71 protein-coding genes and 2 tRNA genes (1 of these 73 running past the window's edge) are annotated in these 53,794 nt (G+C 44.9%); 16 read left to right on the top strand and 57 right to left on the bottom strand.

What is annotated here, in order from left to right; translation table 11 throughout:
• Positions 1-133 carry the 3' end of a hypothetical protein gene (locus JFQ59_RS09750; protein WP_202320237.1) on the top strand. 329 nt of this gene lie to the left of the window's left edge, so the window shows 133 of its 462 coding nt (coding positions 330-462); its start codon lies beyond the left edge, outside the window; its stop codon occupies positions 131-133.
• Here the strand turns inward: JFQ59_RS09750 and yciH are convergent.
• Positions 123-428 (bottom strand): stress response translation initiation inhibitor YciH, encoded by a 306-nt coding sequence (gene yciH / locus JFQ59_RS09745; protein WP_202320236.1) that lies wholly within the window; start codon positions 426-428, stop codon positions 123-125. The genes JFQ59_RS09750 and yciH overlap by 11 nt on opposite strands.
• Before the next feature lie 163 nt (positions 429-591).
• On the opposite strand from yciH, the gene pyrB reads away from it, so the two are divergent.
• Together pyrB and pyrI are read left to right on the top strand one after the other, a co-directional pair.
• On the top strand, positions 592-1,488 hold the full coding sequence (pyrB, locus tag JFQ59_RS09740) for an aspartate carbamoyltransferase (RefSeq protein ID WP_202320235.1): 897 nt from the start codon (positions 592-594) through the stop codon (positions 1,486-1,488).
• Positions 1,485-1,946 carry an aspartate carbamoyltransferase regulatory subunit gene (pyrI, locus tag JFQ59_RS09735; RefSeq protein WP_202320234.1) on the top strand — a complete coding sequence of 154 codons (462 nt, stop codon included), beginning with the start codon at positions 1,485-1,487 and terminating at the stop codon, positions 1,944-1,946. The genes pyrB and pyrI overlap by 4 nt, the downstream gene beginning before the upstream one ends.
• On the opposite strand, the gene JFQ59_RS09730 is transcribed toward pyrI, so the two are convergent.
• From JFQ59_RS09730 to JFQ59_RS09710, 5 genes are all read right to left on the bottom strand, one after another.
• The gene (locus JFQ59_RS09730) at positions 1,939-2,736 is read right to left on the bottom strand and encodes a 2-amino-3,7-dideoxy-D-threo-hept-6-ulosonate synthase (protein ID WP_202320233.1); all 798 of its coding nucleotides are present in this window, start codon (positions 2,734-2,736) and stop codon (positions 1,939-1,941) included. The two genes, pyrI and JFQ59_RS09730, sit on opposite strands and share 8 nt — an antisense overlap.
• 64 nt (positions 2,737-2,800) lie before the next feature.
• A complete protein-coding gene (locus JFQ59_RS09725; RefSeq protein WP_202320256.1) occupies positions 2,801-3,772 on the bottom strand; it encodes an ABC transporter ATP-binding protein in 972 nt (323 codons plus the stop codon).
• A complete protein-coding gene (locus JFQ59_RS09720) occupies positions 3,772-4,716 on the bottom strand; it encodes an ABC transporter ATP-binding protein (protein ID WP_202320232.1) in 945 nt (314 codons plus the stop codon). Before JFQ59_RS09720 ends, JFQ59_RS09725 begins: the two co-directional genes overlap by 1 nt.
• Positions 4,716-5,576 (bottom strand): ABC transporter permease, encoded by an 861-nt coding sequence (locus tag JFQ59_RS09715; RefSeq protein ID WP_202320231.1) that lies wholly within the window; start codon positions 5,574-5,576, stop codon positions 4,716-4,718. The genes JFQ59_RS09720 and JFQ59_RS09715 overlap by 1 nt, the downstream gene beginning before the upstream one ends.
• A gap of 9 nt (positions 5,577-5,585) precedes the next feature.
• Positions 5,586-6,596 (bottom strand): ABC transporter permease, encoded by a 1,011-nt coding sequence (locus JFQ59_RS09710; RefSeq protein ID WP_202320230.1) that lies wholly within the window; start codon positions 6,594-6,596, stop codon positions 5,586-5,588.
• Positions 6,597-6,674: 78 nt separating this feature from the next.
• Between JFQ59_RS09710 and JFQ59_RS09705 the strand changes: the two genes are divergently transcribed.
• The 3 genes from JFQ59_RS09705 to JFQ59_RS09695 are packed head-to-tail and all read left to right on the top strand — an operon-like array spanning position 6,675 to position 10,081.
• Positions 6,675-7,445: a nucleotide-binding protein gene (locus JFQ59_RS09705; protein ID WP_202320229.1), complete on the top strand. Its 771-nt coding sequence runs from the start codon at positions 6,675-6,677 to the stop codon at positions 7,443-7,445.
• A 37-nt stretch (positions 7,446-7,482) separates the two neighbouring features.
• Complete coding sequence (locus tag JFQ59_RS09700) at positions 7,483-9,780, top strand: tRNA(Met) cytidine acetyltransferase TmcA (protein ID WP_202320228.1); 2,298 nt, start codon at positions 7,483-7,485, stop codon at positions 9,778-9,780.
• Positions 9,767-10,081: an ASCH domain-containing protein gene (locus JFQ59_RS09695; RefSeq protein ID WP_202320227.1), complete on the top strand. Its 315-nt coding sequence runs from the start codon at positions 9,767-9,769 to the stop codon at positions 10,079-10,081. Before JFQ59_RS09700 ends, JFQ59_RS09695 begins: the two co-directional genes overlap by 14 nt.
• On the opposite strand, the gene JFQ59_RS09690 is transcribed toward JFQ59_RS09695, so the two are convergent.
• From JFQ59_RS09690 to JFQ59_RS09665, 6 genes are read right to left on the bottom strand one after another with little or no spacing between them, the layout of a single operon-like run.
• Positions 10,047-11,207, bottom strand: a complete 1,161-nt coding sequence (locus JFQ59_RS09690) for an MFS transporter (protein ID WP_230972447.1) — start codon at positions 11,205-11,207, stop codon at positions 10,047-10,049. The two genes, JFQ59_RS09695 and JFQ59_RS09690, sit on opposite strands and share 35 nt — an antisense overlap.
• A complete protein-coding gene (locus tag JFQ59_RS09685; protein WP_202320225.1) occupies positions 11,204-12,565 on the bottom strand; it encodes an aminotransferase class V-fold PLP-dependent enzyme in 1,362 nt (453 codons plus the stop codon). The genes JFQ59_RS09690 and JFQ59_RS09685 overlap by 4 nt, the downstream gene beginning before the upstream one ends.
• A gap of 39 nt (positions 12,566-12,604) precedes the next feature.
• Positions 12,605-14,263: an FAD-dependent oxidoreductase gene (locus JFQ59_RS09680; RefSeq protein WP_202320224.1), complete on the bottom strand. Its 1,659-nt coding sequence runs from the start codon at positions 14,261-14,263 to the stop codon at positions 12,605-12,607.
• Between the two features lie 37 nt (positions 14,264-14,300).
• Positions 14,301-14,675: a toprim domain-containing protein gene (locus JFQ59_RS09675; RefSeq protein ID WP_202320223.1), complete on the bottom strand. Its 375-nt coding sequence runs from the start codon at positions 14,673-14,675 to the stop codon at positions 14,301-14,303.
• Entirely contained in the window at positions 14,668-16,146 is a 1,479-nt protein-coding gene (locus JFQ59_RS09670) for a hydantoinase/oxoprolinase family protein (RefSeq protein WP_202320222.1), read from the bottom strand. Before JFQ59_RS09670 ends, JFQ59_RS09675 begins: the two co-directional genes overlap by 8 nt.
• A 33-nt stretch (positions 16,147-16,179) precedes the next feature.
• Positions 16,180-17,403 carry an MFS transporter gene (locus JFQ59_RS09665; protein WP_202320221.1) on the bottom strand — a complete coding sequence of 408 codons (1,224 nt, stop codon included), beginning with the start codon at positions 17,401-17,403 and terminating at the stop codon, positions 16,180-16,182.
• A 98-nt stretch (positions 17,404-17,501) separates the two neighbouring features.
• Between JFQ59_RS09665 and JFQ59_RS09660 the strand changes: the two genes are divergently transcribed.
• Positions 17,502-18,272, top strand: a complete 771-nt coding sequence (locus JFQ59_RS09660) for a DUF169 domain-containing protein (RefSeq protein WP_202320220.1) — start codon at positions 17,502-17,504, stop codon at positions 18,270-18,272.
• On the opposite strand, the gene dapB is transcribed toward JFQ59_RS09660, so the two are convergent.
• Genes dapB through JFQ59_RS09635 form a run of 5 tightly spaced genes read right to left on the bottom strand, consistent with a single transcriptional unit; the run spans position 18,247 to position 22,238 of the window.
• Complete coding sequence (gene dapB, locus JFQ59_RS09655) at positions 18,247-19,026, bottom strand: 4-hydroxy-tetrahydrodipicolinate reductase (protein ID WP_407928338.1); 780 nt, start codon at positions 19,024-19,026, stop codon at positions 18,247-18,249. The genes JFQ59_RS09660 and dapB overlap by 26 nt on opposite strands.
• A gap of 32 nt (positions 19,027-19,058) precedes the next feature.
• Positions 19,059-19,925 (bottom strand): 4-hydroxy-tetrahydrodipicolinate synthase, encoded by an 867-nt coding sequence (dapA, locus tag JFQ59_RS09650; RefSeq protein WP_202320218.1) that lies wholly within the window; start codon positions 19,923-19,925, stop codon positions 19,059-19,061.
• Positions 19,918-20,115 carry a 30S ribosomal protein S17e gene (locus tag JFQ59_RS09645; RefSeq protein ID WP_202320217.1) on the bottom strand — a complete coding sequence of 66 codons (198 nt, stop codon included), beginning with the start codon at positions 20,113-20,115 and terminating at the stop codon, positions 19,918-19,920. The genes dapA and JFQ59_RS09645 overlap by 8 nt, the downstream gene beginning before the upstream one ends.
• A gap of 25 nt (positions 20,116-20,140) precedes the next feature.
• Positions 20,141-21,847 (bottom strand): cohesin domain-containing protein, encoded by a 1,707-nt coding sequence (locus tag JFQ59_RS09640; protein ID WP_202320216.1) that lies wholly within the window; start codon positions 21,845-21,847, stop codon positions 20,141-20,143.
• A 52-nt stretch (positions 21,848-21,899) separates the two neighbouring features.
• Entirely contained in the window at positions 21,900-22,238 is a 339-nt protein-coding gene (locus tag JFQ59_RS09635; RefSeq protein WP_202320215.1) for a DsrE family protein, read from the bottom strand.
• An 83-nt stretch (positions 22,239-22,321) separates the two neighbouring features.
• On the opposite strand from JFQ59_RS09635, the gene manA reads away from it, so the two are divergent.
• Entirely contained in the window at positions 22,322-23,224 is a 903-nt protein-coding gene (gene manA / locus JFQ59_RS09630; protein WP_202320214.1) for a mannose-6-phosphate isomerase, class I, read from the top strand.
• On the opposite strand, the gene JFQ59_RS09625 is transcribed toward manA, so the two are convergent.
• The 3 genes from JFQ59_RS09625 to JFQ59_RS09615 form a co-directional block, all read right to left on the bottom strand.
• Entirely contained in the window at positions 23,213-24,364 is a 1,152-nt protein-coding gene (locus tag JFQ59_RS09625) for an acetyl-CoA acetyltransferase (RefSeq protein WP_202320213.1), read from the bottom strand. The two genes, manA and JFQ59_RS09625, sit on opposite strands and share 12 nt — an antisense overlap.
• A gap of 5 nt (positions 24,365-24,369) precedes the next feature.
• Positions 24,370-25,740, bottom strand: coding sequence for an OB-fold domain-containing protein (locus JFQ59_RS09620; protein WP_202320212.1), 1,371 nt, complete (start codon positions 25,738-25,740; stop codon positions 24,370-24,372).
• A 213-nt stretch (positions 25,741-25,953) separates the two neighbouring features.
• A complete protein-coding gene (locus tag JFQ59_RS09615) occupies positions 25,954-27,852 on the bottom strand; it encodes an oxidoreductase (RefSeq protein ID WP_202320211.1) in 1,899 nt (632 codons plus the stop codon).
• 825 nt (positions 27,853-28,677) lie between these two features.
• On the opposite strand from JFQ59_RS09615, the gene JFQ59_RS09610 reads away from it, so the two are divergent.
• Positions 28,678-28,950, top strand: a complete 273-nt coding sequence (locus JFQ59_RS09610) for a type II toxin-antitoxin system VapC family toxin (protein WP_202320255.1) — start codon at positions 28,678-28,680, stop codon at positions 28,948-28,950.
• 60 nt (positions 28,951-29,010) lie between these two features.
• Here the strand turns inward: JFQ59_RS09610 and JFQ59_RS09605 are convergent, their stop codons facing one another.
• The 9 genes from JFQ59_RS09605 to JFQ59_RS09565 form a co-directional block, all read right to left on the bottom strand.
• Positions 29,011-29,247 (bottom strand): DUF2283 domain-containing protein, encoded by a 237-nt coding sequence (locus JFQ59_RS09605; RefSeq protein ID WP_202320210.1) that lies wholly within the window; start codon positions 29,245-29,247, stop codon positions 29,011-29,013.
• Positions 29,232-29,537, bottom strand: coding sequence for a hypothetical protein (locus JFQ59_RS09600; RefSeq protein WP_202320209.1), 306 nt, complete (start codon positions 29,535-29,537; stop codon positions 29,232-29,234). Before JFQ59_RS09600 ends, JFQ59_RS09605 begins: the two co-directional genes overlap by 16 nt.
• Positions 29,534-29,977 carry an EVE domain-containing protein gene (locus JFQ59_RS09595; RefSeq protein ID WP_202320208.1) on the bottom strand — a complete coding sequence of 148 codons (444 nt, stop codon included), beginning with the start codon at positions 29,975-29,977 and terminating at the stop codon, positions 29,534-29,536. Before JFQ59_RS09595 ends, JFQ59_RS09600 begins: the two co-directional genes overlap by 4 nt.
• A 35-nt stretch (positions 29,978-30,012) precedes the next feature.
• Positions 30,013-30,444 (bottom strand): HEPN domain-containing protein, encoded by a 432-nt coding sequence (locus JFQ59_RS09590; protein ID WP_230972445.1) that lies wholly within the window; start codon positions 30,442-30,444, stop codon positions 30,013-30,015.
• Positions 30,434-30,958, bottom strand: a complete 525-nt coding sequence (locus JFQ59_RS09585; RefSeq protein WP_230972444.1) for a nucleotidyltransferase domain-containing protein — start codon at positions 30,956-30,958, stop codon at positions 30,434-30,436. The genes JFQ59_RS09590 and JFQ59_RS09585 overlap by 11 nt, the downstream gene beginning before the upstream one ends.
• A 208-nt stretch (positions 30,959-31,166) precedes the next feature.
• The gene (locus JFQ59_RS12475) at positions 31,167-31,424 is read right to left on the bottom strand and encodes a DUF365 domain-containing protein (RefSeq protein WP_230972443.1); all 258 of its coding nucleotides are present in this window, start codon (positions 31,422-31,424) and stop codon (positions 31,167-31,169) included.
• Between the two features lie 146 nt (positions 31,425-31,570).
• The gene (locus tag JFQ59_RS09575) at positions 31,571-32,017 is read right to left on the bottom strand and encodes a PIN domain-containing protein (protein WP_202320205.1); all 447 of its coding nucleotides are present in this window, start codon (positions 32,015-32,017) and stop codon (positions 31,571-31,573) included.
• Positions 31,998-32,258 carry an AbrB/MazE/SpoVT family DNA-binding domain-containing protein gene (locus JFQ59_RS09570; RefSeq protein WP_202320204.1) on the bottom strand — a complete coding sequence of 87 codons (261 nt, stop codon included), beginning with the start codon at positions 32,256-32,258 and terminating at the stop codon, positions 31,998-32,000. Before JFQ59_RS09570 ends, JFQ59_RS09575 begins: the two co-directional genes overlap by 20 nt.
• A 74-nt stretch (positions 32,259-32,332) precedes the next feature.
• Complete coding sequence (locus JFQ59_RS09565) at positions 32,333-32,770, bottom strand: M48 metallopeptidase family protein (RefSeq protein ID WP_330999872.1); 438 nt, start codon at positions 32,768-32,770, stop codon at positions 32,333-32,335.
• Positions 32,771-32,945: 175 nt separating this feature from the next.
• On the opposite strand from JFQ59_RS09565, the gene JFQ59_RS09560 reads away from it, so the two are divergent.
• Both JFQ59_RS09560 and JFQ59_RS09555 read left to right on the top strand, forming a co-directional pair.
• Positions 32,946-33,245: a hypothetical protein gene (locus JFQ59_RS09560; protein WP_202320203.1), complete on the top strand. Its 300-nt coding sequence runs from the start codon at positions 32,946-32,948 to the stop codon at positions 33,243-33,245.
• 74 nt (positions 33,246-33,319) lie between these two features.
• A complete protein-coding gene (locus tag JFQ59_RS09555; protein ID WP_230972441.1) occupies positions 33,320-34,288 on the top strand; it encodes a hypothetical protein in 969 nt (322 codons plus the stop codon).
• Positions 34,289-34,312: 24 nt separating this feature from the next.
• On the opposite strand, the gene JFQ59_RS09550 is transcribed toward JFQ59_RS09555, so the two are convergent.
• From JFQ59_RS09550 to JFQ59_RS09450, 22 genes are all read right to left on the bottom strand, one after another.
• Positions 34,313-34,834, bottom strand: a complete 522-nt coding sequence (locus JFQ59_RS09550; RefSeq protein WP_202320202.1) for a hypothetical protein — start codon at positions 34,832-34,834, stop codon at positions 34,313-34,315.
• A gap of 13 nt (positions 34,835-34,847) precedes the next feature.
• Positions 34,848-34,976 carry a hypothetical protein gene (locus tag JFQ59_RS12595; protein ID WP_269140580.1) on the bottom strand — a complete coding sequence of 43 codons (129 nt, stop codon included), beginning with the start codon at positions 34,974-34,976 and terminating at the stop codon, positions 34,848-34,850.
• A gap of 187 nt (positions 34,977-35,163) precedes the next feature.
• Positions 35,164-37,548: a hypothetical protein gene (locus JFQ59_RS09545; RefSeq protein WP_202320201.1), complete on the bottom strand. Its 2,385-nt coding sequence runs from the start codon at positions 37,546-37,548 to the stop codon at positions 35,164-35,166.
• 4 nt (positions 37,549-37,552) lie between these two features.
• The gene (locus JFQ59_RS09540; protein ID WP_202320200.1) at positions 37,553-37,786 is read right to left on the bottom strand and encodes a hypothetical protein; all 234 of its coding nucleotides are present in this window, start codon (positions 37,784-37,786) and stop codon (positions 37,553-37,555) included.
• A gap of 178 nt (positions 37,787-37,964) precedes the next feature.
• A complete protein-coding gene (locus JFQ59_RS09535) occupies positions 37,965-38,204 on the bottom strand; it encodes a hypothetical protein (protein WP_202320199.1) in 240 nt (79 codons plus the stop codon).
• Entirely contained in the window at positions 38,205-38,480 is a 276-nt protein-coding gene (locus tag JFQ59_RS09530; RefSeq protein ID WP_202320198.1) for a BrnT family toxin, read from the bottom strand. It lies immediately after the preceding gene.
• On the bottom strand, positions 38,473-39,153 hold the full coding sequence (locus JFQ59_RS09525; RefSeq protein WP_202320197.1) for a type IV secretory system conjugative DNA transfer family protein: 681 nt from the start codon (positions 39,151-39,153) through the stop codon (positions 38,473-38,475). Before JFQ59_RS09525 ends, JFQ59_RS09530 begins: the two co-directional genes overlap by 8 nt.
• Positions 39,154-39,198: 45 nt before the next feature.
• Entirely contained in the window at positions 39,199-39,801 is a 603-nt protein-coding gene (locus JFQ59_RS09520; protein WP_202320196.1) for a hypothetical protein, read from the bottom strand.
• Positions 39,794-39,961 (bottom strand): hypothetical protein, encoded by a 168-nt coding sequence (locus JFQ59_RS09515; protein WP_202320195.1) that lies wholly within the window; start codon positions 39,959-39,961, stop codon positions 39,794-39,796. Before JFQ59_RS09515 ends, JFQ59_RS09520 begins: the two co-directional genes overlap by 8 nt.
• A 4-nt stretch (positions 39,962-39,965) precedes the next feature.
• The gene (locus JFQ59_RS09510) at positions 39,966-40,463 is read right to left on the bottom strand and encodes a hypothetical protein (RefSeq protein ID WP_202320194.1); all 498 of its coding nucleotides are present in this window, start codon (positions 40,461-40,463) and stop codon (positions 39,966-39,968) included.
• Between the two features lie 147 nt (positions 40,464-40,610).
• Positions 40,611-41,285, bottom strand: a complete 675-nt coding sequence (locus JFQ59_RS09505; protein ID WP_202320193.1) for an AAA family ATPase — start codon at positions 41,283-41,285, stop codon at positions 40,611-40,613.
• Positions 41,282-41,545 (bottom strand): hypothetical protein, encoded by a 264-nt coding sequence (locus tag JFQ59_RS09500; protein ID WP_202320192.1) that lies wholly within the window; start codon positions 41,543-41,545, stop codon positions 41,282-41,284. Before JFQ59_RS09500 ends, JFQ59_RS09505 begins: the two co-directional genes overlap by 4 nt.
• 519 nt (positions 41,546-42,064) lie before the next feature.
• Positions 42,065-42,286, bottom strand: coding sequence for a hypothetical protein (locus JFQ59_RS09495; protein ID WP_202320191.1), 222 nt, complete (start codon positions 42,284-42,286; stop codon positions 42,065-42,067).
• On the bottom strand, positions 42,279-42,959 hold the full coding sequence (locus tag JFQ59_RS09490) for a hypothetical protein (protein WP_202320190.1): 681 nt from the start codon (positions 42,957-42,959) through the stop codon (positions 42,279-42,281). Before JFQ59_RS09490 ends, JFQ59_RS09495 begins: the two co-directional genes overlap by 8 nt.
• Positions 42,960-43,259: 300 nt before the next feature.
• Positions 43,260-43,427: a hypothetical protein gene (locus JFQ59_RS09485; protein WP_202320189.1), complete on the bottom strand. Its 168-nt coding sequence runs from the start codon at positions 43,425-43,427 to the stop codon at positions 43,260-43,262.
• Positions 43,424-43,624: a hypothetical protein gene (locus tag JFQ59_RS09480; protein ID WP_202320188.1), complete on the bottom strand. Its 201-nt coding sequence runs from the start codon at positions 43,622-43,624 to the stop codon at positions 43,424-43,426. Before JFQ59_RS09480 ends, JFQ59_RS09485 begins: the two co-directional genes overlap by 4 nt.
• A gap of 61 nt (positions 43,625-43,685) precedes the next feature.
• The gene (locus JFQ59_RS09475) at positions 43,686-44,261 is read right to left on the bottom strand and encodes a hypothetical protein (RefSeq protein WP_202320187.1); all 576 of its coding nucleotides are present in this window, start codon (positions 44,259-44,261) and stop codon (positions 43,686-43,688) included.
• Positions 44,254-44,562, bottom strand: a complete 309-nt coding sequence (locus JFQ59_RS09470) for a hypothetical protein (protein WP_202320186.1) — start codon at positions 44,560-44,562, stop codon at positions 44,254-44,256. Before JFQ59_RS09470 ends, JFQ59_RS09475 begins: the two co-directional genes overlap by 8 nt.
• A 19-nt stretch (positions 44,563-44,581) precedes the next feature.
• Positions 44,582-44,953 (bottom strand): hypothetical protein, encoded by a 372-nt coding sequence (locus JFQ59_RS09465; protein ID WP_202320185.1) that lies wholly within the window; start codon positions 44,951-44,953, stop codon positions 44,582-44,584.
• Position 44,954: 1 nt separating this feature from the next.
• Complete coding sequence (locus tag JFQ59_RS09460) at positions 44,955-45,206, bottom strand: hypothetical protein (protein ID WP_202320184.1); 252 nt, start codon at positions 45,204-45,206, stop codon at positions 44,955-44,957.
• 105 nt (positions 45,207-45,311) lie between these two features.
• Positions 45,312-45,554 carry a hypothetical protein gene (locus JFQ59_RS09455; RefSeq protein WP_202320183.1) on the bottom strand — a complete coding sequence of 81 codons (243 nt, stop codon included), beginning with the start codon at positions 45,552-45,554 and terminating at the stop codon, positions 45,312-45,314.
• Positions 45,551-45,757, bottom strand: coding sequence for a ribbon-helix-helix domain-containing protein (locus tag JFQ59_RS09450; RefSeq protein WP_202320182.1), 207 nt, complete (start codon positions 45,755-45,757; stop codon positions 45,551-45,553). Before JFQ59_RS09450 ends, JFQ59_RS09455 begins: the two co-directional genes overlap by 4 nt.
• Positions 45,758-45,866: 109 nt before the next feature.
• On the opposite strand from JFQ59_RS09450, the gene JFQ59_RS09445 reads away from it, so the two are divergent.
• From JFQ59_RS09445 to JFQ59_RS09435, 3 genes are read left to right on the top strand one after another with little or no spacing between them, the layout of a single operon-like run.
• Complete coding sequence (locus JFQ59_RS09445; protein WP_202320181.1) at positions 45,867-46,124, top strand: ribbon-helix-helix domain-containing protein; 258 nt, start codon at positions 45,867-45,869, stop codon at positions 46,122-46,124.
• Between the two features lie 11 nt (positions 46,125-46,135).
• Positions 46,136-46,453 carry a hypothetical protein gene (locus JFQ59_RS09440; RefSeq protein ID WP_202320180.1) on the top strand — a complete coding sequence of 106 codons (318 nt, stop codon included), beginning with the start codon at positions 46,136-46,138 and terminating at the stop codon, positions 46,451-46,453.
• Positions 46,454-46,465: 12 nt separating this feature from the next.
• Entirely contained in the window at positions 46,466-47,377 is a 912-nt protein-coding gene (locus JFQ59_RS09435; RefSeq protein WP_202320179.1) for a hypothetical protein, read from the top strand.
• Positions 47,378-47,664: 287 nt separating this feature from the next.
• Here the strand turns inward: JFQ59_RS09435 and JFQ59_RS09430 are convergent.
• A tRNA-Val gene (locus JFQ59_RS09430) sits at positions 47,665-47,737 on the bottom strand.
• A gap of 78 nt (positions 47,738-47,815) precedes the next feature.
• Between JFQ59_RS09430 and JFQ59_RS09425 the strand changes: the two genes are divergently transcribed.
• Together JFQ59_RS09425 and JFQ59_RS09420 are read left to right on the top strand one after the other, a co-directional pair.
• Positions 47,816-47,914 (top strand) — tRNA-Leu (locus JFQ59_RS09425).
• Positions 47,915-48,044: 130 nt separating this feature from the next.
• Positions 48,045-48,866, top strand: a complete 822-nt coding sequence (locus JFQ59_RS09420; protein WP_202320178.1) for a hypothetical protein — start codon at positions 48,045-48,047, stop codon at positions 48,864-48,866.
• Here the strand turns inward: JFQ59_RS09420 and JFQ59_RS09415 are convergent.
• Genes JFQ59_RS09415 through JFQ59_RS09395 form a run of 5 tightly spaced genes read right to left on the bottom strand, consistent with a single transcriptional unit; the run spans position 48,778 to position 53,789 of the window.
• Positions 48,778-49,539, bottom strand: coding sequence for an ABC transporter ATP-binding protein (locus JFQ59_RS09415; protein ID WP_202320177.1), 762 nt, complete (start codon positions 49,537-49,539; stop codon positions 48,778-48,780). The two genes, JFQ59_RS09420 and JFQ59_RS09415, sit on opposite strands and share 89 nt — an antisense overlap.
• The gene (locus JFQ59_RS09410; RefSeq protein ID WP_230972439.1) at positions 49,520-50,458 is read right to left on the bottom strand and encodes an ABC transporter ATP-binding protein; all 939 of its coding nucleotides are present in this window, start codon (positions 50,456-50,458) and stop codon (positions 49,520-49,522) included. Before JFQ59_RS09410 ends, JFQ59_RS09415 begins: the two co-directional genes overlap by 20 nt.
• On the bottom strand, positions 50,424-51,272 hold the full coding sequence (locus tag JFQ59_RS09405; protein WP_202320176.1) for an ABC transporter permease: 849 nt from the start codon (positions 51,270-51,272) through the stop codon (positions 50,424-50,426). The genes JFQ59_RS09410 and JFQ59_RS09405 overlap by 35 nt, the downstream gene beginning before the upstream one ends.
• Positions 51,262-52,194, bottom strand: coding sequence for an ABC transporter permease (locus JFQ59_RS09400; RefSeq protein ID WP_202320175.1), 933 nt, complete (start codon positions 52,192-52,194; stop codon positions 51,262-51,264). Before JFQ59_RS09400 ends, JFQ59_RS09405 begins: the two co-directional genes overlap by 11 nt.
• The gene (locus tag JFQ59_RS09395) at positions 52,194-53,789 is read right to left on the bottom strand and encodes an ABC transporter substrate-binding protein (protein ID WP_202320174.1); all 1,596 of its coding nucleotides are present in this window, start codon (positions 53,787-53,789) and stop codon (positions 52,194-52,196) included. The genes JFQ59_RS09400 and JFQ59_RS09395 overlap by 1 nt, the downstream gene beginning before the upstream one ends.
• Positions 53,790-53,794 lie beyond the last annotated feature (5 nt).

The raw sequence follows: 53,794 nt of genomic DNA, 5'->3' as shown, positions 1-53,794 counted from the left end.
TTTAATTCTCAAAGCGTTTGATGCCTATATGGCATGCAGGGAGAAGATATTTGAACTGAGGTTGAAAGAAAAGGAGAATGATATAGAAATGATGAGAAAAATTATGGAATATGCAGACAGGGCTAGGTCTTAATCCTCTCTGGATTAAATCCTTTCTTTATTAAAAGTTCCTTCACCCTGTTCACATGGTTTCCCTGAAGTTCTATTACACCGTTCTTAACTGTGCCTCCGCATGCAAGCTTCGATTTCAGGTACTTGGCAAGCTCTTCAAGATTGATCTCACCACTGTCAATACCCTCGACGAGAGTTACCTCCTTCCCGTATCGCCTCTTGCCAACCTTGATCATAATAAACTGCTGCTCCTTTGCAACCTCTTCGCAAACACAAAGGTCTTTCGGCAGTCCGCAAACCGGACAGATCTCCGACATCTTCTTGCTATACCTCCTTTTTAAGAAGTGAACCTGAGCTTAATTTTAAATTTTCGGTCACACAATTTTGTGTTTCAGTGGGTGGATTACTGCCCGAGACAGATTTCCTGATTTTTCATCGTTGATTAATAACCTATATATTCTCTCACACCTACTTCATACGATGAGACACCTCATTTCTATTAACGATCTCGACAGGGAGGATATCAGGTATATCTTAAAAAAAGCTGAGGAGTTCGAGGATGTTGCGAGAGGGGAGAAGAGACTGAAAATCCTCGAGGGTAAGATACTGGGAAATCTGTTCTTCGAACCTTCAACAAGAACAAGAATGAGCTTTGAGGTGGCGATGAAAAGGCTGGGTGGTGAGGTCATCAATATGACTGCCCAGGAGGCGAGCAGCGTAGCAAAAGGCGAAACACTGGCAGATACGATAAGAGTCGTTTCTGGATACTGCGATGCAATTGTGATAAGACATCCATTGGAAGGGGCGGCAAGGTTTGCAGCGGAGAACTCCTCGGTGCCCGTGATAAATGCAGGGGATGGAGCAGGACAGCACCCGACCCAGACACTTCTCGATCTTTACACGATCCAGAAGGAATGCGGTAGGCTGGATGGTATATCCATAGCACTCGTTGGAGATTTAAAATATTCGAGGACGATACACTCGTTGATAAAAGCCCTAACCCTTTTCGATACGAAAATTTACTTGGTAAGCCCTGAAGCTCTGGCGCTCCCCGATGAAATGCTTGAGGAGATCGACGGAAATGTACAGAGGGCACAGCTTGACGAAGTAATTGGTAATGTGGATGTTGTCTATGTTACAAGAATACAGAAGGAGAGGTTTCCCGATGAGGAGGAATACAGAAAGGTGGCGGGAAGTTACAGGATAACCCTGAATACAATAAGAAACGCCAGAGAGGAAATGATAATCATGCATCCCCTCCCCAGAGTGGATGAGGTTGACCCCGAGGTCGATTCCACCAGGCATGCGAAATATTTCCAGCAGGCGTTCTATGGGGTACCGGTCAGAATGGCAATTCTCAGCGAGGTGATGCTATGAAAGAGCTGGTTATCAGCAAGATAAAGAATGGGACCGTCATCGATCACATCAACTCTGGAAAAGCGCTGCTCGTACTGAAGATCCTGGGGATAGATATGGAGACTTCTCTTACTGTATCAATGGCGATGAACGTGCCGAGCAGCAAAATGGGGAAGAAGGATATCGTGAAGGTTGAGGGCATGTTCATCAGTGACGACGAGTTGAACAAAATAGCTCTGATCTCTCCGAATGCAACCATCAACCTGATTAAGGACTACGAAATAGAGAGAAAGTTCAAGGTTACTCCTCCTGAAGTTGTCGAGGGTGTTTTGAAGTGTCCAAATCCCATGTGTATATCAAATGCGGAAAGAGAACCAGTAAAATCAATATTTTACATCAGTATGGAGGATAAAGAAGTCACAGCCAGATGTCATTACTGCAGAAGGAAAATAAAGGATCTTGCAAAATACATCAGCTAGTGAGGTATTCGAGAGCCTCCCTTACCTCAGCGTTGTCGTGGACGATCATTGAGATAGCCCGTGTCATCTTTACTGGATCATCTGACTGGAATATGTTTCTTCCTATGGCCACCCCTCTGGCTCCCGCATCCATTGCCTGTCTGACCATTGTCAGTATCTCCTCGTTGCTGCCCATTTTCGGCCCACCGGCAACAACTATTGGGACCGGACAACCGCTGACAACTTTTTTGAAGCTTTTGACGTCTCCTGTAAAGTTCGTTTTTATGATATCTGCTCCAAGCTCAGCCCCGACTCTCGCTGCCAGACTTACGGCCTTTTCATCGAACTGATTTATTCCATCCCCTCTTGGGTACATCATTGCGAGAAGTGGCATTCCCCACTCTCCGGCGATTCTCGAAATCTCTCCCAGTTTGCTGAGCTGGAAAGCTTCCGTTTTGCTACCAACGTTGACATGTACGCTAACAGCATCAGCTCCAAGTTTTATAGCCTCCTCTACAGTACATACCAGTACCTTCTCATTGGGGTCAGGGGAGAGCGAGGTTGAAGCGCTGAGGTGTATGATCAGACCAACATCTTTTCCGTAACCCCTGTGTCCGAAACCAACAACGCCCTTATGTAACACTACTGCATTTGCCCCTCCCTCTGCAACTGCGTTGACAGTTTTTGCAAGATCTCTCAGCCCGTCAATTGGGCCCATGGAAACACCGTGGTCCATGGGGACTATTACGGTGTTCTCGCTATCCCTATTTATTATTCTCTCAATTCTAATTCTCTTGCCTATTTTGTTCATGTCACATAGTACCAAAGTAGCATTTAAATGTTTTTCGGTTTCTGAGTTTTATAAAACACAGAAATCAGATCGTCATATCGAGTGGGTAGTGACATGCAACCATGTGATCGCCACCTTCTAGCTCGGGTTCCTCCTTTTTGCAGAGTTCTCTGGCAAAGGGACATCTCGGATGGTATCTGCATCCGGATGGTATGTCTATCGGGTTAGCAATGTCACCGATAATGTCCACTTTCTTCATTTTTTTAAGAAAGCTCGGAACTGATGAGAGCAATGCTGCGGTGTAGGGGTGCCTGGGGTTGTGGATAACCTTCCTAGTTTCTCCTATTTCGACAATTCTTCCCAGATACATGACTCCGATCCTGTCCCCCACAAGTCTTGCAACGGAGAGGTCGTGAGTAATAAAGAGCATGCTAAGATCGTAGTCCTTTCTGAATGACATCAGAAGTTCAAGAATTGACGCCCTCAGGCTGACGTCTATCATCGAAACAGGCTCATCAGCCACGACAAATTCCGGCTTGAGTATCATGGCCCTTGCAATGGCCACTCTCTGCCTCTGCCCACCGCTTAGCTGGTATGGCATTCTGTGATAGAACTGCTCCCCAGGCAGCCCAACTCTGTCCAGCATGGCCATTGCAATCTCCTCAGCTTCATCTCTTTCTGCAATGTTGTGAACCAGCAGTGAATCAACAAGATGCTCTCCAATCTTCATTCTTGGATTCAGGGAAGCGTATGGATCTTGGAAGACCATCTGGATGTACCTTCTGAGCTTTCTCAGCTCGTCCTTGCTCATACTGGTAATTTCTCTGTCTTTGAAGAATATCCTGCCATCAGTTGGGCTTTCAAGCCCTACAAGTATTCTCCCGGTTGTGGTCTTTCCGCATCCGCTCTCTCCAACTAGAGAAAGCACTTCTCCGCGTCTGATTTCGAAACTGACGCCGTCAATTGCTCTTACGAAATCCCGCCTCTTTGAAAGCAGAACTTCAAGCGAGGATTTCTGGACCGGGTAGTATTTTTTCAGTCTTTCAACTCTGATCATCATTCCACCCCGTATAGCCAGCATTTCACAACCCTGCCGTCAACCTCCGTCGTGGGAGGCTCCCTGATGCACTTTTCCATGGCTGCCGGACATCTCGGCCGGAATCTACAGCCCTCAGGGGGATTAACGAGATCAGGTGGAAATCCGGGGAGCGGCTTGATTTCCTTGTCCACCCACACATCCGGAACGGACTCTATTAGGCCCTTTGTATAGGGGTGAAGTGGATCGCCCCTCAGTTTTTCTGCATTTCCCATTTCGACAAGCCATCCGGCATACATCACGGCTATTTTATCGCTTTTTTCGGCTGCCAGGGCAAAGTCATGTGTAATCAGCATCACCGCCCTGCCCTCTTTTCTCATTTCATTCAGAAGACCCATAATTTTCTCCTGAACGATGACATCAAGGGCTGTTGTTGGCTCATCTGCGATTAGCAGTTTGGGGTTGAGACTTACCGCCATCGCTATAACAACCCTCTGTCTCTGCCCGCCGCTGAGTTGATGGGGGTAGGAATCAACTCTCTCGGGAGGAAGTCCAACCTTCTCTAGTATCTCTCTTGCCATGTCCCATGCTTCCTTCTTTGTGACATCTTCGTGTTCCATTATCGTTTCGGCAATCTGCTTTCCAATCTTTTCAAGGGGATCGAGGCTCGTCATTGGGTCCTGAAAAACCATCCCTATCTCTTTTCCCCTTACCTTTCTCATCTGGTCTTCACTCAGGGCTGTGAGATCTTTTCCGTCGAACAGTATTTTTCCCCCTGCAATCTCCCCCGGAGAGTCGATGAGTCGGATTATTGAATAGGCAAGGGTCGATTTTCCACACCCGCTTTCTCCCACAACTGAAATGAACTCTCCCCTCTCCAGTAACATTGAGACTCTATCAACTGCTTTAACAACTCCCCTCCTTGTTTTGAAGGTTGTGATCAGATCCTTTATTTCCAGCAGCATTATCTTTCCCTCCTGGGTGCGTATACCTCGCTGAGCCCCTCACCAACCATTGCAAATCCAAGCGAGAGAAGCATAACCATCAGTCCCGGGAATGTGATCATCCACCAGTAACCAGCAGGTAGATACGGTCTTCCTGAAGCGAGCTCAAAGCCCCAGTCCGGTGTTGGTGCTGAAACTATGAATCCAAGAAAGCTGAGACCAGCTTCAGTTAGAATTGCATCTGCAACACTCAAGGAGAAAACAACAACCAGTGTGGGTATCAGGTTTGGAAAGATATATTTCCTCATTATTCTGGCGTCTCCCGCTCCTATTGCTTTTGCAGCCTCAACAAAAAGCTGTGATTTAATGCTCATGGTTTGGCCACGTATCATTCTGAAGTATGTGGGGACGTACACTACTGAAATTGCCACCACGGCATTGAAAACGCTCGGACCCAGCACTGCTGCAATTGCAATAGCCAGAATAAGGCCCGGAAATGCATACATACTGTCCATGAGCATTGAAAGAACTCTGTCCAGTTTTCCACCGTAATATCCCGAGGTCAGTCCGAGGGGGACGCCTATGGACATTGATACGAGCGATGCGGAGAAAACAACAGCAAGGACTATTCTTGAGCCGTAGATCATTCTGGAAAACACATCTCTGCCAAGATTATCTGTTCCCATCAGATGTTTGGCACTCGGAGGTTTCAGAACGTCTCCACTGAATTTTATCGGATCATACGGAGCGATTACTGGGGCGAATATGGCCATCAGGGTAACGGTTACAATAATCGCAAGTCCGAATATGACCATGTACCTGCCTTCGGCCTCCGGAAGGAATCCGAATATTGTTGTTGCAAGATTTCTGACCTCTGTCATTGCACCACCTCAGTATCTTATTCTTGGATCAAGTAATGCGTAAATCACGTCTACGATAAGGCTGATCAGGGCGACAAAGACAGCGTAGAAAACAATTGCACCCTGTACGGATGTGTAATCTCTGTATTCTATTCTTTCGATCAGGAAAGTACCCATTCCTGGCCAGGAAAACGTTGACTCGGTCAACACTGCCCCTGCCAGCAGTATTGCAAACTGCAGACCCATTAGGGTAACAATGGGGATAAAGGCATTCTTCATTGCGTGGCGAATCACTTTTCTTTCCTTCACACCTCTCGCCCTGTATGCTCTTATGAAATCCTGACTCAGTATATCGATGAGATTATTTCTTAGAAGTCTCGTGTACGCTCCTGACAGAACTATTCCGAGAGTCAGAGATGGTAGAGCAAGATGGGCAAGGGCGTCGATGAGTGAATTGATGTTCAGGGTAATAATTGAGTCCAGAACATATAACCCTGTAATCGTTGCAGGTGCGTTGCCGGGTGTAATCCTGCCGCCAATTGGCAGGAGCTGCAGGTAAACGCCAAACAACATCTGCAGGAGCATTCCGAACCATGGTATGAATAGTGTGTAAGCGACGATGCTGTAAATTCTCATCCCCGAGTCAACTTTGGTTCCCCTGTTGAAAGCTGCTATTGAACCTGTGAGAATTCCTATGAGAACACTCAAAATAAAGCCGAAAATTGTTAGCTCAAGAGTTGCAGGAAAATGATCCATTATTTCGTCAATCACCGGCCTTTTGCCCCATATCATCGATCTTCCCAGATTTCCGGTAAAAACACCTTTGAGATACTCAATGTACTGGATGTGTTTCGGTTTATCAAGTCCAGCTTCATGTCGCAGCTTTTCCAGCACATCCTCTGGTACTTTTTGCCCCACCATGGCCGTTATCGGGTCTCCGGGTATAATTCGGAGTATCAGGAAAACCAGGGTTAGTAGAATTAGCACTGTGGGGATTACCATTAGAAACCTCGTTATTATATACGCTTTCAGTGACGACATCTGAGGCTCTTCACTCGTTTGATTTAAAAGTTTTCTGACATGGAAAAATTTAAGTTATTTCAAAATTTATTATGTTATATGTTTGAAACAATTGTCACAGCGTCTGGTGGCAGCAAAGATGGCAAGTCAACTGTGGTGATGAATCTTGCTGTTCTGCTTGCGCAGTATTTTAAAATTTCAGTAATTGATTTTGATCCCTCGTTTGTGGTGCTGAACTGTCTCACTCAAATTGAGGATGTGCCCCTTACATTGAAAAATTTTGTAAAAGGGGATGCTGAAATTGAAGATGTAATTTATGGCGGACTTTCGAGGGTTTATGTCGTTCCAGCCGGTATGAATTTGAAGGAATTTAGAAAGGAAGGTAAGTTGAAGGAGTTTTTTGAGAGAATTTCTGAAAGAAGCGACATAATCATGTTCGATATTCCAGATGGGTTTGGAGAGGATGCTGTCATTGCGATTTCTGCCTGCACTTCCAGTATTGTTGTGCTCCGTCCGGAGGTCGGATCCCTTGAAAAATCGCTTTACGTCATGAAAGTGAGTGAAAAGATGAAAAACGATGTTATAGGGGTTGTGGTAAACGGGAAGTCTGAAAATGACGGGGTTGAAATAGAGGATATTGAAAATCTTATCGGAGTGGTGCTTGCAGAAATACCCCATGATTCTGCAGTAAAGCAGGCAGTTTCGGTAAGCAGACCAGTTGTCTTCTCTTCTCCAATGAGTTCTGCATCAATTGCGTTGAAGGGCGCATCGGAGAGAATTGCAGAGTGGTTAAGGAGTTTTGGAAAGAGGGAGCGGGACAAAAGGGATATGGCCGCTAAGAAACGATTGCTTGATATTTTCGTAACCTAGCACAATATTTTAAACCAACACGCACTTTCTTCATATAATGACTGTCCGAAGTCTTCTTGCCGAGGTTTCCAGAGCAGCAGAAATTGCTGCCGAGAACAGACACAGGTTTATGGTGATCCTGTGCTCAAAGGAACTTGATGAAAGAGTGATAAAGCTCGCAAGAAGGATATACAAAAAGCATAGGAAAAGAAGCGGTGAAGACAAACTGCTAGTAGCCGGCAGAAGTTTTTTCCTGGAGCTTGCTAGAAAGTATTTTGAGGGAGAATTCTTGCATTACAGAGACTCTCCCAAGGTTCTCGGTCAGACATATTCTTCACTTTTAATCGACTTTACCGAGGGGTTCCACCCCAATGATCTCGGCATAATTGTTGAGACCATAAAAGAAGGTGGTGTGATAATCGCCTTTTCTCCACCCATAGAATCTTGGAAAAATCTGAAGAGCAGGTGGCATGAAGACCTGATAAGCGAGCCATACACCATTGACGACATCGATGCAAGATTTTTCAATCGATTTATGCGGCGAACACTTCAGGCTGAAGGCATAATAGTCTTTGATGCGGATCGGAGAAAGATATTGAAGCACTTTGAATTTCAGGCCGTGGATGTCCCCAGAGAGGAGATCACAATACCTGATGAAATCGAGATAAAAAGGAAACTTTACAAGTTGTGTGCAACCCAGGATCAGGTCAGGGTTCTTCAGCTTTTTGAGAGGTTCTTTGAGAGAGAAAAGGAGAGAAAGGCTGTCGTGATAACAGCGGACAGAGGTAGGGGTAAAACCGCAATACTTGGTATCGCTACACCGTTCATAATCTCGAGAATGCAGAGATTGCTGAAAAGACCTGTAAGGATAATGGTTGTGGCTCCCACTCCTCAGTCGGTTCAGACGTATTTCAGATTCCTTTTGAAGGCTATGGTGAGGCAGGGAATGACAAAATACTTCGCTAAAGAGAGCAACGGTATGATTACGGTCGTTAACAGCAGGTATGCGAGGGTTGAGTACGTTGTACCAAGACGGGCCATGCTTGAAAAGGATTTTGCTGACGTCGTTATCGTGGATGAAGCTGCCGGCATTGACGTCCCGGTTCTTCTGAAAATTACGGAGGGCGTCAGGTACATGATTTTCTCCACAACCATCCACGGGTATGAGGGGACAGGAAGGGGATTCAGCATCAGATTCCTCAAGAGGCTTGAAAGCGATGAGAGCGTTGAAATAGACAGAATTCACATGGATGAGCCAGTGAGGTATGGCAGAGGAGATCCGATTGAAAAGTGGCTTTATGACGTTCTGCTCCTGGATGCACAGCCAGCGGAACTGGATGAGAATGATCTGGTGGCAATAAAAGAGGGCAAATTGGAGTTCATGGAGCTGAGCAAGGATGAACTAATGGGCAATGAAAAGCTCCTGAGGGAGTTTTTTGGAATATACGTTCTGGCACATTACCGCAACCGACCCTCGGATCTGGCAATTCTTTCAGACATGCCCAATCACATCCCCTTCGTCGTTACAGTTAACGGAAAGCCCGTCTGCTCTCTACATATTGCAGTTGAGGGAAAACTTGACGAGGAAACGATTGAGAAAATAAGGGAGGGGTATAAACCTAAAGGACAGATAATACCCGATCTCATGCTAAAGCATTACTGGTTGCTAAATTTCCCAAAAATGGTGGGGGCCAGAGTCGTGAGAATTGCTACCCATCCGGCAGTGATGGATATGGGTATCGGGAGTTTTGCTCTCACAAAAATAGTTGAATGGGCTTGTAGTAAAGGTATGGAGTGGGTGGGATCCGGATTTGGGGTTTCACATGAGCTGCTGAGATTCTGGACGAAAAATGGCTTTATACCTGTTCATATCACACCTCAGCGAAATGAGGTGAGTGGGGAGCACACAGTCATTGTTCTGAGGGCTTTGAAGTCTGATGTTGGACCCATACTCGAGGATCTCAATGCGGAGTTTACCAGAAGGCTGATAGAGTATCTGGCCGATGAACTTTCAGACCTGGAGATTGAAACGGCCCTGATACTGCTCAAATCGCTCAGGAGGGACGTGAAAATTCCAGTTCCGGAATTCGGTAAGGTGGAGAAGAGGAGGATGAGCAAGTATTTTCAGGGAATGAGTCTTTATGAGTACGTTTCCGATATTGTTAGGCCGCTGGTAAGATATTACTACTCTAGAACCGATAGAGAGGAGCTGGAGGAGGTTGAAGAGCTTGTTCTGATTGGAAAGTGTCTTCAGCTCAAGCACTGGAAGGATCTTCCGGGAGAAGGATTCAGGAAGTACAGGATCATGCTGAATGCTGTAAGGAAGGTCTGGAGATGGTACCATGGAGAGGATTAATTTTGACTCCGAGTATGTTGAGCCGATAATTTCGGGAAGAAAGATTACAACGGTTAGAAGAGGAATAAAGAGCTATCCAGTTGGAAGGATAGTTGAGCTTACTGCAGGCGGAAATACCTTTGCTCTGGCCAGGGTGAACAAGGTGGTTGTTAAGAGAGTGAGAGAGCTCAGTGATGAAGACGCGAAAAGGGATGGGTTTGAGACCAGAGATGAACTGATTTCTGCTTTAAAGCGTATTTATGGAAATATAAAGGGAGAAGAATTTGTTACTGTTGTGCACTTTGAGATTGTGAAATCCTGAGATCGTTGGGGAGTAGAAGGGTGAGTATGAACGCTATTGTGATCGGTACTGTGAGGTATGAGAAGTAGAGTTCTGCGCTGCCGATGAAGTACATGGCCCCCAGAGTCAGGGCAACAGATATGGCTCTGCTAGTAAGCCCCACGAATCCTGTAGCGCTGCCGTGGACTTCACCCTTGCAGAACTTGCCGATCCAGTCCATGATTATTGCATAGGCGGGCAGCATTAGAAATCCGCTGATTCCGAGAAATGCAAACAGCACAATGTCGTTTATGGCAAAGATCAGAATTACGAAGAAGAGGGCTATCAGTGGTGTTATGGCCCTCATGTAAATCGTTCTGAGATTTCTCTTTGCGATTCTCTGAGGTATCATCGCAACTCCGAGAAGGCCCATAACTATGGCGATTGCCACCGCATCTCCGGCAACTCTTTCCAGTCCGACACTTCTCAAAGCCGGCTGTAGCCATGTTGCAAGATTATCAAATGTCGCAACCCCAAATCCCAGGATTGCTCCAAGAATCCACAGGTCTTTTCTTTTCAAAACAGATCCAAATTGCCTGAACTCGAACTCTTCAGCCCTGCGGAATTCGACACCTCTGATCGAAATCAGGACAAGCAAAATTCCGAGAATTGACATGGCTGCAGCAGGAAGTATGAGCATGTCCAGCCCACCAAGAGTGTAGAGCTTGAGCCCGGTGGCCAGTGCAAAGACAGTTCCGAGATACATTGACAGACTCAATGCTGAGATCACTGCAGCCCTTCTTTCGCCGTATAGCTGGGAAGAGTACGGGACAAAGGCGTTCAGGAGAAATGGCTGTCCTAACGCTCCTGAAAGCTGGCATACCAGCAGCCACCAGTAGTTGAAGCTCAGCAGTCTTCCACTCGCTGCGAAGAACGTCATTAGCGATCCGAAAAGGAACCATTTTTTAAAATCCCTGTCAAGTAGCAGGCCGCTGGGTATCGTGAGTATCAGGAAAAAAACCGGGTAGGTTACAGCAAGCAGCCCTAGAAGCTCAACGGAGACATTGAGATCCTGCGACGCCAGAGTCAGTACGGGTGAGAACGTTACCCACACTGCCTGGGAGGCAAATACGATGAATATGAAACCGAGGGTCAGCAAACCCCTCATCTGAACCACTCAATCACGACGTTCTTGATCAGTTCCACTGCCACGTCCTCCGGGACCGCATCGAGCAACATCGGGATTACGCTCGAATCTATTCTGCCGTCCTCGATTCCCCTTATGATCTCACCAAACTCTCCTCTTTCAACCATTTTCTGTATTTGTATGGAGTCAACTTCAGGCTCCATTTCCATCGCTCTCTCCGCATCCATCACGAAATCATCTGCAGCGGATTCATGTACAGGACTGAGCGTTAGGTGGATGTTGTCGGGGATGCTGTATTCTTTAAGTCCCTTCTGGAGGTGAAGGTGCCAGCCAAGTTTTTTCATGTTGTTCACAAAGCCCAGAAGATCTGAATTGCTGTAAAGGGAAAGAATGCTGCTTTCTACGCTGCCAACACTTTTAAATCCGAGTCTTTTCATCCCGCTGTAAATTTTTCCCCTTGCTGAGAGGATTTTTGACGCCAGACTCCTGTAGCCCTCCACACCGAGATAGCTAATTACCGCGAAAGCTGCAGCCAGTGGCCCTTCAGGTCTTGAAGACAGAACAGCCTGATTTACGAAAACATATCCCGGAGAGGATACATCAACATACATCGACTGCTTTTTCAGTTCTGCATCTCTGAATAGCACCACGGATGAACCTTTCGGTGCGTAACCGTATTTGTGCACGTCAAGTGAGATGGATGTCACACCCTCAACTCTGAAGTCGAATTTCGGAATTTTCTCACCCAGCATTTCGAAAAATGGCAGAATGAAACCTCCGAGACAGGCATCAACGTGAAGCAGAACATCCTTATCCAGTGCGATCTCCGAAATCTCCCCAACAGGGTCAACCGTGCCGTAGGGCCAGTTGGGTGCTGAGAGTGCTATCAAAGCCGTTTTATCGGACACCATCTCATTAAACGTGTTGACATCTGCTTTGGTCTCAACAACCGGCAGCTTTACGACTTTAAGGCCGAGATAGTGTGCAGCTTTGCTGAACGCCGGATGGATGGTTACTGGTGCGAGGATTTCAGGCACCGATGCTCTCCCCTCCTTTTTCCTGTAGTGATCCCTTGCAGCCTTGACAGCGAGCATGATGCTCTCAGTCCCGCCGAATGTGAAGCTACCCGTAACCTTATCATCTCCATGCATCAGCTCCCTTGCAAATTTCACAACCTCCCTCTCGAAGAAGATAGCACTTTTGAAAACCGTAAAGTCCAGAAGGTTTTTCTCTCCAAACATCATCAGCGCTTCTCTTGCAACCTTCCGTATATTCTCATCTCCTGTCTCGTAAACGTATGCGAAAAGTCTTCCTGAAGATGGGCTGGGGTCTTCACTCTCTGCCTTTTTAAGAACTGCCAGAACTTCATCAATACTCATTTTTAAAAATGATTTGGACTAAAAAATAAAGTTTTCGATTTAATCAAACCAGAATGCCATCCCGCCCTCCAGGATCATAACATCCTTATATCCCGCACCTTTAAGCGTTCTCAAAGCCTCAAAGCTCCTCAGCCCAATGGCGCATACCACGACAATCTTTTTATCTCTGGGAATCTCGTCCAGTCTTTCCCTCAATTCCAAAATCGGAATATTGATAACCTTTTCAGACTCAATTCTCCTCTCTTTGAACTCGTCCTCACTTCTCACGTCAAGTACGACGATGTCCTCGCTTTCCAGCATCTTTTTCAGTTCGAAGGAGTTTATTCCGTCAAAAAGCCCGTCTCTCTTGTTCATTGCAACATTGGCTGCGGTTATAACCGGGTCAAGAGCCGGGGAGTATGGCGGGGCGTAAGCGAGGTCGAGGTTTGAAAGCTGGTCTATCGTCATTCCGTTCTGTATGGCCGCGGATATAACATCGATTCTCTTGGCAACCTCGCCCGTTCCAACAGCCTGAGCACCAATCACCTTCCAGGTGCCTCTTTCTACAATAAGCTTCAATCTGATGTAGCTTGTCCTGGGGTAGTAGTGTGCCCTGTCCGGGCATGGGACGATAACCGTCATGAAATCAATTCCTGCATCTCTCGCGGAGGTCTCGTTCACCCCTGCTGAGGCCACAGTGTAGTCGAAGATCTTGAATACTGACGTACCAATGACACCGGGAAATTGCACATCTCCTCCCGTGATGTTCTCTCCGATGATCCTGCCATGTTTGTTTGCCACATCGCCGAAGGGCGCCAGAATCTTTTTCCCGGTAACAAGATGTGTTGTTTCAACACAATCACCACCAGCATAAATACACTCATCACTCGTCTGCATGCGGGAATTGACCCATATACCACCGGTTTCACCGATTTTAAGTCCCGAATTAACGGCCAGCTCGGTGTTCGGTTTAACACCGGTGGCAATAACTACAACGTCAGCAGCAAACTCTTTACCGTCTGCAACAACTGCTGAAACTCGGTCATTTTCTGTGATTATCCTCTCAACTCTTGTGGATGTTAGAACTTTCACCTCTTTCTCTCTCAGATGATTTTCAACGAGATTTGCCATCTCTCTGTCAAGCAGGGCAGGTGCAACCCTGTTCATCATCTCAATAACGGTGACATCCATGTCCAGGTTCTTCAGAGCCTCCGCAGATTCAAGACCTATAAGCCCTGCACCGATAATGACGGCTTTTTCCGCTCCCTCCTCCCACAGCTCCACTATTTTTTCGGCATCTTCTGCACTTGTCAGGGTGACAACCCCTTCAGCATCTATGCCCTCTATTGGGGGCTTTGAAGGCACCGATCCGGTTGCTAAAACGAGATAATCGTAGTTCAGTTCATCCTCGCTTTCACCTCTTATAATTTTCACTGCTTTTCTGTTTCTGTCTATTTCTACAGCCCTTGTTTGGGTGAGTACATCGATGTTTTTGAGCCTTCTGAAGTAGTCCTCATCTCTTACCGCCCCATAGGTTGTCTCCCTCAGGTTGTCGATCTCATGAATTATGCCCCCCACATAGTATGGCAGACCACATCTGCCCAGGGACACGTATTTTCCGGCATCCACAACAGTAATGTTAGCCTCAGCGTCCTTTCTTCTTATTCTGGAAGCTGCCTTCAGGCCAGCAGCTCCACCACCAATTATTACAACGTCCATTCTGATCACCGAGTTTCTTTCTTGTTTGCCCAATAAATTACTTACTGTTTGTTATCTTCGAGACAAACGAAAACAGCTCCTCCACCTTCGAAATATCTTTTTTAATACTGCAAAAAATCTTCCTTTTTATCTCTGTGTCCGGAATTACACCGTAACTTTGCAGCGCTCTCACGAGCCCTCTCTCAATGTCCATCCCTTTGCTATCGTAGTCAGTCAGAATAATCGAATTTCTCCTTCCCACTACGTCTGCAGTCGCTGCAAAACCTGAAAATATTATGATATCTCCCTCAACTCCGAGATTTCTCAGCGATTCTACGTCCTTCATTCCCTCTACAATCACAACCCATCCCTTTTTCGCCCTCTCTTTTAGCTCGTCCAGAGCATCAAAAAGCAACTTGTACTCCTCAATCATACCGAATTCCCGGCTCGATTTGCATCACGACGTCGGCTATAATTCCCCTCTTCATACCGCCTCTGACAACGGTGAATGAGTGGAAGTAAACAGGCTTTATGCTGCCCAGTTCCTCGTCTCTAGCTCCAAATTTTCTTGCAATCTCCACAATTTTCTCCTCAACCTTCTCCAGAATCTGTTCATCGTCGGGAAGGCTTGCGGTTCTGAACGGGCAGTCCTCAACGTTGCCGTTGTATGCAGCAAAGCCTTTTTCTGTATCTATACGGGCGTAGAGTGTCAGACTGATCTTTGAAACTGCGACACCAACAGCGTTGGCCGATTCATAGTGTTCGGGGATTATGTATCTTACCCTCGCCCTCTTGGCTATTTCTGGAATAAGGTATGGAGCGAGGTATCCGGTTCCTATAATTGTGTCCCCTCCAATACTCTCAACTGTTGAAGCTGCCAGTGAAACGTACTGGTCAATAACAGACTCCACGTCACATTCAAGCTTTCTTGATGTTCTGTAATTGCCAATTTCGTTTCCAGCGCAGTTCAAAGCGTCGGTTAGGGTAAAGCTCTCCCCACCGAAGGCGAAAGATTTTCCGTGCCTTGGTATGAGCTTTCCATCCTCGACCAGAGAGTCACCGCCGAAGGGGATGCTTATGGAGTCCACACACCTTATGAGTGTTCGCCTACCGGAAATGTCTATCCCTTCAACAATTCTTGGCATCCCGTTTACAAGCTCGACAAAATCTGTTGATGTACCTCCTATATCCACAACAAGAGCGTCCTCCTCTTTGGTAAGATACCTTGCCCCAAGCGCAACTGCTGCTGGTGAGGAGTTGTAGAGTTCGGAAGGGTTCTCGAGAACAATCTGGTAGGGCACAATTCCCCCATCACCCTTGAAGTAGTAGAAATCTCCGGCATAACTTCTTATGAGTTCAGTCAGGTTGTGAACGGTCTCTTTTATTTTTGCGTTCACGACTGTGGTATTGATCCTTGCCGGAAAATTCATTCCACCTGCATAGTGGCTGAGGGCAATCTTTTTAACATCGGCATATTTCCGGGCGATTTCAAGGATTTGATCCTCAATGTGGCCGTTCCTGACCGAGAATTTAGAAGATATGGCTATGTTGTCGAATTTGTTTTCCTGCAAAACTCTCTCGATCTCTTCCCGATCTATATCCTCAACAACATCTCCTCTGTGGTTAACGTAGCCTTTCAGTATGATACCAAAATCGGAGTAATTCAATCCGGGGCCCGGGATAACCAAGCTGAGGGTGTGATATTCACTGAACTTGGATATTATCAGATTTAATGGCCAGGAAGTGCTCACCACAACCTTCTCGTTTTTCAGATCAACCTCTTTGGACACCTCCTTAAGAACTCCCCCTATTCCGACCTCATTGGAAACTTTCAGAGTTCTGATTTCGTCCGAAACGATGGCAGCATCGGTGTTTGTCCCCCCGACATCTATTCCAATAATCATTAACCTTCACAAATTCCTGAGATATAAAAAAGCTTATCGGTTTTCTCTGACAAACAGAACGAGGATGGTCGAAGCTATTGCTGAGAGCAGGCAGAATTTAAAGGCAAGACTGTACGCTTCTGCAGGATACACACCATTTGAGATCCCAACGGCATCCATTAGATAGCCCATTATAATCTGAAAGGCCGCTCCACCGAAAAAAGGAAACGTGTTAACAATGCTTGTTGCCAGACCTGTGACCTCCAGGGAGAAAGCCTCCTTTATTAGGGCGTATGCAACGGGTCCGGAACCACCAAAAAAGCCCATCGCAAAGGAGATTATGTAGAGCTCTGGCAGGCTCAGACCTTTAGTCACGAAAGCCAGCGGAAATAGTGAAAATGCCAGCCCTGCACTGCCAAAAACGAGAAACCACTTCCGTGTCCTGAAAACTCTGTCGGAAAGGTAACCGATAAGGGGGGCACCGGCGATGGTTCCGATTCCGACCATCATGAGCACACTTCCTGCAAAATCTCTCTGAAGGTTGTAAACGTCCATCAGATACGGCCCTCCCCACAACCCCTGATATCCCATGGTGATGCCGTACCTCAGGAAGGCTGAGAAGGCAATCAACCACAGCGTTCTGTTTGTAACAATGGTTCGGATATTTTTTGTGAAGGGAGCACTATTGCTGTCCGAAATTTTTGCTGTTTCAGTGGATTGTGGCGAGTCTCTTACAGTTATCCAGCACAGCAGGGCGAGAAAAAGAGTTATGAATCCGATTATGAGAAAAGCCTCTCTCCATCCGAAGATTATTGCCATTAAAGCGAGGGGATATGCGGAAACCAACGCCCCAAAATTCCCGACTGCAAAAAGAACTCCGGTGAGGGTGGCGAACTCGCGTTCCCTGAACCACTGGGAGAGTATTTTTATCGTGGGGATGTAAACACCAGAAACACCGACACCTATCAAAAATCTTCCGGCAACAGCCATGCCAAAGGAGCTGGAAAGTGCGAATAGAATCGATCCGGCAAATGTTATAAACGTAAAAACTGTTGTGGTGAATCTCGGTCCTTTTGTGTCTGAAAGGTATCCAACGGGTATCTGCAACACTCCATAGGGGTAGAAGTAGGCAGAGGACATCACTCCAACCGCCAGAGCCGAAACCGCAAATTCATTCATGAGTTCGTCAGCAAGCACGGCTGTTGACGTTCTGTGGAAGTACACGAAGAAATATATGGATGACATCACGGCGAATATTACCCATCTGTATCTCTGCACGTTATGTCTCATACTAAAAAATATTTGAAGTTTTTTCATGTTGAAAGAAATCATTCCTCCTAACGTAAGTTTTAAAATATTAAATATTGATGAGAGTTATGAACTGTTCAGAACTTGCTGTCGAAATAGAGAGATACATCCGCCCACAGACGTTTCCTCTTGGATTCAAGCTGGTGAAGAGTGAAGAGGAGATAGGCAGAGCAAGGAGGTTTGATGGACTCACGATATGTCAGATTTACAACATGGCCAGGCGATATCGATGGGTTGTCTACTTCGATCTCAACACAACCTGCCCAGTTGGCATAATTGCCTACGGATTTGCAGATCCAGATGATCTCTATCTCAGCGGACAGCTTGCCTACGATGCCGGCTACGTCGATTCTCCTGAAACGGGTGTTAGGTACGAAGAGGCCCTTCCAAAACTTGAGAGAAATTACATCGGGTGCAGGGTTTCTCCACTGGAGATCTGTGAGGATGAGCCGGATTTCGTAGTTGTTTACGGTATGCCAGCTCAGATTCTGAGGTTCGTTCATGCAACGCTTTATAAAAAAGGTGGAGGCTTTGAAACCATCATCAGGGGAAGAGGGGCATGTGCTGAACTGCTTGATGCCTTTATCTCTGGAGAACCAAGGCTTGTTATACCCTGCTACGGAGACAGGCTTTTTGGACAAACCCAGGACTTCGAAATCGCCTTCTCGTTCCCATTCAAAATGGCTGATGAAATTGTTGAGGGACTCAGAGAGACCCACAGGAGGGGAATAAGATACCCCATACCCTCCACCGGACTCAGGGTGGGTTTACCAGTACCCGGAAGCTACGAGGAATCCGTTAAAAAAATGAAAGCTAAAACCCAAGAACGTCGTTCATAGTATACAGTCCTGGATTGCTGACATTGAAGAGCCACTTTGCAGCCTCCACAGCCCCGGAAGCGAAACACTCTCTGCTCATAGCTCTGTGAGTTATCTCAACCCTTTCACCATTACCGAAGAAGAATACAGTATGCTCTCCGACCACATCCCCGCCTCTCACACCGAATACACCTATCTCTTTTCCTCTGGGAGCTATTCCCTCTCTGCATGTTTTGATATTGACATCTTCTCCTTTCGCCTTTTTCACGACTTTCAGAATCTCAGCGAGCCTCATGGCTGTTCCGGATGGGGCATCTCTTTTATGCCTGTGATGCAGTTCAACGATCTCAGTATCCCACTCAGACAGGAAATTTGCAGCAAACTCAACAATCTTCCAGAACACGTTTACCCCGAGACTGAAATTTGGTGAGACAATCATGGGGATTCTTTCTGACAGCTTTTCCAGTCTCTTCTTCTGTTCGTCCGTGAACCCCGTTGTACCGATAACGATCTTCACACCTTTTTCCGCAGCAACTTCAGCATTCTTTATCGCAGCTTCGGCGATTGTAAAATCGATCAGAACATCGGCATCCAGTCTGGTGATATCATCCTGAATTGAAACACCAATTTTGCCAATTCCGGCCAGCTCTCCAGCATCCTTTCCAACTTCCCTGATGTCAAAAGCCTGAGCAATGTCCAGTCCCTTTTCAAAAGCATTCTTCACAACAAGTCTTCCCATTCTTCCGGCAGCTCCACTAACAGCGACTTTCATCAGTCGGATAAAAATGAATCGGAATTTTAATGTTTTCAGATCAGGTTAAGTTCTCTCAGCACAGCTCTCAGTTTTTCAGTTTTCTCCTCCGGCAGTTCAATCAACGGCAGGCGAGGTTTACCGGCAGCGAGACCCATCAGGTTCATCGCCTTCTTTACCGGAATCGGGTTTGTGTCAATGAAGAGAACTTCAAACAGAGGGCTCAGCCTGTGGTGCAGTTCAGTCGCCCTGCTCAGGTTTCCTTCAGCAAATGCAGTGTACATCTCTTTCATCAGATGCGGCGCAACATTGGCTGCAACGCTGATCACCCCCCTGCCTCCGAGACAGAGGATTGGCAGAGTTAGAAAATCATCGCCTGAAAGCAGAACAAAGTCTTCAGGTACAGTCCGTATGATTTCAGATATCTGTTTCAGATTCCCGCTAGCCTCCTTTATTCCCACAACGTTTTCTATCTCTGCCAGTTTTCTCACCAGCTCAGGTGTTGTGTTAATCCCGGTTCTGCTCGGCACGTTGTAGACGATGATCGGGATGGAGACCTCAGAGGCAACTGTTTTATAGTGTTCGTAAAGACCGTTCTGATTGGGCTTGTTGTAGTAGGGTGTTACGAGCATCGCCGCATCAGCTCCAGCCTTTTCAACCTCCTTTGCAAGCCAGATAGCCTCTCTGGTTGAGTTTGATCCGGCACCGCCGATCACAGGAAGCTTTGACGTTTCCGCAACGTATCTTACAACCTCAATATGCTCCTCATAGCTTAGCGTTGCAGCTTCCCCTGTGGTTCCGGCGGGTACAAGAGCGTTTACGTGCTTTTCCAGATAGTCGAGGTTTCTCGCTATACCCTCGTAGTCAACGCTGAAATCCTCTTTGAAAGGCGTCACCATAGCGGGAATAACGCCTTCAAACATTTACAAACCCTCTGTTAACCTTCCTCGTTATGTACCCGGCAACTCTATTCCTCACGGTTTTGCTCTGAATGTTTGTGAGTTCGGCAACCAGCCTTTTGTTCTCATCGAAGTTCCCGGTAAACACCTCAGGATACTTTTTCAGCAATTCCCTTGCGATAACCTTGATATATGCAGGTTTCACCGTCCCCATGCATTGACTGATTATCCAAGAATATTTAACGTTTGCCTTGGGAGCGTCTGTCAGCAATCCTTTTACTGACGAATTTTCCGGCATAGTATGTAAGCAGAAAGCTCGCCATAAACATAAAAACCTTCCTGAAGTCGATATCCATTACATTTTGCTCGAGAACTTCGGGTGTGGTTGATGCAGTAACATCTGTTGCTGCTGGGGGTGGATTATTTCCCTCTTCTTTAACTGTTTTGTTGTTCGTTTCGTTCAAAATAGACACGTTAACATTTAAACCGCCCGAACTTGGGGCAGGTTTCAGGACAACGATGTCTGCACCCGAAACGTCGGTGTCAAGCAGACTACCGTTTTTTCCGTATAGCTTTACGTTACTCAGCCTCAGTGTTGCCTCACCCGTCTTTGCAGCTTTTACAAGAATTTTTGCAAGAATGCTGGTCTGGTTTTCTCCATAGCTTACAGCGTTGATTTCAGCATAGTCAGGATGTACGGATTTTTCTAGCAGTTTGAATCCATCTGGGGTTGTAATTGACTCTATTTTAACTGCATCGCTGGAACTCAGCAAAACGAACTGGTAAGAGGTCACTTTTATCGCTTCACCCAGTATGACGCTAAGCTCAATATCCTTTCCCCTGAAAACCTCAACTTTGGAGGGGCTGAAAGAAACCTTTGTCGCTCTGGAATTCTCCTCATTCATGAGCCAAATCTGTTTGGAGACAAGTACGTCATCTTCGGCCTGGATGATCTTGGCATAGCCGTTGTTTGGGTCGAGATCATAGTAGTTTTCTGCAAGGTCTCTGTAGGAGATTGTTGAGGTTTCACTGGTATCACGCAGGTAGAGTGTGTACTTTCCGCTGTCAAGTCCGGCAGTTTCAAACTGAAGCCTGGCTTTTCCGTCCTCACCCAGATGCACTTTTTTGTACATCAAAAAGTTGGTACCGGCGAGAACGGCAATTATTCCGTCGTAATTGTAATCGTTGAGCCTGTTGGTTTTTATATCTACAACGATCGGATTGCCTATACTGATCTTATCGGGACAGGAAATTTCAATTTCCGGAGAAACGATAGATACCGGTATCCTTCTGGAATCCCAGACTCTCCCACCATACTCCACTTCCAGATCGAGAATGTAGCTCCCGGGTTTTATGGCGTCAGATATGTCCCTCGTCCTTTCGTAAAACTCTCTCAGATTTAGCACCATGTCTGCCTCGTAGACATTTTTTTCCTTTTCAAAGTCTGGTGTTTTTTCTTCATAAATGTAGTCTGTATTGTCGCCCACCATCCTCATCTTTACCTTCGTACCCTCGCTGTTGGCGGTTTCAACGTAAACCTTCACCCTCGTTTTGCCCTGATATACGAGTTCGGGTATATCAACATCCTTGATTTTCGGTTTGATAACTTCAAATTCCTCGAAATGCTCTTCGGGTTCAACATCATTTACCAGAACCTTTACAAGATACGTTCCCTCCTTCCAGTCTTCGGGTATTCTAAACGTTATGTTTTGCCCGCAAACATCTGAAACGCTCTCGTTCTCGTCCAGATGGCACAGAAGTTTTCCATCTCCAGTGCTGCTCACGATGTAGATATCCATGGTTCTGTTCACCTTCTCAGCACTTACCTGAATTCTTATCTCATCTCCCAGATTGACGCTATTTTTATCGATGAAGATATGCACTTCTAAAGCATGAACAGGAACAAGCAGGATGATCAGGAATATGACAGGTACTATCCACTTCACAAAACGGGTTTTGCTGTCCAAATCTTAAATTTTGCTTTCAAAAAAGCAATTACTAAGGTTTAATGTAGGCAAAACCGTCGTTCTGCAGCTCAACGATCTTTGTAACGCCCGCAGGAACAACTTCGCAAAATTCAAACAGGTTTTCCTTGTCAATTCCGTGGAGATTGAGAGCATTGTTGCAAACGTAAAACCTCACCCCCTTTTCGTTCAATTCCACAAGCTTCTGTGCAAATTTTGGATTGGCTGACCTCACAAAGAGCTTTACTGCATACCCGTTGGCAACAACTGCGACCTCAGCATCACCAACATCTTTGATAAAGTTCTCTATGTTTGCGAGTGCCAGCTCAAATGTGGAAGTACTGTCAAAGTCGACGTGAAAGAGAGCCTTCATGTTGATAAGTTCCGAATGCAAAATTAAAAGGTTTCGATGTTATTATCCCACAAGTTTTATATATTCGCCCGTCAACTGGAATTATGGATCTGCCAAGTTTTATCTTTCAGGCTCAGGAAAATATTGTAGAGAGACCGTGGGGCGGTGAATGGATAGCCATGCTTAAGGGATTCAGAAAAACAGGTATTGGTGAATCATGGGAGTTTTCCGCCCATCCATCCAATCCCTCGCAGGTTCTGGTTGATGGTCAGCAGATGAGTATGCTCGAACTGTTTGCGAGATTCAAGAAAGAGCTATTTGGGGAGTATGCTGACAGATATCCCAGCTTTCCCATTCTTGTTAGGATTATTGAGGCTACAGCGGCAACTCCGGTTCACGTTCATCCCTCGGACAAAGTGGCTGAATCTCTTGGTGAGCCGGAAGGTGGCGTGGAGTCAGTATGGATGGTATTTAACAGGGGAAGTGCTTACGTCGGGTTCAAGGAGGATGTGAAGCTGGAGGAACTTGAGGAGAAGCTGGAAAGTGATGATGAATTTGATTTCAAGCAACTGCTCAATAAATTCGAAACAAACCCATATGACACCTTTGTAATCAGGCCGGGCGTCCCACACGCAGGAGAAGGCATCAGAGTTCTGGAGATATCGTCAAATTCAACCCTTGCGTACTTCTTCAGGAAGGAAGACTTTGAGAAGGTAAAAAAGGCGCTGAAGACGAATAAAACCGAAGAGTTTGAGATAAGAGGGCAGAAAGGAAAGGCAGAGACCGAAAAGTTTGGTGTTGAGGTTATAGAGGTCACAGGCAAGGTAGAAATGAGCACAAATGGTGTGATGAACATTCTCTACGCTGCAGAGGGTTATTTTATGCTGAAGGGGAAGGAAATTGCTGATCTCCATCGAGGATACTCCTGTCTGGTTCCGGCAGTGACGGAGAACTTTACCGTGGAGAGTGAAAGGGGAAAAATGGTAAGGATATACCTAAGGCCTTGAAACTATTGCCACAGTAGCCACCGAGTACGGCCCTCCAAGATTGTGGGCGAATCCTGCCTCAGCATCCTTCACCTGAAGTCCCTCAGCTTTCCCGAGGACCTGTTTTGTAAGCTCTGCCACCATTCTCACTCCTGATGCAGCAATCGGATGACCGAACGACTTCAGTCCGCCGTCGGGATTTATCGGGAAATCTCCGTCAATAGAGGTAACCCCGTCTCTTATCAGCTCAGCACCTTCGCCTGGCTTGCAGAGCTGCATATCCTGGTAATTTATGAGCTCCGTTATTGTGAAGCAGTCATGGACTATACCGAAATCCAGATCTCTTCTTGGATCTTCGATTCCCGCCATCCTGTAAGCCATTTTTGCAGCTTTTACAGTTGCAGGGAAGCTTAAAAAGCTCTCAGATGGACGGTGCCAAGGATGCATGGTCTCAACTGCCATTCCAACTGCTTTTATAACTGCGTAATTGTCTCCAACGATTTCTTTTGCTATTTCTGGTCTCGTCAGCACAACTGCCGCTGCTCCATCGCTCACGGCACTGCAGTCGAAGACTCCAAGAGGGTAGGCTACCATGGGAGCCTTCAAAACCTTCTCCACTGTGATCTCCTTCCTGAAGTGCGCTTTTGGATGCCTTGCCCCGTTGTAGTGGTTTTTAACCGCAACCATTGCCAGATCCTCCCTTGTCCACCCCCACTCTTTAAAGGCTCTGTTGGCAGCCATCGCAAACATTCCCGGAGCACTGACATATGGCATTCCAACGCTGAAAATTCCTTCTATGGGCGGAAGGCCTCTGCTCCCGGCATCCATCAGCTTTTCAACTCCGGCGGCGATTACAAGATCATAGGCTCCACTCGCCACCGCAAAGGCAGCGTTTCTGATGTTGTCCATTCCAGTTGCGCAGTAATTCTCGGCTCTTGTTATTGGCTTGCCAAAGAACTTCAGAGTATCGCTGAATACGTTTCCGCTTATTCCTGTTGAGGGGTAGAAAGTTCCGCACCATACAGCTTCAATATCCTTTAGCTCCACACTGGCGTCGTTAACTGCCTCGTAAACTGCCTCCACAAGTAAGTCCTCCTGATCCTTCTCCCAGTGGTGCCCGAATTTTGTGACACCACAACCAATAACTGCAACCTCCTGCATTTTCATCACCTCGGCAATCGGGCTTTCCAGCCATAGTATCTGAAATTGTTCTTCTCGAAAAGCAGTCTGAACGTTCTCTCGACCTCCACATCACATTCAATTCCGCTGAAGTCCCTGAGAACATCCGTCATTTCAAGCAACACCCTGCCCCCACCATCCATGTCCACAACCACCACGCAGTGTGGATGCACACCGTCACCGGTGTAGTTGCCGGGCATGACGAGGTAATCGATTGTGAAGGTGTATATCCTGCCTCTATCTCCAAGCCTGACCTCTTCGTAATCATCCTTTGTCCCGCACTCAATGCAGCATCTGCTTATCGGGTAGCTGACAGTCCCGCAGTTCCTGCACTTCATCCCGTAGAATCTGATTATTGATTTTTCATCTCTCCATACCTTTGTCAGGGAGGGGCGATCCGGAGCATCTCTGATCCCCACAAATCCTCTGTTGAACATGTAGTCCCCATAGCTTATATCCTTCCTGTTTTCAAGCATTCTTCCTATATTGCTCTCCTGCGTCTCCTCAATTTCTATCGCTATGACGTCTGCTCCCTCACCGTACCCTCCAAGAATAATCCTCCCCGTTTTTTCAAGCTGGGATGCGAGGAGGATCAGCGGATGTGCCGTACCGGCAATACCAATATTGCCAAAGTAGAACTCTTCCGGTCTGGCTCCCACGACTTTAAGTAAACCCTCGTAGCTCTTGGGATCAGGAGCTGATGCGACGATGCGATCAATGTCTGCCGGGCTGAGACCGAGCTTGGCAAAAAGGGGCATTGCAGCCTGTTGAATGCCTGTCGCATACCCGTATCTGGCGTCAACCCTCATGTCATAATCTCTGACAGTATCATCGTTAGCCAGCATCCATGAGCCGGGGAGGGGCATGGTGGATGTACTGTAGCCGAGGATCTTTGCTCCGCCATCTTTCTCAACAACGATCGCTGCGGCAGCGTCACCGTAAAGCTGCTCGTAAAGAGTTCCCGGTTTTGCAGGTATACAATCTGCAGCGACAACCAGAACCCTGCTGAACCGTCCGGAATCAACGAACTCATTTGCAGTGATGAGAGCATCCGTTCCGGCCCTCATGGTGTCGGTAATGTCCATTGTGAAAACACTGCTATCGAGATCGAGAGCTGATGCTACGAAACTGGCACACTGCTTTATCCGGAATGGTGGGGAGGTTGAAGCGAAAATTACGGCGTCAAAATTGCCCTCCAGGCTTCTTGCAGCTTCTACAGCCATCGTTAAACTGTCCTCGTCCCAGTGTGCAACTGCCCGTTCCCCGCCAAGTGAGGGCATCCCTGTCTCTTTTGAAATCTCGTCCCTTTTGAGCTTCCATACCGGCAAATAAACGCTACAGCCACTTATCGAAGCCAAACGATCACCTCCATCAATTCGAATTTCAGCATGATTTTATTTAAGATTTGCCTTTCCATTCCTGTTTTAGCATTTGAATGGAGAAGAAAGTTACTCACGGTTCAAAAAAATTTCAATAGGGTTGTAAGTTATCAATGCCAGACTCATGCTTCGGGTTTATGAGCAGAGTTAAGTGTTACGAAAACAGGCACTCAAACATGTAAAAAATGAAAATTAGATTTTCAATGCCAGATCCGCCGCCTCTCTCGTCGCATCCAGGGCCTTTCTCGGCTTCACGCAGTCACCAATCTTATAAAGCTCTGACACCTTTCCGCTCAACTCCTCATAAAGCCCATTATTCGGCCTGGTCCCGACGGCTATAACTGCGGTATCGCATTTCAGCTCTTCCTTCTTTCCGTCTCTTTCCACCACAACCGAGCCGGGCCTGATCTCAACAGCCTTTGTGTTCGTGAGCATTTTAACACCCTTCTGGTTCAGGTAAAGTAAAACCGTCCACCGGGTGCTTATGCCTATATCCGCTCCTATTTTTGGAAGCATTTCAACTATTGTAACGTTTTTGCCCTCGTCAGCGAGCTTTGCGGCAGTGTCGCAGCCCACTCCACCTCCACCGATTACTATAACATCCTCACCCACCTCTGCACCGCCTGTGAGAACGTCAAAGGCTGTTACGGCATTCTCGATCCCGGGTATCGGCGGAATCAGCGGGGATGCTCCGACCGCAATTATCACAACATCTGGATTCTCCGCAAGAACAATCTCAGCATTAGCTTCTGTGTTGTATCTCACATCCACACCAATCTTCGGCAGAACGTTTGCGAAGTATTTGCCAACTTCCGCAAACTCGTATGCGAGGGGAGAGTTTGCGGCAACGTTCAGCTGACCTCCAAGTCTGTCTGTTTTCTCAAACAGCACAACTTCATGCCCCTTCTTTGCCAGCATCTCGGCTGCCATACAGCCTCCGGGACCACCACCAACAATAACGATTTTCTTGGATTTCTCAGCCCTGAGGTTTGCAAATTCGGCTTCTCTTCCTGCAGTTGGGTTAACGAGGCAGGTAACCGGCTGTGCCTGCATAACCATATCCATGCATCCCTGATTGCAGGCTATGCAATATCTTATTTCATCAAACCTGCCCTCCTTTGCCTTCTTTGGCAACTCAGGGTCTGCAATTAGAGCCCGGAGCATTGCAACCATGTCCGCCTTGCCATCCTGCAGAATTTTCTCCGCAACCTGCGGATCATTTATCCGGTGAGACGCTATAACCGGAACGCTTACAGCCTCCTTTATCTCTGCAGCAAGATAGGCAAAACCTCCTCTTGGAACGAGCATCGTCACCAGCGGTTTTCTCGATTCGTGCCATCCTGCCATGACGTTTATCGCAACAACTCCCGCTTCCTCCAGGATTCTGGCTATCTGTTTCATCTCTCTTACTGTGTTTCCACCCTCGATGAACTCATCTCCGGGGATTCTGATCATTATCGGGTAGTTTTCTCCGCACTTCTCCTTGATCTTTTGGATTATCTCAACAGCGAATCTTGTTCTGTTCTCCAGACTGCCGCCGTACTCGTCCGTCCTCTTGTTTGTGGCCGGACTGAAGAACTGGGAGATGAGATAACCTGCAGAACCTATCAGTTCAACAGCATCGAAACCAGCTTTTTTTGCTCTAACAGCAGCATCAGCGAACTCGTCCTCAATCTGGAGAATTTCTTCTTTTGTTAGCTCCTTTGGGGTGCGTTTGGAGAATATAGGCGGGGGGATGGGGGAGGGGGCCACAGGGGTGCGATCCGGATCAAAAGAAATTTCATATCTGCCCGGGTGCCACAACTGGAGTGCGCACTTAACATCATACTCGTGGAAAACATCAGCTATCCTTTTGAGGTCAGGAATATACCTGTCATCATGAGCTGCCAGACCACCGAAAAAATGCGGCTCAATTTTTGCTATTCCAACTATGGCGAAACCTATACCACCCTTGGCCCTTTCTCTGTAGAAGTCCAGGAGGCGGTCTGTGACACCACCGTCAGGGGTGTGGTAGTTCAGCTCCGCAGCCGGCATTACTATGCGGTTTTTGACCTTCATTCCACCAAATTCGATCGGCTCAAAAAGCTTCATAACTGCTCAGGTGTTGTAGTAAATAATAAATCTTTCGGAACTCTATTGTAAGTCCTGACGAAAATTTTTCCTGTAATTGTAAGTGTAAAGGTAAAGGAAAAATCTTAATAGTTGTCAGACAGAAATGCATTTGGCTCCGCCTCTCACGCCTGGGTGAAAAGCATGATCCCAGGTCGGTTGGCGGAGCTACAAGCTCGAAAATTGAATTTGCATTCCTCCATATCCCTCCAGTAGTAGCCGCTCTGTATACAGTTAGACTCTGGATTGAAAAAGCCGTCGCATGTGGGTCTGGACCCTGGAGATTTTCAAAGCTCCTGTCCCACACATAGGAGCTTTCTGGGGATACAACATGAGCATGAGGTTTTACCCTCACAGCTCAACGTTTAACCACCACTCTCCTCAGCCCGGTTTACCCTGCGACTATTATTGTTGGTGGTAGGGCATATAAAGTTTTTGTTTATTTATTATTTTAAATTATTTCCCACAATTGCCGCGGACACCGGAACACTATCTACGGCAATGCTGTGAAATTCTGCCCCGAAGTTCCCGGACGCATTCAGACCTCCTCTGAAAGGGCCAAAAAGAGCCAGAGAACTCAAAGATTTGCGCATCAGAATTTCAAAGGAGAATTATATATTTCTAAAAGAGAATTTTAGAGGGAGGATCTCAGAGATAATAGACTCTTTTATAAGCTATTTGAGGCACTAATTGAGGGAGTAGATTTCAATGAAATTGAAAGGGAAAGCAGAGAGTTTAGAAAATCCTTTAAACTCAGGAATACTCGTTGATACCTCAATTTTAGTAGAATATTCGAAGTGAAGGCATATCGAAGAACTTGTTGGAAGCAAAATTTCAGTTATAACACTGCTGGAGTTTTTGAGGTATTTTAAAGACGAGAGGAAAAGGAGAGATTTGAAAGATTTGCTTGAAGCCCTTTTTAAGGTCGTGGAAATTGACAATGATGTTCTACTCACCTATTGCGAGCTTTACAGCAAGTTGAAAGAAGGGGGAGAGATGATTGACGATGCAGACCTAATTATTGCTTCATCTGCCATTGCCAAGATGCAACCTTCATGTAACTTCGGGATTAAAATGTAGAAATTTATCATTGAACCAAGCGTTCTTACAAATGAATAAATGTCCCATCTGCAATTTTGATTATGCTTTAACTTTAAATCTGCTCGCATTAAGGATCGTTATTCCAACAAGCTTGTTTTCTCTGTATCTCAACAGAATGCCCTCATCTGTAACTTCTGTTTCGGTAGCCTTCTGAGGTCTCTCAAAACTTATGTAAAGAACGTCAGCTTCCTTATCGTAATCAACGTGAAATTTTCCCGTAGGAAAATCTAAAAGCTTGGGAACTGCATCGACTATCTTTTTTACTTCTTCTGCCATACTACTCCTCTCCTCAAAATTTTATCTACCTTTTTAGTTATGAAGGAGGTGATTATAAACCCATCGTTTTCAATTTCCTTGTAAACCACAACCAAGTACCTTTCATTCAATTTCCTCACCGCAAGGAGTTCATCAGTCCAGCCCTTGGCTATATAATCTGGATCCTCAACTGTAAGCAGTACTTCATCCGATAAACCAGCAAGCTCATCGTGGTTCTCTACAATGTGGTACCATCGCTCTTCTGTTAATCTTACCAAAACCCCATTTTTGGAGATGGTAGTTCCTATCATTTTGCCACGCCCAGAATTAGATTGTAGTCATCTTCTGGGATCTCCCTCATCGCCTTACCCATCAGATGCCCGCTCCACTTCTGCTTGTTCTTGATAAACTTCAGCTTTGGGATGAGTGGTTTGAATTCCACTGGTGTAGGGAAGATTTCAATAGGTTTGAGCTTTATCCGAAGAGGGAAGGTCTCGCTACCCATTCCTCTTGGCGCTTTGAAGATTCTTGAGGAATCCCTAAACACTTCTGATGCTGCTTCGTAAACAGCCACTATCCTTGAGGGTTTAATTTCATCACCTACTTTCTCCTGTTTAATGTAGATCAGAAGCTTATCTCCCGGCTTTACCTTTGCAATTGTGTTCTTGTGTCTCTCTGGAACGCCCCACACGTTTCTCTCTTTGATCACCTTCCAGTTCTCCTCGGTTGTTATGCAGAGCCAGTAAACCATAGTAAAATTCATACAAACCATTATATGTGTTTTTGCTATGTTTCTTCCAGCAATTTCTCCATACGCTCCACAAATTCATGGGCGATATTTATGACGGACTCTGCCTCTTCCTGTGTTGCAAAGTAAGATATATCGTACTGATCGGCATGTCTTGTCTCCCTCAGCCTGTCGAGTAAATCAACCCATTCTCTCTCCAGCTTACCCTGCTTGACGTACTTCTCCTCAAGGTATCTCGCAATGCAGAAATGGCTCTTTTCCCTCCACCCATCTCGGAACAGTATGGCTCTTGCCGAATGAAACATCGCCAAGTACGATGAGATCAAGCAGTTATCGTATAACCCATGTTCCAAGCTTTTCTCAGCATCAAAAAGCCATTTTTCTGCCCTTTTCATACTTTGCTTCGTTTTACCCAAAGAAGGAGTGACTCTCCTCAGTAAACCTCTCCTCACACACTCCTCAAAATTCAAGACCCTCCCCCCAAATAACAAACGAATTTAGGAGTTCACAGTAGAAAACTGGATCCTCCCTTCTCAACCTGTCTATTCTTTCTTTGGTGAGAATAAGCAGATGGGTCTGTTTTCCAGTTTCTTCTGAAATTTTCCTCTCAACCCTTGCAATTTCTCTCTCTTCTGGATATCTGTCAACCACTATCCAGATATCTAAATCGCTACCTTCTGTGTTTTCACCCTTTGCAAAGCTTCCGTAAATTCCCACACTTACCATCCACACCTTTCTGTGCCTTTCAAGAACCTCAGTAATTCTTGCAATGTTCAGCAGTATTTTGATAGCTCTAACATTTGGCGATCTCAAAACCCTGTATCTCCTTCCAATCTTTTTCAGAATGCCCTCCTCTTCCAGCAAACTGAAAAATTGCGACACGAAACCTTTACTTCTTCCGAGTAAGGTGGCTGTTTCCTCAACACCAACAGTTTCCCTTTCAAGTATAAAGGTTAGAGTCTCAACCCTCTCTTTACTCGACATCAATCTCCAGATGTTCATGATATATGAACTATTAGTTCACAATTTATGAACTTTCTGTTCGTGGTTCGTGAACTTGATTTAAATCTCAATAAGTTCTTCAAGCAGTTAGTGACGATTGCAACCATTGGGGGATTAAAATTTCATTTCAATTGAATTATTCTTAGGCAGATGTATCAAAAATCAAAAAATCGGGGTAGAGTTAGGCATATCACTCTCTCAAATACTGCCCTCCAACTGACACAAACCTCTTCGGCTTGATTGGCTTGTCGTGCTTCTTTATACCTTCCAGTTCAATTACCATCCAGAGCCTCTTTTTCTTGCTTTCTCTTCTCCTCCATCTCTCCTGTGATTTAATGTACTCTTTCAGCTCTTCTTTTGTCAGGAAAATTCTGTCTCCGAAAGTTTCAAAGAATTGCATTGGATTCTCGGAAAGGATAACCCTCTTTATCTTTGCCTCCCCCAACAAATCCCGTATCCTCGTGCGACTGATAAAACACAAACTTCATGCCCGACTTTAGCTGCTTCCAAACCGTAGCTGGCCTCACGAACACGTTGAGGAAGCGATCCATGAACCGCTTGGGACTGGAAGATTACACCCACGATTCCAGACATTTAAAACACCTCTACATAATCCTCAAGAAACATAACGTCAAAATCCATCTCAATCTCTTCAGGCATTTCTTTTTCTCTTTTTCTGAATACCGCTTTACACTTCTCAAGTTTTGATAGTGCGAGCACATAACAATCAGCGAGTGCAATACCGTACTGCAGCTTTAATTTCGCCGCCTCTATGTTCAAAGTTAAGCTATCCACAACACTTACCGCCGGATGGCTGTAGAGCCATTCCACGAACTTCACTGATTTTTCGAGGGCATTTTCCACCCCTGCAGCCATGAATATACGTGCGGAAACGTAGCAGATTTCTGTAAGAGTTATTGAGGGGAGAACTATTTCAAGCTGCCCAAGTGAATTAACTATTGCCTTTGCCGCTTCATGGTATGGAGCTTTTCTATCTATATACTCCACGAAAACGCCTGTATCAACCACCGCTTTCGACACCCAGATCCCTCAGCAACCTCTTTATTCTTTCCTCGTCAACTTTCCTTGATTCCCGCAGAATTTTTTCAGATTCTTCGCCAAGTTCTACAAAGACTTCTGGTGGAGAGGGAGCTGGCTCTATTATTATTTTCTTATCCTCCACGCGAATATTCAGGATGCTTCCCGGCTTGATTCCCAGTGCATCCCTTATTTCCTTGGGTATAACGATCTGCCCTTTGACGGATGTTTTCACTTTTGGCATGGGAATAGTAAGAATTGGTTATACTTAAGTTTTACTTATATCAACAGTCCACTAGATTTCAGTTGATCTAAACGCTATCTAACCCACCTCAACCTTTTCCAAACTTCATTCCTCTCAACGAATACCCAGTATTTTTTGAGTTCTTCTTCAGCCTCCTCGTACTCGGGATAGTAGAATCCCACAGTATCCCAGAAGGCTTTTGTGTGCCTCGCCTCCAGCAGATGCGTAAGCTCATGTATCACAATGTACTCCCTCAGTTTTTCCGGCAATGCAAGCGAAGCGAGGTTGAAGCTCAGATTCGCCTTGGATGAGCAGCTCGCCCACTTCGTCTTCTGCATTTTGATGAAAATTCTGCCGTACTTCCCACCGAGAAGTCTTGAGTAGAAGGATACGTTGCTTTTAAGCTCTCGCCTTAGCATCTCCACAAGCTTCCTTTTCAAACTCCTGAGGCTGGGATACTTCATAACTCCTACCTCTTCACCATGTTGATTTTGATTTGTTGATTGCTCAATCTGGTGGATCCAATCAAAACCGTCGGCATGCTGATTTTAGGGTTGAATCAACTTGTTTATGTAACATCTCAGATCAACTAAATCCTGATTGTTTGCATCTGCTGCAGAAAGTAAACCGCCTAAAGACTGCTTTTTCATCACGAAATGCTTAAGACCTTTCGCCGTTATTACGTTCATGCACGAACGTGTACGAACGTATAGTGGATCAACATTTAGAGAGGAGCTATCGCCCAAAAGAGCCAGAGAACTCAAAGATTTGCGCATCAGAATTTCAAAGGAGAATTATATATTTCTAAAAGAGAATTTTAGAGGGAGGATCTCAGAGATAATAGACTCTTTTATAAGCTATTTGAGGACTGGGGAACCAATAGAAATCCAGATTTTAAAAATAAATGGGCTCGGCCGGATTCGAACCGGCGATCTCCGCCTTGTAAGGGCGACGATTGGGAAGGAGAGCAGTCCGTTAAGGATATAACAGGATTACAACAAATATCTAACAAAAGTATAGTAAATGTGCCACAAAAACAGTCTTCGCCTTCAAACAGTCTCATGGATCTTGAACTCGATTACACAAGAAAGGAGCTTGAAAGCTATACTGCTCAGAGATTGAGAGGAGTGGCAAAGAAAACTAAAGATTGGATCAAAAGGGCAAGTAAAGTATTCTGGGAGCAAACTCAGGGAGTTATCAGCTACGAAACAATGAGCAATCTGAGAGAATATACTTTAAACAAGTGGAAATCTGAGGATTCATGGGGAAAAGTTCTGAACTTCGCAAAGAGCTTCCTTCAGCACCTTTCAAAAATTAGGATGGATACCCGATACCTCAACTTCAGCATATTTCTTGAAAAGCCAAAAGCTGTAAAAGAGCAAAAGAGAACAACCGATAGAGTTGTAACAGAAAAAGATGTTCAGAATGTCGTTAAATTCTTCGTTGAGAAATGGAGGAAAGGGGAGCTCAGCAGAGAGAAAGCTCTATCGCATGTTACCCAAACCCTCTTCGGAGCTTATTCAGGGCAAAGACCATACACAATGGCAAGGTTGAAGGTTGATCAGTTTGAGGAAGGGTTAAAGCTGAAAACGATTCTCATTGAAGCCTCTCAAGATAAGATAAGGATGGAGCATTACGTTCCCCTGCATCCTGATCTTATGCCATTCCTCAAAGAACTTATTAAGGTTAGGAAAAAGCAGGGCAAAGAAAAGATGTTTGAATACAACAGTTATGAACAGCAACTCAAGAGAGCAAAGATCAAGCTGGAAAGAGGAGATTTAATCAAAGATCCAAAGAAAAGGCATTTTGTAGTAGGAGATCTCAGGAAGTTTGCAGAGCAGATGGCCGATAAGATCAGGTGGGATATTTCAAACAAGAATTACATATTAACGCATGCAGTATCATCAATAGATTGGAGCAGGTATAAGCACCCTCTCCCTGAGTTTGTTTATCAGATCTACATGGAGAGCTGGAGAGATGTTCATTTGATTCCAAAAGAGGCTTATGAGCTTCTGAAGGCTAAAAACTAAAAAATAAGGTTAAATTCCAATTTTTTAAGCTGATGCAGGATTGAAAACCATTTCATACTGAATTGTAATGCTCCCTCCAGCCTGAACGGTAACAGGAGTAAAGGTATCTCTTGCAATAAGCATGTAATACGTGTTATTCCCTGTATCCTTGAAATCAACCGACAGTTCAAGGCTATCCTTGGTTAGGGCAAGAATATCTCCAGCATCCAGAATGAGCAGGAAATCAAACTCCTTGGTTGCTCCAGCATCGATTGAAACGTCAGCATCAACGTTTACAGCCTTGCCCTGATTATCGTAGTAGTTTATAACGGCAATATCTGAACCGCTCAGGCTGTAATGGATGTTGTTACCATCCGAAACAACTCTTACCTCCTTCAGAGCATCAAGCACATCCCTCATCTTGCCGCTGAATGCGTTAGCTCCGTCGTTCTTCAGGGTTAGCTTGCAGTAAAGCAGAATCGCATCAATAACCGCATCCCTTGGAAGATCGATCTTTCTGTTTGTGAGCGTTATCTTCTGGCTGAGAGTTCTCTTTTTCGAATACATCGCCATCCCTCCTTTACTTCTTAATCAGCCTCATTACTCTGCCAGAAATATCGAAAGCCCCATCTATGAACACTCCAACCGCAACGGGCACAACAACCTGCATTGCCTTCTTTATTCCTCTCTCAACGTTTATCCCAAACATCTACATCCCTCCTTTACTCTTTTTCAGCACTCCACAGGCTGGTTACAGCTCTCAGCCCCGCAAGGCTGGCAGACAGCCAGAACGGGGCACATCCAATCAAGCCAATTACAACCCATTCGCTCATAATCGCTATTCGCAAAGAAACCTCTTTAATAATTCGTGATGAGCTTAAAAAAATGGGGGAAAGTTATTTACTCTTGCTCTTTCTTCTCTTTCTCTTTTTCTGCTTGATATCCTTCAAATAATCCTCAACGGTATAATTTGGATCTGGATAGTCCACCTCGGGGAGATCATAGCGTTCTGGATGCCTGAACCATGCCTCTGGATCTTTTGGTATTTTGGCAACTTTCCTTTCATCCATCTGTTGAGCTCTTTCACTCCTCATTTCATGATACATCTGAACTTGCCTTATTGCATCCTCTATTTCCTGCCTTTCGATCTCAGATGGTTTAACCGTAAAGCCCTCTGAGATTCCCAACTGCTTCATTATGTTCTCTTTGTTCTCTCTGTAAGTTAGAGTCGAATCAACAAGAGCCTCCAGATCAACCAGATCTGGATCTATGCCATGCTTCTTTAAGAATTTCTTCAGGTTGGCAATTTGCAGCCCCTTATTCATTACCCTGCTTGCTTTCTTAACCTTTGTTTTAGCCTTGTTCTTCTTCTTTGCTTTCGTTTTCTTCTCTGCCTTCTCCTCAGCTTTTGGCTTATACTCTTTCAGGAATAGAATCCTGCCCTTAAAGAGCATGTGGGAATCAACCAGCCCCCTTGATGCCATATCCTCCAGCTTGGCAGTAATCACCTTTGGATCATACTTATCTCTCAGCTCGTTCTCAATTAGGCTTATCCTCACCTGCTCCCTCTCTGCAATCTTATCAAGGTTGTAAGCCTTCATTGCTGCCCTGTAAATCTCTTCATCAGAAGGAACGGGGAGGAAGGTATAAGCATCTTCAAAACCTTTAATGTTGCCCATCTCAATCCTGAGAACCTTCAGCTTGTTAAGCCCATTCTCGTGCTCCTTGATAATCTCCCTGATTATCTCCTCCAGCTTTTTCTCATCAGGGAAATAGATCTTGTTTGTTACCCATGACTTCAACCTATCAACAGTTTCAACGCCCTCATTCATGTGCTTCAGAACGATCTCGGTTATCTTCTCCAGCTTTTCCGCTGAAACATCTTCCTCTTTCTCTGCAATTTCAGCAGCCGTTTCTGCTGCCTTATCTTCCAGCTTAAGCTTAACTTCTCTCCTGATCTCTGAGAGATGATCCAGATAGTATATCTTATCGCTCTCCCATTTCTTTTTAACCAGCTTTTCAAGATCTCTGAGATCCTTGTTCAGCTTTCCGATTACCTCTTTTGCCCAATTAAAGTATGTATCTACACGACAAGCAATCCAGTTATCCTTTGATGGTTTCTCATCCTCATCCATCCAGCCCGAAAGCCCTGTAACTTTGTTAAAGTATAACCTTTTTCTAACGATATTTCCCTTGTTTACCCCCACGTAAAAGCCCAAATTATACCAGTTGTTGAAGAAGAACATCTCCCACCTTTTGACCTCTGGAACATCCCATTCGAGCTGGATAATCTCTTCTCCAACATCGAATAGATAATGCTTGAGCTTCAAAAGCCCATTGAGTTTATGAACGGCATAACTCTGCCCCTTGAAAATCTCCTCGATCACGTGAGGTTTTCCATTAAATGTAAAGTGGAAAAACACCCTGATATGTTCAACCCCTGAAGGATACATGAAGCCCTTAATCTCAACCCTATCCACCTTAACCTGCTTGATCTCCTTAACCTTGCTAAACTTTAGCTCTAAATCCTTGATCCCCTTTGCCCTAACTCCTTCATTCTCCAGAACCTTATCAAGGTGTTTCAGAGATCTTGCAAAGTTCTCCATTGCTCTCAGTTTCCGATCTGCTGATTTCTGAGCCTGATGGAATGGGTATTTGCTAAATCCTACCACGATGGGAGAAGGATACTTGATCGTTTCAATTGCCCATATGTAGATGTATTCATACAATGCTCTCTTAACCTTCTCCATTGCATCAACAAGAGCTGCTGACGGTTTAAGCTCCCCCAATGCTATTTTCGTTAAAATATCGCCTAAGGCATAGTTGTAATACTCCCAATACCAATCATTGAGGTTTCTCGGAAAGAACGTTGCATTTTCATAAGAATATTGCAGTTTCTCATCAAAGATCTCTTTTTTATCCCCGATAAACTCAGGAATGTTGATCTCTGTTTCCGTTATCTGTTCTCCCTTCTCAAGTTTCTCCATAAGATCAAAAAACCCTGCTTTTGTGAGAATATCAAGATCCGTTTTATCCATCTTCCTTACAATTTCCTCGATCTGCTTCCTGTATTTGTAAAGTAAGTGGGCGAGTTTTTCTTTATCCTTGTATGTTCTGATTCCATACTTCTTGAACTTGAAGAACCACTTTTTATCGAATCTGCCCAGCCTCCACTTATTCTTCATCAGCACGTTGAAAATCAGCATGAGGTTATTTGCTTCCTGTTCTGGAAGGAGATCGTAAGGTGATATTATCTTTTCAGCCTTAACTTCCGAGGCCATTTTATCAATCCTCCTTCAGAATTATCTCCAAACCCATCTGCCCATGCGGTCTTATCCCGATGATCTTCAAATCCGCCTGCTTTGTTTTCGTTTTCTTCTGATTTCTGATAACCACGCTTAGAATCCTCTTTTCATCGCTGCCCTTAGATGGAACATCGAGGAAAACAGTTTGAACTACCTTTTTCTTGCCCTCATCATCAATTAACTTTTCCTGATAAGCAAGCTTAGGTTTCACCAATCTTATCCCCTCCTTCCCTTATCAATGCGGAAATAATATCATTCATGCTCCATTTCTTCCCCGTAACGCTCTCAACCCTTTCTTTCAACTTTTTCAGCTTGTTAAGGGTTTGTTGACTAACTGAAATACTATACCATCTCATAAACTAAATAAAAAGAGTTAGAACTTTAATAATTCGTTACTTTCTTTTTTTCCTGAAATGGGGTTTAATGTAAACCCTTTTTCCGTTGATCTTGCGGTAATGGCCTCTCACAAATATCTTATCTCCTATATAAACTGAAACGAATTTTGCATCCTTAAATTCAGGAAATTCATCAACCGGTTTAAATTCAGCTTTACCCGACTCTACTAATTTCCTGATTTCAGCATCTATTTTTTCTATTTCTTCTTCAGTATATCGGGGCAATTTCATCATCATTCATTTCCCCCTCGTTCTATATATCCTTTTCTCGGAGTTCGTTGCATCCCTCGCTGTAATAACATAGTATGCGTTCTTCTCCCCTCTAACTTTCTCCAAAACGATAAAAAGAACCCTTCCATGAGAAGAAGCTACCATAACGTATCTCCCTCTATGTTTCCAAATTACAGCCCTCTTATCCCCTACAGCTATTTCTACCTCTTTTTTGCTGACTCCATGCTTGGCTATGTGATTAAGATTCCACTCATCCCAGATCAAACGGTTGATCTTAACCATAATGCCTCGTCCTCCTTATGATTTCTGAAGCCCTGATAATCCTTACCTCATTTGATTCGTGATCGTATTCAAGGCAATCGTGCTTTTGCAACTCTCTGTTAATCTCCTCAAAGTTTGGAATCATCCTTGCTATATACTTCACGTCTTGGGGAATCATGAACTTGAACAGATACGTGAGCTTACATTGACTCCACAACAGCTTAGGGAAATCCTGAATTCTCTGAGTTATGAAAACCAAGTTGATTCTTGAACTCCTCCCTTCCCTTGCTATCAACTCCAGCAGCTCATCGGGAACGTGAGGGTTTGGGTTGTAGTTGTGAGCTTCTTCAACAAAAACCGTAATTGGCTTTTTTGCTGCAAAGACTGTATCCAGAATCGCCCTGTAGTGGTTAATTAGCTCCTTTGTTTTCGTTCTTTCTGTTGGAATGCATAGAACCTGATCGTAATTGATTAGCTTCCAGTAATCGTATTGAGTGTTTGGCTTAATTTTGAGCAGTTTGAGCTTTTTCAAAGCAACCAGCCCGATGTGATTTCTTGTTTTTGTATCCAGAATTATGAACCTTCTTCCAGCTTGATACAGCTTTTCAGCCATCCAGCCAACGAAATAGCTTTTCCCACCGCCCGTTGGAGCAGCTACCATCATGTGAGCATTCTTCATAAACTTGTAATCCATGAGATCACCCCAAGGAATCCCCAAGGATAAATAAATTAGTGAAAATTAAATTCCAGCAAACTCTTCATACTTGATTCGTTTTAGGTATGGTGATTCCCTGATTGCCTGCTCAATTTGCTTTTGCTTCTCCTCTTCAGCCTCCTTTGCAACTTCCTTTATCTGCTCCTTCTGAGCCTGCTTGATCGTTTTGGGTTTATCGTTCTGCACCCTTCTCTTTTCCTTCTCATCCTGTTTTCTGTAATACCTCACTATCCCAATGAGAGAAGGAGCGACCGCCAAAGCCGTTAATGCCCCTCCTGCCAATAATGCCAGCCTTGGATCTACCATTCCATCTGATTCAGGAAAGAAATACCAGAATGCTCTATTGAGGAAAGGTTTTGCAAATTTCTCCCAAAGAGGTTTATTTACCTCAGGAACTTCAAAGCCCCTCTGCCTTAACTGCCTTGCATGTTCATCAGTATATTCAATTCCCATCTCAATGAATTCAGTTAAAGCATGATCTGTATCTGGGATTTCAAACTCCTCTCCACTCTCTCCTTCTCCTTCCGCTCTTTCCTCTGTTCTTTCAGCTTTACTTTCAGCTTTAATTTCCAGATCTGCCGTTATATCTTTGCTGCTTAGCTGTTCAAAGATTTCCTCATCACTCATTCTCTCCCTCCCTTTTGATCAGAAAATAAATTTGATAACCTTCAATCTCCAGCTTGCCCTTAACTCCTTCACCCTTAAGCTTTCTCTGAATATCCTCTCTCTCCAGCAACTTGTTAAGCTGATCAACTATACTGTTGAGAGCTTTCAGAGATCCGAGCACCTAATCACCCCAAAGCTGAATAGGGATCAAAGCCCTGTTCTTCCTGAACATCCACTCCCATATCCTCTATGATCTTCTTGCTTTTCCTTGCTGCAATTCCCCTCAGAATGAAGAACATGAACAGAATTCCCACGCCGATAAGTATTACTCCCGATCCAACCTTACCGCCTATTGATTTAAGCCCTCCTCGGATTGAAAAGCCCTTTTTCTCTTCGTTATCTGCTTTATTCTCAGCCTTCTGCTTTTTCTTCCTGCCTTTCTTCTTAGGCTTATCACTCACAAGCTCATCAATTGCTGAATCATCAAGCTCAAAGAAATCCTCAACATCTTTTGATTCAGCATGTTGATCAACATCCACATCAACATCCACATCAGCAGAATCAACATCCTCAACCCTTGTTGATTTGCAGATTGAGCATTGTGGCCTTTTTGCTGTAGTTTCCCAAACGTGCCCACAGTTCAGGCAAACAACCTTCTTTTTCTCATCAGCATCTTCAGACATGTTGATAAATGTTGATTCAAACCTCTTTAACAATTCGTGGTGAAATCAACATGTTGATCAACATCAGCATCAACACCAATCAATTCAAATCAACTTATCAACTATAAATGCTCGAGTGAGGGTCTAACCGATCAAACTTATAAAAAATTAGATCAACGTTTCAACAACAAGATAATCAATAAGAGGTTTAACCAAGTTAACCCTCTCCCACAGATCCGCCGTTTCCAGCTCTATTATGCGATCAACATATGCTTTTGCAAGCTGCCTTATCGTGAAGGTTTGAACCTCTCTGTAAGGTAGATCTGTTGATCTGAACCCATCATCAACATCGATTTCAGGAGGTAATGGGTGGACGATTACAACAGCATCGTAGATTTTCCCATGCGTTAGCTTCCTAACCCTTAAGAGCTCGTCCAGTTTGCTGAAATATTCGTTTAGAGCTTTAGAATCTTTATTACAGTAAAGCAGGGTAAAGAATTCATTGCCGAAAAGAGTTCTATCGCTGAGAACTATATCGTGCTCATCCATCATAAGCTCTTCTTGCAAATACTGTTCCCACAAACATAGCTTTTGAAATTCTGCAATTCGGGAGCTTGCCCTCAACTCTGTAAGGTTGTTAAATCCATATCTTTTCTGAAACTCTTCGAAAACGCCTCTGACGACTTCCTGAACAACTCCAACATTGTAGCCCTCTCGCTCAAGGATCTCTGCAAGCTTGTTCACAAGCGTGGTTTTGCCCCCTCCTGAAGCCCCATCAAAGCCTATTATTATGTTTTCCCCTTCTCTTTTTACTTCCCAAACTGAAACATCAACCAACATCATATCACATCCCTTAAACTCTTAAAATGGCTGTTTGGTGGGATCGCTCCTTCCTCCTCTTCTCCATCCTCATCTTCTTCCAGATCCTCAATACTGAACCTGCAACTGTTCTTGTTCTCAATCTCATAGTAGGCTGCATACCTGTAGGCCATGCTCTCCAGATCCTTTATCATCCCTCCGATCGCCATCCCGATTTCCAGTATTCCAACGTCATCCTTTGCCTGAACTTCCAGAACCAGCTTGATCCTCTTACCCTTTTTCATCTATTTCCCTCCTGTAGCTCCTTCTTATCTCCGCTCCACCCACAAGCCCTGCAATAATACATCTCTCCAACTCTCCAAACTCCTCTACCGCCTTCATCTTCTCAGCCTCCTTAATTTCCTCAGCATCCGTGACATCAACTCATCAAGCAGAGCTACCATAAACCCAAAGACTGCTCCAACCACCACACTCTGAACTAAACCCTCTATCAAGCCGATCCCTCCTTTTCCTCCTCAACTCCTCTCCAACTTCCCATAACAGCTCAATCAAGCAGATCCCAAACAAACGAGAATAATGCTCACAATAACGGCAATCAAAACCGCTACACATGCTTATCGACCTCCACGTGGAAGCATTCCAAACATAACCAGCCAACAGCTCTAAAAGTAGAGCTCTTGCAATACTGGAACTTCATGTAAATGCGTTTCATCACGCCCCCACATTTTGGGCAATTTTCATGTTTCCCTCTGGTTTTTCCGCCTAAATTCTGCTGGTAAAACAGTATAACGTTACTCACCCTATCACCGCCTTGTTTTCTCCTCCCAAAATGGCTTGACATTATAACCCATTTCTTTAAGCTCTTCCACGAAATTCTGAAGAAGGAACGTTATCAAGTTCTCAATGCTACCCTTTCCAAAGTATTTTGCAGCCTCTTCAGCTTCTTCAAACAGTCTTCTTGGGATAACAACCGTAACCCTGACTGGTGCGTTCTCAAGGTTATCTTTAACGTAGAATTTAGCCATAGCTCTCCCTCCTTGCTTTCCTAATAATAGAACGGATAGCTTTCTTACCCAACTCTAACCCAAAATCGCTAATCCTATCTTGGATCTCTTCAAGAGAATCGCCAGCTTCATAGCGTTCTGCTGCATAGGCTTTTATGCTGCCTTTGCTTTCTCTCTCTTCCTCTCCCCTAATTTCTTCAGTCGGTTCATAGGCTTCCCTGTATATCCCATATTTCTCCCTTAATTCCTTCTCAGGAACGAATTTGCTTAGATAGTTAAGAATCTCATTGGCATTGACTCTGAGGATGAAATCCGTGTTGCCCTTTATTGGCTTTAAGATCTTCACGAAGCCGCCGTTTATCAGAAAACTGTGCAGATACTTCTTTTCCGTTCTCTTATCGATCCCGTAATTGTCGTTAATATAGGTTTTAACGATGGAGTAAAGAACCTCTGCTGGATAGTTTTTGAGTAGCCACACCAGCAGCTTGATGTGCTTCTTGTTTGGTTTCGAAATCATGTGCTCAAATTCTTGTGTGTGTGCACTCCGATGATCTTTAAGGTAATGCTCCATGGCTCTTGATATTTCTTCACCCAGATATTTATGGAGAGTTCCGTATTTTGAGTAAACGTAATCTCTGAAAGCTTGATAGAGTTCTTCATCCACGTAGATGTATATTTTCACTTTTCCAGCCATTAAGAACCCTCCTTTAGGAATTCCAGAAAAATGTCGTTTGGCTGCCAACTTGCACGTTTTGTAAGAAATTCATGTAAGTTGGCTGCTTGGCAGCCAAGCTTGGCTGCTTGGCAGCCGATTTGCAAAAATAAGTATAAGTATAATAAAGAGTTAATGCATCTTGGCTGCCAACTTACATCATTTGAACTTCTGATAAAAATTCTGAGGCCTTTTTCAGCACCTGATAGGGATAAAGTTCTTCGGTAGGAACACACATGTTTTGCGACATGCATGAATTTCATGCACGTTAGAACCATGGCCTCACCAGAGGGTTCTTGTTCTGCTTCTCTTCACCTTGCGGTAAACCTTCTCACAGGATGTTGGGCACTTGTTAGCATCATAGAGTTCTGAGCATCTCTCTTGTGTTATTAGCATCCCCGTAAGCTTGCACTTCAGCCAGACTTCCGTAACTGTTTCGATCCTCTTCATTCTGATCTCTCCAAAAGCTCGATAACTCTATCTCTCATCTCCCTAAGCTTCTTTCCATTCGTTGTTAATTTTGTAACTGTGGCATATAGAATGAGATGCAGATCGTCTTTTTCAGCGTATCTTGCCAAGTGGATGGCAAGATTTCTGAACGATTGCCCGCATGCAGGGCAATAACCGCCTTCAACGTGCACTTTCATGTGCCTCTGCATACCGATTAAAGTTTCAGTTTTGAAATTGCAGAATGGGCAATGTAACATCTTACCCCTCCCTGATTATGTTTCTCAGAAAGCTGATTAGCTGCCCCTCACTCATGTTCTGAGCTTCACCAACTGGAGCTAATGCGCAGGATGTTCTTGTGTGCCCGTTCCCAAGTTTCTCGATTTTCCAGCCGTCCGCTAACGGGAGAACGATGTAACGGTTTTTCGGAAGGTGGAAAAGGTAGTAGAATTGTTTCAGGCCGAGCTTCTTCTTGATATCTTTGAGGGTTATGTATTGGGCAGCATTTAGCGGGATAAAGTGGCTGTAAACTGCATCCCTCCTGAATTTCTGCTCAAAACCAGCTATTAGCTTGCCATCTTTGTGTATCAAAACGTCAAGATCTGTAATGCTCACCTTTATGCTCCCCTGAGCCTTTAGGATCAGATTGCTCGTTTTCAGGTGAGTTTTCAGCTCATCCAGCTTGTTTATCACGTATTGCAGCCCGTTTATAACGTTCTGATTTCCACCGAGAGCCATCAGTTCAAGGATTTTGGCGTTAATGATGTTCTTAGCCAGATCTATAGCCTGCAAAGAATAAGAAATGGAATCCTCCTGAATGAGATCGAGCTTATTCATAGTATCGCCCCTTTCTTGCCCCTATGTTTTCAGCGAGCTTTTCAAACTCCTCTATAACAGCCTTAACGTCCTCGTTCTGGAATTTCTCAGCGGTTTTCATGTTCTTGTTTCGAAGAACCTTGCATTTCGTGAACTTCAGGATGTGCCCCTCTCTTGCAATGCCGTAAACGTGCAATTCCAGCTCCATCCCCATCAGAACGCCATGGAAAAGGTTGGGTTTGGCAAGAACCTGATACCTTAGCCTGCACCCTTCCCTAACCAAGCTTTTGAACTCTTCAATGTCGTGAACTTCCTCAATCATTATATCATCCTCCAAAAAATTAAGAAGGATCTTTTGCAACTTCCTTTACCTTCTCCTGAACAACAAAAACGATGTAGTCAAAGACATCAACAGCATCTTCAAGCTTCTCTGCTGATACATGTATCCAGAACTTAGCACCAAAAGGGGTTGTAGTGAATTCGTGAGCACTTGTAAACTTAACCTCGATATTCCCTTCAAGATAGATGATATATTGCCTTCCGTCATCTCTAAACCCTGTAATCTCTTTGTTTAGCTTCCCAATAGCCCTAAATATGAAGCCGTAGAAATCCATAATTGTTAAAGGACAGTAACGGTTTCCTATAATCTCCTGAAGGTTAAAGAACTCTGCAAAACTCCTACCCTCGGCATAGATCTGATGATATTTCTTCATTTCACTCCCCCAGAACCTTCCTAATCCTCTCGATCTTTGCAGCAACCTCATCTTTCGTTCTGCTCAGCTCCTCGATCTGCCTTTCGTGTTCCCTAATTTCTCCCTCGATTTTCTCCAGCATCTCCCTGCCTTCGTGGATCAGCTCCTCGAAAACGCCAAGCACATCCTCAACCTTATCGAAAAACCCCAACACCTCATCCAGCACGGATTTAACCGATTTACCACCAAACAGCCTTTTCAGCCAGCCAAACACCTTACCACCCCCCAATCAAGCTTATCCCCTTACTCAACTCTGTAAAAAACCACAAAAGCCCGAAAAACAGGATTAGGAAGGCTATGAAGTAGGCAAGAGCAGTTTTCATTCTCTGACCTCCAAGATATCGTCAACAACCTTGTTCAGCTCGATGATTGCCCTTAGAATCCTGTAAAGCTGAGCTTCAGCGGATTTTGGTGCTGCTACTCTGCTTAAACAATCTTCAAGAGCTTTCGTTACTTCCTCACCAAGAACTCCATGCAGCTTTCCGTGTTTCCCCATCACGTAAGCTTTGAACTCCTGCCAAACGACCTCATCGACATAAATGGAGATCTTTGCCCTGCTCATTCGGCATCACTCCCTGAGAAAACCTCTGCATCGGCATCTGCATCTATGAAAGATCCGTTTTCGTTGCGTTTATTCACCTGCATCAAGAACTTCCTCAATGCTTCCCTCACGATCTCTGATTCCGTTTTGTAGTAGCCGTGCTCAATGAGTTCCCTAAGCTTATCCTTGATAGTAGCTCCCACTTCTACAACAATTCTTGCCATATTTGTGCTTGAATTGTAACAAATATTTAAAGTTTACTATTTGTTACAATACTGAGAGAAATTGTTAAATAATTGGTAAAACATTGTAACATAGATGGGGAGAAAAGCTGTGAAGGTCAAAAGTCAAGATGGATTTATTAGGGTTACAATCCCTGATGAACTCGCAAGAAAAATCGATGAGTTCATAAAAGAGAGTGGAGGGTTATACACTTCTCGTGCGGAGGTTGTTAGAGCAGCTTTAAGGCTATTTTTTGAAAAAGTTGAGAAGTCAGAACTAACCCCCGAAGAGGAGGAGTTCATCAGGAAAGCAAAGGAAGGCAAAATCAAGCCCGATTTTGAAATTGAAACCAACGAAATTAAATTTTAGGAGGAATCCAGATGATGGCCTCCGTGGAGGTCGAGGATAAAATATACTGGCTCGAATACTGGGTTAAAGTCAGAAAGAAGAGAAAGATTTTCAAGAACGGAGAAACCAAGTTAATTCTTGAGAAAGAGGAAATTGATGGGATAGAGATTTGCGGTATTCTCAGCAATGAGGAAATGGCGAGGCTTGCAGTCAGGTATGTTGATGAGCTCTACAACAAGTATGATCTGACTCGTAAGGAGGTTCTGAAAAAGCTCATGGATTTCTTTGGAGTGGATGAACAGGATGCGAAAGGATTGCTGGATTATGCGGAGTGGTATTTGTTTAGTTAGTGGGTGATAGACGTGAGTAGTAACTACGATGTTTCAAACATAAGAGAAAGATATAAGGCTTATAAAAAAGCAACTAAATTTCCAAGAGTGGTGACGATTATTGGTCTTGTGGTATTTATGAGTCCTGTAATAATTACAATTGGATCAGTTATGCTAAATATCAGATTACCTAAGGATATCACTAACAATTTTGGCTATCCAATTCTATTAGGATTATTTTTAATGCTCATTGGTATATTATGGATGAATAAAAGAGAAAGATTAGCACCTCCTCCACCACTTAATGAACTATTATTATTACGCATAGTTGATAGCATTAACAACTTAAGGAGGTTTAAGGAAGAGAATATTCAATTTTACAAAAAGGAGGCTTTAGAGGAGGCTTTAGAAAATATAACAAGAATTTATAATGTGCTGAAAAGAACTCTTAAAAAACTACCTCGTGAATCGAGTTTGACATACGAGTCAAGTTTAATACCTGATTGCACGAGAAGTCTGCAATTGTTAGAAGAATTTAAAAATAACATTAAAAATAAATTAATCCCAGCGATAAATAATTTAAACAGCAGTTCTGAAAATAAATTAATAGAACTTACCGATATTTTGACGGAAATGGCTGATTACTTTAACTCACCAACTTCTGAAAAATTAGAGAAGATAAACTTAGATTTCAAGAAACTTGAGGCTACACCTAAAATACATATTGATTTGATTAAAGGTTATTTTCTAAAACATCGAAGTATAATTGATATCTTTATATATTTTGTAATTATACCATTAGTAGTAGGTTCTATCGTTTATATAGTTGGAATATATGCTCTTGGGCTTACTAAAGAACAAGTTTTTAGTATGTCAGTTACTGCTTCGGCTATTGTACTTTCTGCACTATTAGCGTCAACCGTCAATGAGCTTTTGAAAAAATGAAAACCCACTTCAAACCAGTAAAAAGATTTCATCACGAAACATTATTAACCTTCGCCGCCCTTATGTTCCACATGGAACAATCTGGAACATATTCTGAATCAACATTAAGGAAACATCAATCAGCGAAAAACAGCCAGAGAAGAGTTGATTTACATATCAGAATTTCACAAGAGAATTATATATTTTTAAAAGAGAATTTTAGAAATCGATTTTCAGAGACTATCGATAAACTATTGGACTCTTTTAGGACTGGAGAACCCTTTGAAATCTTAGTATTCAAAAATAAATGGGCTCGGCCGGATTCGAACCGGCGATCTCCGCCTTGTAAGGGCGACGTCATAACCGCTAGACCACGAGCCCCTGAATGGCATTAAACGATTTGGTTATTAAGCTTAACGCTACCAAAAGATTAAAACACTGCGAACAAAATTTCTCTAAGCGGGGGTTGCCGAGCCAGGAAAAGGCGCAGGGCTTAAGAGCTTTGGCTAAGAGACCCTGTCCCGAAGGGGTCCGCGGGTTCGAATCCCGCCCCCCGCATGTTCAATCTGGCTTGGAGCACTGCAGATACCGGTAAATTATGTCCAGAGTGCACGGATTGGGATGGGTTGAGCCGTCATGCAACTGTGAATTTGGCAATTCTTAAAAAATCCTTGACCGAAGCGGAAGTGTGGAGCCAGAAGAAGCCCTAATCCGGACGCTGGACTTACTTTCAATGATACTTCCGGTAATGTTTGCGAGCCTGATTGCAACGAATTTTCTATTCTCCAGGTTCAGAAAGACTATTGGGGGTGGATTTGCCGTCACATCATTTCTAATTCATCCGGTGGTTGGCGTCTCCGCTCTTTCGGCGATGTATAAATCTGGAGATTTAGGCCTGAAAGGTGTTGCTCGATATGTAGCAATTTCAACACTTCCTCGCGGCTTAAGAGCTGCAATCTTATTCCTCGCTCCGATTGCCGTTTCTACGCTTGGAATCAGAATAGGGCTTTATTTCGTATCCCTCGATATAGTCTCGAGGCTTATTTTCTCTGCAATGCTTGTTCTACCGGGAATTAAAGGGGTGAGTTCGGAAGCCGATGTTAAAGCAGAGACTAACGACTACGAGTTTGATTTCATTGACATTTTCAGGGTTTTCGCAAGAACCACCGCAATTCTGGCAGCATCCGTTTACCTGACCTTCCTTATCTTCCAGTTCGATGCCGGGAAAAATGCCGATCTGATAATTCTATTTTCGGGGGCAATGAGCACGACGGCAGGAATAAGCGCTGCGGGAACCCTAATAAATGCTGGAGTTCTGGAATGGAAAAGGGCTTTGATGGACGTTTACGTCTCCAGAATTCTGCATGTGTTCGTAGAGGCCACAAGGCTATCGTTACCTCTTTTCACATCGTTTTTCGGGTTTAGAGATGGGTTGAAGTTGCTGATTGTTCACATAGTATCGAACTCCCTGGTGATAGCTCTTGCAGCTCTTCTCCTTTCAGTTCTCTGATTATCCTTCCATTCTGCATGATGTACATTTTATCCGCAATAACTTTGGCAAGGTCGATGTCGTGTGTTATGAAAAGATATGAGACTCCAAACTCCCTCTGCATTTCAGTTAGCATCCTCACAACCGCAGCCTGAATTGAAACGTCGAGCATGGATGTTGGTTCATCGCAGACGACGAACTCGGGTCTCATGATCATGGCCCTAGCGATGGCAACCCTCTGCAACTCCCCTCCGCTCAACTCTGCAGGTCTTCTGCTGATCTGTTCATCCTTTAATCCGACTCTTTCACAGATTTCCATCACGGCGTTCATCTCTTCTTCCCTGTTTTCAGTAAGTCCATGAATCCTCAGCGGTTCGGCTATGCTGTCGTATATCTTCCATCTCGGATCCAGCGCTTCTGCGGGATTTTGCGGGATGAGTTGAAGCTTTCTCCGCATTTCCTGCGGAAGTTTACTCTGTGAGGTAATCTCAACATCTCTGAAAAACACCCTGCCTCTGTCGGGTTTGATGAGTCCGAGAAGGATCCTCCCGAGTGTTGTTTTACCGCAACCACTCTCACCGAAAAGCACAACTGTTGTAGCTTCGTTTATGCTGAGAGAACAGCCTCTCAGGACTTCAATTTTCCTCCTGCCCGAGTTGAATGATTTAAAGATTTCAGAACATCTTATCAGCATATATCCAGCACCTCACGTAAGTGTTTCCAACTTTAACCATTGGAGGATCGATTTTGCATTTTTGCATGGAAAGACCACACCTCTCCCTGAATCTGCAACCTTGCGGTGCGTTTATCAGGCTCGGCTGGAAACCGTCTATTGGCTTCAGTCCTCTTTGTGGTAGACTTTCGAGAAGACCCTTGGAATAGGGGTGAAGCGGATCAGCAAAAAATTTTCTGGCCCTGGAGATCTCGACAATCTCTCCGCAGTACATCACCGCCACTCTTTCGGCAATTTTTTCGGCGAAGAGCAGATCATGGGTTATTGTAATTAACGTTTTGCTGCTCAACCTCCGGAAAGCCTCGACCACCTGATCTCTTCTGTTCGCATCCAGCCCTTTTGTGGGTTCGTCGGCGATGATCAGATCTGGATCTCTCAGCAGACCCATTGCGAGCAGTATTCTCTGTTTCATCCCACCGCTGAACGCATGCGGATAGTCGTCCATCCTCCACCCTATCCCCAGAAACTCGAATAACTTTGAGACTCTGTGCAGTGCTTTTGATTTCTTCTCACCTCTGTCGATCAGAGCTTCTGCACATTGAAATCCGACCCTCAGCAGCGGGTTCAGCGATGACTGGCTCTGGGGAATGTATGCTATCTCATCCCTTCTCACACGGCGCATTTCATCCTCGTTAAGATCCATAAGATTTCTGCCTTTGAAGAAAACCTTTCCGCTTAGAATTGCGTTTCTTGGAAGGAGCCTTATAATCGCACTGGCCAGCACGGTCTTTCCGCTTCCACTCTCGCCCACGAAGGTGAAGCTTTCCCCCTCCTTAACCTCAAAACTTGCGTTGTCCACCGCTCTCACGATTCCCATCCCGGTCTTGAAGTACACTTTCAGCCCCTCAGCCCTGAGCATATCCATCACAGCCGAGAACATCCCTCAGCCCCTCTCCCAGAAGGTTGAAACCTAGAACTGAAAGAGCTATGAACAATCCGGGGAAAAAGGTCAGCCACCAGGCTGTCGTTATATAGTTCTTGCCAGAGCTGAGCATCTGCCCCCAATCCGGTGTTGGTGGCTGGATACCGAGTCCAAGAAAACCAAGGCCGGCTATGGTTGTTATCACCCCGCCGATATTGAGAGTAGCAAGTACGAGTATGGGGGGGAGAGCGTTCGGGATGATGTGCCTGATAAGAATATATCCTTCGCCAGCCCCCATTGCTTTGGTGCAGATCACGAACTCTCTCTCCTTCAGTGAAAGGACCATTCCTCTCATCAGTCTTGCGTAGCTGACCCAGTTTGTGAACGAGACAGCGAAAACTACAATCCATGTCGATGCTCCGTAGACAACGCAGAAAACTCCGACCATTGCGATGTTGAGCACGATTTCAGGAATCGACATGAAAACATCGATAATCCTGCTCGCAACATCATCTACCGTTTTTCCAAAATAGCCAGCAGCAGCACCGATCATGCAGCCTGCAGACATAGAGATGGCAGAAATCGTAACTGCAACCAGTAGTGTGACTCTACCACCATACAGAACTCGAGAAAACATATCCCTACCGAGCTGATCTGTTCCGAAAGGATGCTGGATGGACGGTGGTGAGAGCCTTTCATTCATGTTTACTCTGTATGCATCTCCGCTGAGAGGGGCGACGATGCTGAGGAGAGCGATGATGAGGACTATAGTAAGTCCGACCAGCAGTGTGAGATTAAATTTTGGTTCGAATCGGGCAAACTCAGTCGCCATATCTGATCCTGGGATCCATTAGGGGATAGAGGAGATCAACAATCAGATTCACCGTCACCATAACCACACCCGAGATGAAAACGAGGGCCTGCACAACCGGAAAGTCTCTCTCGAATGCAGACTTAACGAGGAGCGATCCAAGACCGTTCAGCGAAAACACAACCTCAACCATGACAGCTCCAACGATGAGGTGGCTGATCGACATTGAGATGTATGTTATGATCGGTATCATCGCATTTCGCATTGCATGCCTGACAATCACAATCTTCTCAGCCAGCCCTTTCGTTCTCGCTGTAAACACATATTCCTTCGAGAGCTCTTCCAGAACTGCGGCTCTGATGAATCTTGTCTTTATGGCCATGAAGGAGAAGCTCCAGGTTGCTACCGGTAGTATGAGATGTTTTACACTGCCATAACCAAAAGCCGGCAGAATATGCAGATTGACGGAAAAGACCCAGATCAGGATTAGACCGAGCCAGAAGCTTGGAATGCTTATTCCGAGCAGCGTGAAAATCCTGCTGAACTGATCTACAGCTTTATCCTTGTACATTGCCGCCAGCACTCCGAGGATGAAGGCGAAGATGAGTGAGATTACGAAGGTCGCTGCAAAAAGCTCGAGAGATACTGGCAGTCTTTCCAGTATAAGCTCAGCAACCGACTTGTTTTCCACCCAAGAATTTCCAAAGTCTCCTCTCAAAGCTCTCGATAACCAGTCAAGATACTGCACTATCAGCGGTCTGTCAAGACCCAGTACTTTTCTGAAATTTGCAATGTCCTGTAAGCTCGGTTCGTAGCCGTATCTTATGCTGAGGATGAACTCAGCAGGATCGCCCGGGAAAATGTAGAGTAGGGAAAAGGAAATAAATGAGATTCCCAGGATTGTCAGTGCTGCCTGGATCAGTCTTCTTACCAGATATCGCATTAGGCCCTTACACCCACCCCGTAAAAGAGCGGCTCACCCACCTCGTAACCGTTTGGCCATCTGAATACCTCTCCCTCCTTAAGTTCAGTCTTCGGTGATGCAACGATCGTCATTATGTCAAAGTAGAGCGGAACAACACCTCTCTCCTCGTATATGACCTTGTAAAACTCTGTTAGCAGACGTTTCCTTCTTTCCTCATCGAATTCTCCCAGTATTCTCTTGCACAGATCCCCGCTTCTTTCACTCACGTATGCTTTCCACTTCTGATCTGGGTGGAATCTCCAGTAAAGCCTCATGTAGAATCTTCTGTCAGTTCCGCCGATGTAGTAGAGTCTCATGTCGTATTCTCCGCTATCTCTCCTTTCCTTGTAGGCACCGCCCTCAAGCACATCGAGGGCAACATCGAATCCAACCTTTTTCAACCTCCTCTGTATCAGTTGGCTGACGAGAATCTGATCTCCCTGCGACTTGTCGACGATCAGCCTTACCTCTCTGCTTAAGCCTGCCTCCTCAACCAACCTTTTCGCCTCATCAACGTTACATTCGTACACAACACCCTGTTTCTTTGCCTCCTTTACGCCCGGAGCACTTTCGGGAAACAGCGTGTATGCTGGAAGCACCTCGTCGTTGAAAATCTTGGTAACCTCGCTCCTGTCTATCGCAAGATCTACGGCCTTCCTCAGCTTGACATCGCTGAAAGGTTCCTTGTTGTAGTTAAAGGCGATTATCCACGTTAGTGGCTCATTTCTTTTGAAAACCTTGTATCCATCTTGCCTCAGAATTGCGAGCTGGTTCCGTGGAGTGTAGTCACTTCCTCCGTGTACGAAGTCGGAGATGCAGTCAACCTCACCGCTTCTCAGGGCCATTACTCTGGTGTCCTCATCCTTCACAAACTTGACGACGAGCTTCTTGAATTTCGGTTCCAGATCGTATCTTCCGTACCAGTAGGGATTTGGCTCATAAATCGCATATTCACCCTCTCTGTAATCCACGGCCTTCAGTGGACCTGTACCTATCGGAAACACCCACTTGCCGTTAGCGTCACCCTCAGGTTTCACTGACTTTGGTGACATGATGGCCATGTGGAACTCAGCCATTTTGGCAAGGTTGAAAAACCCGGCATTCTGATAACGAATTGTGACGGTGTAGTCGTCAACGACGTCTGCTGCCTCAAACGTCTCTTTTCCAAGAGGATGATTGCTGGCAAGCCACAGCACTGTGAATTTGACTGCATCACTTCTCAGCTCACTCCCGTCAGAGAACTTAATTCCCTTATTCAGCACGAAGGTTATTTCCTTGCCTTCTTTCTCTATTTCCCAGCTCTTTGCAAGCATGGGCAGACATTTGTCGTCTTTCAGATCATACTCCACAAGATGCTCCAGTGTGTTAACCTTCGGGAAGAAGCCGATGCCCCACTTTCCTCCCTTCAGGTTGTGATCCTTCCCGTATCCCATCACTACCGTTTCCTTGTAAAACGTCTTCTCAATTTCCCCCTTTCCGGTCTTCTTCTGAGAACATCCAAGCAGGCTGAGGCCGAGTAGCGTTGCGGCTGCAGCCCCGGAATACCGGATAAAATCCCTCCTCGATAACTCCATCTCAC

Origin of the sequence: Archaeoglobus neptunius, assembly GCF_016757965.1 — an archaeon.
Classification (GTDB): Archaea; Halobacteriota; Archaeoglobi; order Archaeoglobales; family Archaeoglobaceae; genus Archaeoglobus; species Archaeoglobus neptunius.
Note: the sequence above shows the minus strand (reverse complement) of the source record. Positions and strands in the feature narration are given on the sequence as shown.

Coding starts and splice junctions, on each gene's coding strand:
- JFQ59_RS09450 (WP_202320182.1), bottom strand. CDS start 45,757: ATGGCAAGAATTGTTGTAGAAGTGGGAGCTACTATCAAGGATAAGCTT.
- JFQ59_RS09475 (WP_202320187.1), bottom strand. CDS start 44,261: ATGAATAAGCTCGATCTCATTCAGGAGGATTCCATTTCTTATTCTTTG.
- JFQ59_RS09625 (WP_202320213.1), bottom strand. CDS start 24,364: ATGCAGGAGGTTGCAGTTATTGGTTGTGGTGTCACAAAATTCGGGCAC.
- JFQ59_RS09535 (WP_202320199.1), bottom strand. CDS start 38,204: ATGATGATGAAATTGCCCCGATATACTGAAGAAGAAATAGAAAAAATA.
- JFQ59_RS09560 (WP_202320203.1), top strand. CDS start 32,946: ATGCACGAACGTGTACGAACGTATAGTGGATCAACATTTAGAGAGGAG.
- JFQ59_RS09670 (WP_202320222.1), bottom strand. CDS start 16,146: ATGATTATTGGAATAGATGTCGGGGGGACAAACACCGATGCTGCCATC.
- JFQ59_RS09645 (WP_202320217.1), bottom strand. CDS start 20,115: ATGGGGACGGTGAAACCTGCATATATCAAGGTTATCGCAAGGGAATTG.
- JFQ59_RS09470 (WP_202320186.1), bottom strand. CDS start 44,562: ATGATTGAGGAAGTTCACGACATTGAAGAGTTCAAAAGCTTGGTTAGG.
- JFQ59_RS09695 (WP_202320227.1), top strand. CDS start 9,767: ATGGAGAGGATTAATTTTGACTCCGAGTATGTTGAGCCGATAATTTCG.
- JFQ59_RS09710 (WP_202320230.1), bottom strand. CDS start 6,596: ATGTCGTCACTGAAAGCGTATATAATAACGAGGTTTCTAATGGTAATC.
- JFQ59_RS09490 (WP_202320190.1), bottom strand. CDS start 42,959: ATGGCTGGAAAAGTGAAAATATACATCTACGTGGATGAAGAACTCTAT.
- JFQ59_RS09690 (WP_230972447.1), bottom strand. CDS start 11,207: ATGAGGGGTTTGCTGACCCTCGGTTTCATATTCATCGTATTTGCCTCC.
- JFQ59_RS09415 (WP_202320177.1), bottom strand. CDS start 49,539: ATGCTGATAAGATGTTCTGAAATCTTTAAATCATTCAACTCGGGCAGG.
- JFQ59_RS09530 (WP_202320198.1), bottom strand. CDS start 38,480: ATGGTTAAGATCAACCGTTTGATCTGGGATGAGTGGAATCTTAATCAC.
- JFQ59_RS09485 (WP_202320189.1), bottom strand. CDS start 43,427: ATGAAGAGGATCGAAACAGTTACGGAAGTCTGGCTGAAGTGCAAGCTT.
- JFQ59_RS09605 (WP_202320210.1), bottom strand. CDS start 29,247: ATGGCAGAAGAAGTAAAAAAGATAGTCGATGCAGTTCCCAAGCTTTTA.
- JFQ59_RS09705 (WP_202320229.1), top strand. CDS start 6,675: ATGTTTGAAACAATTGTCACAGCGTCTGGTGGCAGCAAAGATGGCAAG.
- JFQ59_RS09455 (WP_202320183.1), bottom strand. CDS start 45,554: ATGAGCAGGGCAAAGATCTCCATTTATGTCGATGAGGTCGTTTGGCAG.
- JFQ59_RS09675 (WP_202320223.1), bottom strand. CDS start 14,675: ATGATTGAGGAGTACAAGTTGCTTTTTGATGCTCTGGACGAGCTAAAA.
- JFQ59_RS09400 (WP_202320175.1), bottom strand. CDS start 52,194: ATGCGATATCTGGTAAGAAGACTGATCCAGGCAGCACTGACAATCCTG.
- JFQ59_RS09635 (WP_202320215.1), bottom strand. CDS start 22,238: ATGAAGGCTCTCTTTCACGTCGACTTTGACAGTACTTCCACATTTGAG.
- JFQ59_RS09405 (WP_202320176.1), bottom strand. CDS start 51,272: ATGGCGACTGAGTTTGCCCGATTCGAACCAAAATTTAATCTCACACTG.
- dapA (WP_202320218.1), bottom strand. CDS start 19,925: ATGTTTGAAGGCGTTATTCCCGCTATGGTGACGCCTTTCAAAGAGGAT.
- JFQ59_RS09520 (WP_202320196.1), bottom strand. CDS start 39,801: ATGAGTGATGAGGAAATCTTTGAACAGCTAAGCAGCAAAGATATAACG.
- JFQ59_RS09730 (WP_202320233.1), bottom strand. CDS start 2,736: ATGAACAAAATAGGCAAGAGAATTAGAATTGAGAGAATAATAAATAGG.
- JFQ59_RS09495 (WP_202320191.1), bottom strand. CDS start 42,286: ATGGCTAAATTCTACGTTAAAGATAACCTTGAGAACGCACCAGTCAGG.
- JFQ59_RS09555 (WP_230972441.1), top strand. CDS start 33,320: ATGGATCTTGAACTCGATTACACAAGAAAGGAGCTTGAAAGCTATACT.
- JFQ59_RS09700 (WP_202320228.1), top strand. CDS start 7,483: ATGACTGTCCGAAGTCTTCTTGCCGAGGTTTCCAGAGCAGCAGAAATT.
- JFQ59_RS09465 (WP_202320185.1), bottom strand. CDS start 44,953: ATGAAGAAATATCATCAGATCTATGCCGAGGGTAGGAGTTTTGCAGAG.
- JFQ59_RS09585 (WP_230972444.1), bottom strand. CDS start 30,958: ATGTCGAGTAAAGAGAGGGTTGAGACTCTAACCTTTATACTTGAAAGG.
- JFQ59_RS09720 (WP_202320232.1), bottom strand. CDS start 4,716: ATGCTGCTGGAAATAAAGGATCTGATCACAACCTTCAAAACAAGGAGG.
- JFQ59_RS09600 (WP_202320209.1), bottom strand. CDS start 29,537: ATGATAGGAACTACCATCTCCAAAAATGGGGTTTTGGTAAGATTAACA.
- JFQ59_RS09725 (WP_202320256.1), bottom strand. CDS start 3,772: ATGATCAGAGTTGAAAGACTGAAAAAATACTACCCGGTCCAGAAATCC.
- JFQ59_RS09505 (WP_202320193.1), bottom strand. CDS start 41,285: ATGATGTTGGTTGATGTTTCAGTTTGGGAAGTAAAAAGAGAAGGGGAA.
- manA (WP_202320214.1), top strand. CDS start 22,322: ATGGATCTGCCAAGTTTTATCTTTCAGGCTCAGGAAAATATTGTAGAG.
- JFQ59_RS09715 (WP_202320231.1), bottom strand. CDS start 5,576: ATGACAGAGGTCAGAAATCTTGCAACAACAATATTCGGATTCCTTCCG.
- JFQ59_RS09680 (WP_202320224.1), bottom strand. CDS start 14,263: ATGGACGTTGTAATAATTGGTGGTGGAGCTGCTGGCCTGAAGGCAGCT.
- JFQ59_RS09660 (WP_202320220.1), top strand. CDS start 17,502: ATGAACTGTTCAGAACTTGCTGTCGAAATAGAGAGATACATCCGCCCA.
- JFQ59_RS09545 (WP_202320201.1), bottom strand. CDS start 37,548: ATGGCCTCGGAAGTTAAGGCTGAAAAGATAATATCACCTTACGATCTC.
- JFQ59_RS12595 (WP_269140580.1), bottom strand. CDS start 34,976: ATGTTTGGGATAAACGTTGAGAGAGGAATAAAGAAGGCAATGCAGGTT.
- JFQ59_RS09525 (WP_202320197.1), bottom strand. CDS start 39,153: ATGGATTACAAGTTTATGAAGAATGCTCACATGATGGTAGCTGCTCCA.
- JFQ59_RS09510 (WP_202320194.1), bottom strand. CDS start 40,463: ATGTCTGAAGATGCTGATGAGAAAAAGAAGGTTGTTTGCCTGAACTGT.
- yciH (WP_202320236.1), bottom strand. CDS start 428: ATGTCGGAGATCTGTCCGGTTTGCGGACTGCCGAAAGACCTTTGTGTT.
- JFQ59_RS09615 (WP_202320211.1), bottom strand. CDS start 27,852: ATGAAGCTTTTTGAGCCGATCGAATTTGGTGGAATGAAGGTCAAAAAC.
- JFQ59_RS09550 (WP_202320202.1), bottom strand. CDS start 34,834: ATGTATTCGAAAAAGAGAACTCTCAGCCAGAAGATAACGCTCACAAAC.
- JFQ59_RS09410 (WP_230972439.1), bottom strand. CDS start 50,458: ATGTTCTCGGCTGTGATGGATATGCTCAGGGCTGAGGGGCTGAAAGTG.
- pyrB (WP_202320235.1), top strand. CDS start 592: ATGAGACACCTCATTTCTATTAACGATCTCGACAGGGAGGATATCAGG.
- JFQ59_RS09595 (WP_202320208.1), bottom strand. CDS start 29,977: ATGGTTTACTGGCTCTGCATAACAACCGAGGAGAACTGGAAGGTGATC.
- JFQ59_RS09500 (WP_202320192.1), bottom strand. CDS start 41,545: ATGAAAAAGGGTAAGAGGATCAAGCTGGTTCTGGAAGTTCAGGCAAAG.
- JFQ59_RS09440 (WP_202320180.1), top strand. CDS start 46,136: ATGATGGCCTCCGTGGAGGTCGAGGATAAAATATACTGGCTCGAATAC.
- JFQ59_RS09685 (WP_202320225.1), bottom strand. CDS start 12,565: ATGAGTATTGATGAAGTTCTGGCAGTTCTTAAAAAGGCAGAGAGTGAA.
- pyrI (WP_202320234.1), top strand. CDS start 1,485: ATGAAAGAGCTGGTTATCAGCAAGATAAAGAATGGGACCGTCATCGAT.
- JFQ59_RS09395 (WP_202320174.1), bottom strand. CDS start 53,789: ATGGAGTTATCGAGGAGGGATTTTATCCGGTATTCCGGGGCTGCAGCC.
- JFQ59_RS09570 (WP_202320204.1), bottom strand. CDS start 32,258: ATGCCAAAAGTGAAAACATCCGTCAAAGGGCAGATCGTTATACCCAAG.
- JFQ59_RS09480 (WP_202320188.1), bottom strand. CDS start 43,624: ATGAAAGTGCACGTTGAAGGCGGTTATTGCCCTGCATGCGGGCAATCG.